At 70.7% G+C, this 57,671-nt stretch carries 51 protein-coding genes and 1 riboswitch (1 of these 52 running past the window's edge); of the genes, 39 read left to right on the plus strand and 12 right to left on the minus strand.

Annotated elements, in window-relative coordinates:
• Positions 1–93 precede the first annotated feature (93 nt).
• Genes ADK36_RS09505 through nusB form a run of 3 tightly spaced genes read left to right on the plus strand, consistent with a single transcriptional unit; the run spans position 94 to position 2,255 of the window.
• Positions 94–1,200 (plus strand): aminopeptidase P family protein, encoded by a 1,107-nt coding sequence (locus ADK36_RS09505; RefSeq protein WP_053196974.1) that lies wholly within the window; start codon positions 94–96, stop codon positions 1,198–1,200.
• A gap of 51 nt (positions 1,201–1,251) precedes the next feature.
• Complete coding sequence (gene efp / locus ADK36_RS09510) at positions 1,252–1,818, plus strand: elongation factor P (RefSeq protein ID WP_030048852.1); 567 nt, start codon at positions 1,252–1,254, stop codon at positions 1,816–1,818.
• A gap of 2 nt (positions 1,819–1,820) precedes the next feature.
• On the plus strand, positions 1,821–2,255 hold the full coding sequence (gene nusB / locus ADK36_RS09515) for a transcription antitermination factor NusB (RefSeq protein WP_048581070.1): 435 nt from the start codon (positions 1,821–1,823) through the stop codon (positions 2,253–2,255).
• Positions 2,256–2,436: 181 nt separating this feature from the next.
• On the opposite strand, the gene bldD is transcribed toward nusB, so the two are convergent.
• Positions 2,437–2,940, minus strand: a complete 504-nt coding sequence (gene bldD, locus ADK36_RS09520; RefSeq protein ID WP_004002691.1) for a transcriptional regulator BldD — start codon at positions 2,938–2,940, stop codon at positions 2,437–2,439.
• Between the two features lie 254 nt (positions 2,941–3,194).
• On the opposite strand from bldD, the gene pyrR reads away from it, so the two are divergent.
• The 14 genes from pyrR to ADK36_RS09590 all read left to right on the plus strand — a co-directional run bounded on the left by pyrR (position 3,195) and on the right by ADK36_RS09590 (position 19,898).
• On the plus strand, positions 3,195–3,764 hold the full coding sequence (pyrR, locus tag ADK36_RS09525) for a bifunctional pyr operon transcriptional regulator/uracil phosphoribosyltransferase PyrR (protein ID WP_048581069.1): 570 nt from the start codon (positions 3,195–3,197) through the stop codon (positions 3,762–3,764).
• A gap of 78 nt (positions 3,765–3,842) precedes the next feature.
• The gene (locus ADK36_RS09530; RefSeq protein WP_048581068.1) at positions 3,843–4,877 is read left to right on the plus strand and encodes an aspartate carbamoyltransferase catalytic subunit; all 1,035 of its coding nucleotides are present in this window, start codon (positions 3,843–3,845) and stop codon (positions 4,875–4,877) included.
• Positions 4,878–4,882: 5 nt separating this feature from the next.
• On the plus strand, positions 4,883–6,169 hold the full coding sequence (locus ADK36_RS09535) for a dihydroorotase (RefSeq protein WP_053196976.1): 1,287 nt from the start codon (positions 4,883–4,885) through the stop codon (positions 6,167–6,169).
• Positions 6,166–6,762, plus strand: coding sequence for a hypothetical protein (locus ADK36_RS09540; protein WP_048581066.1), 597 nt, complete (start codon positions 6,166–6,168; stop codon positions 6,760–6,762). Before ADK36_RS09535 ends, ADK36_RS09540 begins: the two co-directional genes overlap by 4 nt.
• Positions 6,759–7,916 (plus strand): glutamine-hydrolyzing carbamoyl-phosphate synthase small subunit, encoded by a 1,158-nt coding sequence (gene carA, locus ADK36_RS09545; RefSeq protein WP_048581065.1) that lies wholly within the window; start codon positions 6,759–6,761, stop codon positions 7,914–7,916. The genes ADK36_RS09540 and carA overlap by 4 nt, the downstream gene beginning before the upstream one ends.
• The gene (carB, locus tag ADK36_RS09550; RefSeq protein ID WP_048581064.1) at positions 7,909–11,217 is read left to right on the plus strand and encodes a carbamoyl-phosphate synthase large subunit; all 3,309 of its coding nucleotides are present in this window, start codon (positions 7,909–7,911) and stop codon (positions 11,215–11,217) included. The genes carA and carB overlap by 8 nt, the downstream gene beginning before the upstream one ends.
• Positions 11,218–11,271: 54 nt before the next feature.
• Positions 11,272–12,387, plus strand: coding sequence for a quinone-dependent dihydroorotate dehydrogenase (locus ADK36_RS09555; protein WP_048581063.1), 1,116 nt, complete (start codon positions 11,272–11,274; stop codon positions 12,385–12,387).
• The gene (gene pyrF, locus ADK36_RS09560; RefSeq protein ID WP_048581062.1) at positions 12,384–13,229 is read left to right on the plus strand and encodes an orotidine-5'-phosphate decarboxylase; all 846 of its coding nucleotides are present in this window, start codon (positions 12,384–12,386) and stop codon (positions 13,227–13,229) included. The genes ADK36_RS09555 and pyrF overlap by 4 nt, the downstream gene beginning before the upstream one ends.
• 298 nt (positions 13,230–13,527) lie before the next feature.
• On the plus strand, positions 13,528–13,851 hold the full coding sequence (locus tag ADK36_RS09565; protein WP_003977346.1) for an integration host factor: 324 nt from the start codon (positions 13,528–13,530) through the stop codon (positions 13,849–13,851).
• A 58-nt stretch (positions 13,852–13,909) separates the two neighbouring features.
• Complete coding sequence (gmk, locus tag ADK36_RS09570; RefSeq protein WP_030048841.1) at positions 13,910–14,467, plus strand: guanylate kinase; 558 nt, start codon at positions 13,910–13,912, stop codon at positions 14,465–14,467.
• A gap of 51 nt (positions 14,468–14,518) precedes the next feature.
• Positions 14,519–14,791, plus strand: coding sequence for a DNA-directed RNA polymerase subunit omega (gene rpoZ / locus ADK36_RS09575; protein WP_003988945.1), 273 nt, complete (start codon positions 14,519–14,521; stop codon positions 14,789–14,791).
• A 136-nt stretch (positions 14,792–14,927) separates the two neighbouring features.
• Positions 14,928–16,139, plus strand: coding sequence for a bifunctional phosphopantothenoylcysteine decarboxylase/phosphopantothenate--cysteine ligase CoaBC (coaBC, locus tag ADK36_RS09580; RefSeq protein ID WP_053196978.1), 1,212 nt, complete (start codon positions 14,928–14,930; stop codon positions 16,137–16,139).
• 231 nt (positions 16,140–16,370) lie between these two features.
• Positions 16,371–17,579, plus strand: a complete 1,209-nt coding sequence (gene metK / locus ADK36_RS09585) for a methionine adenosyltransferase (RefSeq protein WP_048581061.1) — start codon at positions 16,371–16,373, stop codon at positions 17,577–17,579.
• A gap of 156 nt (positions 17,580–17,735) precedes the next feature.
• Positions 17,736–19,898: a primosomal protein N' gene (locus ADK36_RS09590; RefSeq protein ID WP_053196980.1), complete on the plus strand. Its 2,163-nt coding sequence runs from the start codon at positions 17,736–17,738 to the stop codon at positions 19,896–19,898.
• Positions 19,899–20,055: 157 nt separating this feature from the next.
• Here the strand turns inward: ADK36_RS09590 and ADK36_RS09595 are convergent, their stop codons facing one another.
• On the minus strand, positions 20,056–20,598 hold the full coding sequence (locus tag ADK36_RS09595; protein WP_048581059.1) for a hypothetical protein: 543 nt from the start codon (positions 20,596–20,598) through the stop codon (positions 20,056–20,058).
• Positions 20,599–21,217: 619 nt separating this feature from the next.
• On the opposite strand from ADK36_RS09595, the gene fmt reads away from it, so the two are divergent.
• Both fmt and ADK36_RS09605 read left to right on the plus strand, forming a co-directional pair.
• Positions 21,218–22,150, plus strand: a complete 933-nt coding sequence (gene fmt / locus ADK36_RS09600; protein WP_048581058.1) for a methionyl-tRNA formyltransferase — start codon at positions 21,218–21,220, stop codon at positions 22,148–22,150.
• A 113-nt stretch (positions 22,151–22,263) separates the two neighbouring features.
• Positions 22,264–23,682: an RsmB/NOP family class I SAM-dependent RNA methyltransferase gene (locus ADK36_RS09605; protein ID WP_048581057.1), complete on the plus strand. Its 1,419-nt coding sequence runs from the start codon at positions 22,264–22,266 to the stop codon at positions 23,680–23,682.
• 218 nt (positions 23,683–23,900) lie between these two features.
• Here ADK36_RS09605 and ADK36_RS09610 read toward each other — a convergent pair whose 3' ends face one another.
• Positions 23,901–26,048 (minus strand): MMPL family transporter, encoded by a 2,148-nt coding sequence (locus tag ADK36_RS09610; RefSeq protein ID WP_053196982.1) that lies wholly within the window; start codon positions 26,046–26,048, stop codon positions 23,901–23,903.
• Between the two features lie 191 nt (positions 26,049–26,239).
• On the opposite strand from ADK36_RS09610, the gene rpe reads away from it, so the two are divergent.
• The 6 genes from rpe (at position 26,240) to ADK36_RS09640 (ending at position 32,398) form a co-directional block, all read left to right on the plus strand.
• Entirely contained in the window at positions 26,240–26,926 is a 687-nt protein-coding gene (rpe, locus tag ADK36_RS09615) for a ribulose-phosphate 3-epimerase (RefSeq protein ID WP_048581055.1), read from the plus strand.
• Between the two features lie 78 nt (positions 26,927–27,004).
• Positions 27,005–28,048: a sugar-binding transcriptional regulator gene (locus ADK36_RS09620; RefSeq protein ID WP_048581054.1), complete on the plus strand. Its 1,044-nt coding sequence runs from the start codon at positions 27,005–27,007 to the stop codon at positions 28,046–28,048.
• A gap of 77 nt (positions 28,049–28,125) precedes the next feature.
• A complete protein-coding gene (locus ADK36_RS09625; RefSeq protein WP_048581053.1) occupies positions 28,126–28,437 on the plus strand; it encodes a barstar family protein in 312 nt (103 codons plus the stop codon).
• Positions 28,438–28,568: 131 nt separating this feature from the next.
• Positions 28,569–30,011 (plus strand): GuaB1 family IMP dehydrogenase-related protein, encoded by a 1,443-nt coding sequence (locus ADK36_RS09630; RefSeq protein ID WP_048581184.1) that lies wholly within the window; start codon positions 28,569–28,571, stop codon positions 30,009–30,011.
• Positions 30,012–30,429: 418 nt separating this feature from the next.
• Positions 30,430–31,935, plus strand: a complete 1,506-nt coding sequence (locus tag ADK36_RS09635; RefSeq protein ID WP_048581052.1) for an amino acid permease — start codon at positions 30,430–30,432, stop codon at positions 31,933–31,935.
• A gap of 10 nt (positions 31,936–31,945) precedes the next feature.
• Positions 31,946–32,398, plus strand: coding sequence for an Lrp/AsnC family transcriptional regulator (locus ADK36_RS09640; protein ID WP_048581051.1), 453 nt, complete (start codon positions 31,946–31,948; stop codon positions 32,396–32,398).
• 56 nt (positions 32,399–32,454) lie between these two features.
• Here ADK36_RS09640 and ADK36_RS09645 read toward each other — a convergent pair whose 3' ends face one another.
• The gene (locus ADK36_RS09645) at positions 32,455–32,862 is read right to left on the minus strand and encodes a hypothetical protein (RefSeq protein ID WP_338060775.1); all 408 of its coding nucleotides are present in this window, start codon (positions 32,860–32,862) and stop codon (positions 32,455–32,457) included.
• Between the two features lie 226 nt (positions 32,863–33,088).
• Between ADK36_RS09645 and ADK36_RS09650 the strand changes: the two genes are divergently transcribed.
• Entirely contained in the window at positions 33,089–34,288 is a 1,200-nt protein-coding gene (locus ADK36_RS09650; protein ID WP_053196984.1) for an MFS transporter, read from the plus strand.
• Here ADK36_RS09650 and ADK36_RS09655 read toward each other — a convergent pair.
• Complete coding sequence (locus tag ADK36_RS09655) at positions 34,257–34,796, minus strand: hypothetical protein (RefSeq protein ID WP_053196986.1); 540 nt, start codon at positions 34,794–34,796, stop codon at positions 34,257–34,259. The two genes, ADK36_RS09650 and ADK36_RS09655, sit on opposite strands and share 32 nt — an antisense overlap.
• Positions 34,797–35,106: 310 nt before the next feature.
• Here ADK36_RS09655 and ADK36_RS09660 point away from each other — a divergent pair, with 310 nt between their 5' ends.
• Both ADK36_RS09660 and ADK36_RS09665 read left to right on the plus strand, forming a co-directional pair.
• Positions 35,107–35,895: a carbon-nitrogen hydrolase family protein gene (locus ADK36_RS09660; protein ID WP_048581048.1), complete on the plus strand. Its 789-nt coding sequence runs from the start codon at positions 35,107–35,109 to the stop codon at positions 35,893–35,895.
• 46 nt (positions 35,896–35,941) lie between these two features.
• Entirely contained in the window at positions 35,942–37,639 is a 1,698-nt protein-coding gene (locus tag ADK36_RS09665; RefSeq protein WP_053196988.1) for a flavin monoamine oxidase family protein, read from the plus strand.
• 34 nt (positions 37,640–37,673) lie between these two features.
• Here ADK36_RS09665 and ADK36_RS09670 read toward each other — a convergent pair whose 3' ends face one another.
• Entirely contained in the window at positions 37,674–38,360 is a 687-nt protein-coding gene (locus ADK36_RS09670) for a DUF5995 family protein (RefSeq protein WP_053196990.1), read from the minus strand.
• 174 nt (positions 38,361–38,534) lie between these two features.
• Here ADK36_RS09670 and ADK36_RS09675 point away from each other — a divergent pair, with 174 nt between their 5' ends.
• Entirely contained in the window at positions 38,535–39,674 is a 1,140-nt protein-coding gene (locus tag ADK36_RS09675; RefSeq protein WP_048581045.1) for a glycoside hydrolase family 6 protein, read from the plus strand.
• Here the strand turns inward: ADK36_RS09675 and ADK36_RS09680 are convergent.
• Together ADK36_RS09680 and ADK36_RS09685 are read right to left on the minus strand one after the other, a co-directional pair.
• The gene (locus tag ADK36_RS09680) at positions 39,656–41,083 is read right to left on the minus strand and encodes a uracil-xanthine permease family protein (RefSeq protein WP_053196991.1); all 1,428 of its coding nucleotides are present in this window, start codon (positions 41,081–41,083) and stop codon (positions 39,656–39,658) included. The genes ADK36_RS09675 and ADK36_RS09680 overlap by 19 nt on opposite strands.
• Positions 41,084–41,194: 111 nt before the next feature.
• Complete coding sequence (locus tag ADK36_RS09685; RefSeq protein WP_053196993.1) at positions 41,195–42,406, minus strand: MFS transporter; 1,212 nt, start codon at positions 42,404–42,406, stop codon at positions 41,195–41,197.
• A 141-nt stretch (positions 42,407–42,547) separates the two neighbouring features.
• Here ADK36_RS09685 and ADK36_RS09690 point away from each other — a divergent pair, with 141 nt between their 5' ends.
• Positions 42,548–43,783, plus strand: coding sequence for an ROK family transcriptional regulator (locus tag ADK36_RS09690; RefSeq protein WP_053196995.1), 1,236 nt, complete (start codon positions 42,548–42,550; stop codon positions 43,781–43,783).
• A 106-nt stretch (positions 43,784–43,889) separates the two neighbouring features.
• On the opposite strand, the gene ADK36_RS09695 is transcribed toward ADK36_RS09690, so the two are convergent.
• From ADK36_RS09695 to ADK36_RS09705, 3 genes are all read right to left on the minus strand, one after another.
• Entirely contained in the window at positions 43,890–44,648 is a 759-nt protein-coding gene (locus tag ADK36_RS09695) for an SDR family oxidoreductase (RefSeq protein WP_053196997.1), read from the minus strand.
• 115 nt (positions 44,649–44,763) lie between these two features.
• Positions 44,764–45,651 (minus strand): RNA polymerase sigma-70 factor, encoded by an 888-nt coding sequence (locus tag ADK36_RS09700; RefSeq protein ID WP_048584382.1) that lies wholly within the window; start codon positions 45,649–45,651, stop codon positions 44,764–44,766.
• A gap of 113 nt (positions 45,652–45,764) precedes the next feature.
• The gene (locus ADK36_RS09705) at positions 45,765–48,101 is read right to left on the minus strand and encodes a chitinase C-terminal domain-containing protein (protein ID WP_053196999.1); all 2,337 of its coding nucleotides are present in this window, start codon (positions 48,099–48,101) and stop codon (positions 45,765–45,767) included.
• Positions 48,102–48,276: 175 nt separating this feature from the next.
• Positions 48,277–48,407, plus strand: a riboswitch (FMN riboswitch).
• A 145-nt stretch (positions 48,408–48,552) separates the two neighbouring features.
• Here ADK36_RS09705 and ADK36_RS09710 point away from each other — a divergent pair.
• The 9 genes from ADK36_RS09710 to ADK36_RS09750 all read left to right on the plus strand — a co-directional run bounded on the left by ADK36_RS09710 (position 48,553) and on the right by ADK36_RS09750 (position 56,019).
• Positions 48,553–49,170, plus strand: a complete 618-nt coding sequence (locus tag ADK36_RS09710) for a riboflavin synthase (protein WP_048584327.1) — start codon at positions 48,553–48,555, stop codon at positions 49,168–49,170.
• Positions 49,167–49,808: a nicotinamide mononucleotide transporter family protein gene (locus tag ADK36_RS09715; protein WP_048584328.1), complete on the plus strand. Its 642-nt coding sequence runs from the start codon at positions 49,167–49,169 to the stop codon at positions 49,806–49,808. The genes ADK36_RS09710 and ADK36_RS09715 overlap by 4 nt, the downstream gene beginning before the upstream one ends.
• Complete coding sequence (locus tag ADK36_RS09720; protein ID WP_048584329.1) at positions 49,805–51,187, plus strand: bifunctional 3,4-dihydroxy-2-butanone-4-phosphate synthase/GTP cyclohydrolase II; 1,383 nt, start codon at positions 49,805–49,807, stop codon at positions 51,185–51,187. The genes ADK36_RS09715 and ADK36_RS09720 overlap by 4 nt, the downstream gene beginning before the upstream one ends.
• A gap of 25 nt (positions 51,188–51,212) precedes the next feature.
• Entirely contained in the window at positions 51,213–51,698 is a 486-nt protein-coding gene (gene ribH / locus ADK36_RS09725) for a 6,7-dimethyl-8-ribityllumazine synthase (RefSeq protein ID WP_030038615.1), read from the plus strand.
• A gap of 34 nt (positions 51,699–51,732) precedes the next feature.
• A complete protein-coding gene (locus tag ADK36_RS09730) occupies positions 51,733–52,005 on the plus strand; it encodes a phosphoribosyl-ATP diphosphatase (protein ID WP_031486114.1) in 273 nt (90 codons plus the stop codon).
• A gap of 50 nt (positions 52,006–52,055) precedes the next feature.
• Positions 52,056–52,907 carry an ATP phosphoribosyltransferase gene (hisG, locus tag ADK36_RS09735; RefSeq protein WP_048584330.1) on the plus strand — a complete coding sequence of 284 codons (852 nt, stop codon included), beginning with the start codon at positions 52,056–52,058 and terminating at the stop codon, positions 52,905–52,907.
• A gap of 19 nt (positions 52,908–52,926) precedes the next feature.
• Positions 52,927–53,385 (plus strand): PH domain-containing protein, encoded by a 459-nt coding sequence (locus ADK36_RS09740; RefSeq protein WP_048584331.1) that lies wholly within the window; start codon positions 52,927–52,929, stop codon positions 53,383–53,385.
• A gap of 223 nt (positions 53,386–53,608) precedes the next feature.
• A complete protein-coding gene (locus tag ADK36_RS09745) occupies positions 53,609–54,934 on the plus strand; it encodes a hemolysin family protein (RefSeq protein ID WP_048584332.1) in 1,326 nt (441 codons plus the stop codon).
• Entirely contained in the window at positions 54,931–56,019 is a 1,089-nt protein-coding gene (locus ADK36_RS09750; RefSeq protein WP_048584333.1) for a hemolysin family protein, read from the plus strand. Before ADK36_RS09745 ends, ADK36_RS09750 begins: the two co-directional genes overlap by 4 nt.
• A gap of 125 nt (positions 56,020–56,144) precedes the next feature.
• On the opposite strand, the gene ADK36_RS09755 is transcribed toward ADK36_RS09750, so the two are convergent.
• Positions 56,145–57,671, minus strand: partial view of an AAA family ATPase gene (locus ADK36_RS09755; RefSeq protein ID WP_048584383.1) — the 3' portion only. It continues 336 nt past the right edge of the window; 1,527 of the gene's 1,863 nt are visible here — the last part of the coding sequence; its start codon lies beyond the right edge, outside the window; the stop codon is at positions 56,145–56,147.

The following is a 57,671-nucleotide window of genomic DNA, read 5'->3' on the forward strand; positions in this document are numbered from 1 at the left end:
GAACGGCACCCCCACCAACCGGCACAACCCAGACACCGCCCACTCAGCCGCCCTCAACCGGCGCCAACCGAGCGGAGCTCTTACGCTCGGGTCATGTCAGAGGTGTACGCCACCCGCCGATCCCGGCTGAGGGACCGCTGCCAAGCCAGCGGCAGCGCCACCGCGCTGATCTCCCGCCCCGCCAACGTCCGCTACCTCGCGGGCGCCGCCCCGCAGGGCTCCGTGCTGCTCCTCGGCAAGACCGAAGACCTGCTCGTGTGCGCCGGCCCGCTCGACGACCGCCCCAACGAAGGCCGCCCCGACGAGGCACTGCGGATCCACGCCCTCCCCGGCCCCGGAGGCGACCCCGCCGTCGCCGCGGCCGACCTCGCCGCAGCGCAGGGCGGGGTCTGTCTCGCCGTGGAGGAACACCACCTCACCGTGGCCCGGCACCGAGCCATCCGCTCGGTCGTGCCGCGACTGCGCCTCGCCGACCTCGGAGGCGCGGTCGAGCAGCTCCGGGTGGTCAAGGACGAGGAGGAGATCTCCTGCCTCAGGATCGGCGCGGAGATCGCCGACCAGGCCCTGGGAGAGCTGCTCGAATCCATCCTCGTCGGCCGCACCGAACGCCACCTGGCCCTCGAACTGGAACGACGCCTGGTCGATCACGGTGCCGACGGCCCCGCCTTCCCCACCTCGGTCGCCACCGGCCCGAACGCCGGCCGAAGGGCCCATCGGCCCACCGACCGCCGGGTGGAGGAGGGCGACTTCCTCTCCGTCTGTCTGGGGGCCACGTACCGCGGCTACCGGTGCGAGATCGGCCGTACGTTCGTCATCGGTACGTCCCCCGCCGACTGGCAGATCGAGCTGTACGACCTGGTCTTCGCCGCCCAGCGCGCCGGACGGGAGTCGCTGGCACCGGGCACCGCCTACCGTGATGTGGACCGCGCGGCACGTCAGGTGCTTGACTCCGCGGGGTACGCGCAAGGGCTTCCGGCCCTGACGGGGCACGGTGTGGGACTCGAAATCGACGAGGACCCGCAGTTTGCTCCCGCGGCCATGGGTAAACTGGACGCTTGCGTGCCGGTCACCGTCGAACCGGGGGTTCACCTCCCGGGCCGGGGCGGTGTCCGGATCGATGACACGCTCGTCGTTCGCCCCGAGGCGGACGGCGGACCCGAGCTACTCACCATCACGACCAAGGAGCTGCTCGCCCTTTAGACAGGAGCGTGCGCCGGGGTCGTCCACGTCAGTCCAGGAGATTCCGCAACCGTGGCTTCCACGAACGACCTCAAGAACGGCATGGTGCTCAAGCTCGAAGGCGGCCAGCTCTGGTCCGTCGTCGAGTTCCAGCACGTCAAGCCCGGCAAGGGCCCGGCCTTCGTGCGCACCAAGCTCAAGAACGTGCTGTCCGGGAAGGTCGTCGACAAGACCTTCAACGCCGGCGTGAAGGTCGAGACGGCCACCGTCGACAAGCGCGACATGCAGTTCTCCTACATGGACGGCGACTACTTCGTCTTCATGGACATGGAGACCTACGACCAGCTCATGGTCGACCGCAAGGCCGTCGGCGACGCCGCCAACTTCCTGATCGAGGGCTTCACCGCCACCGTCGCGCAGCACGAGGGCGAGGTGCTCTTCGTCGAGCTGCCGGCCGCCGTCGAGCTCGTCATCCAGGAGACCGAGCCGGGTGTCCAGGGCGACCGCTCCACCGGCGGCACCAAGCCCGCCACGCTGGAGACCGGCCACCAGATCCAGGTCCCGCTCTTCATCACCACCGGTGAGAAGATCAAGGTCGACACCCGTACGAGCGACTACCTCGGCCGGGTGAACAGCTAACCGTGGCTGCCCGCAACACGGCCCGCAAGCGCGCCTTCCAGATCCTCTTCGAGGGCGACCAGCGCGGCGTCGACGTCCTGACGGTCCTCGCGGACTGGGTCCGGCTCTCCCGGACCGACACCCGGCAGCCGCCGGTGAGCGAGTACACGATGCAGCTGGTCGAGGGCTACGCGGTACACGCGAAGCGGATCGACGAGCTGATCGCCCAGTACTCGGTCGGCTGGACGCTCGACCGGATGCCGGTCGTGGACCGCAACATCCTGCGTCTCGGTGCGTACGAGCTGATCTGGGTCGACGAGACTCCGGACGCGGTCGTGCTGGACGAGATGGTGCAGCTGGCGAAGGAGTTCTCCACGGACGAGTCGCCCTCGTTCGTCAACGGCCTGCTCGGCCGGTTCAAGGACCTGAAGCCCTCTCTGCGCCGAGACGAGGCATAGGGGTTTCGAAGTTTCGAAGTACGCCGGAGGGCCCGCAGCATCCCCGCTGCGGGCCCTCCGGCGTTCCGGTACCTCTGGGGTCCTCCAGGCCCACAGAACGCCGCCGGGGTGGCCGGGAACCGTAAAGTTCCGGCCACCCCGGCGGCACGTTTCTGCTGAAGGGGCTCAACCCGCGGAGCGCTCAGCTCTCCTCGGCGTGGGAGACCGCGCGACGCGCGTCCGCGTCCAGCACACCCCAGCTGATCAGCTGCTCGGTGAGGACCGAGGGCGACTGGTCGTAGATGACGGCGAGTGTACGCAGGTCGTCCTGGCGGATCGAGAGCACCTTGCCGTTGTAGTCACCGCGCTGCGACTGGATCGTCGCGGCGTACCGCTGGAGGGGACCCGCCTTCTCGGCCGGTACATGGGCCAGTCGCTCCAGGTCCAGGACCAGCTTCGGCGGCGGCTCGGCGGCGCCGCCCGGGGTGGTGCCCGGAAGCAGTTCCTGCACAGGGACGCCGTAGAAATCCGCCAACTCGGCGAGGCGCTGCACGGTCACGGCGCGGTCCCCGCGCTCGTATGAACCGACCACAACGGCCTTCCAGCGTCCCTGGGACTTCTCCTCGACACCGTGAAGAGAAAGGCCCTGCTGGGTGCGGATGGCCCGGAGCTTGGCCCCGAGCTGTTTGGCGTATTCGCTGGACATATAGCTCCCCGGCACTGGGTCGACGCGGACTGGCTTGGGTTCCATGCCGCGCGGTTGGTAACTCACTGTGAGGTTACGCAGCGTTACTCTGGCGCGTCAAGCCGAATGGTCCACACCGACGCTTCCGTGCTATCGGTGGCCGATTAGGCCAAGGGGGTGAACGGGAGCGGGGCGTCGGCCTGCTACGGTGGATGGCGCAAACCAGACGTCCTTTAAGGTCCGTCCCGTGAGGCGGAGAAGGAGGTCCCTTTCGTATGGACAGCCAGCAGGACACGCAAGCGTCCGACGCCCGGCCCGTTCTCGAAGGCCCTGACATCGCGCGGGTGTTGACCCGCATCGCTCACGAGATCGTCGAACGCGCCAAGGGCGCCGACGACGTGGTGCTCCTCGGCATTCCGACCCGCGGCGTCTTTCTCGCCCAGCGGCTCGCCACCAAGCTGGAGCAGATCACCGAGCGCAAGATCCCGGTCGGCTCGCTCGACATCACCATGTACCGCGACGACCTGCGCATGCACCCGCCGCGTGCGCTGGCCCGCACCGAGATCCCCGGTGACGGCATCGACGGCCGTCTCGTCGTCCTCGTCGACGACGTCCTCTTCTCCGGCCGCACCATCCGCGCCGCCCTCGACGCGCTGAACGACATCGGTCGTCCGCGCGCGGTCCAGCTCGCGGTCCTCGTCGACCGCGGCCACCGCGAACTGCCCATCCGCGCCGACTACGTCGGCAAGAACCTCCCCACGTCGTTGCGGGAGACGGTCAAGGTCCAGCTCGCCGAGGAGGACGGTCGCGACACCGTGCTGCTCGGCGCGAAGCAGACCCACTAGCAAGCCGGCGGGGACGCCTCTCTTCGGCATGCCCGTACTTGCCCGTAATCTCCCGAACTGCCTTACGGAGCCTGACAGATGCAGCGTCATCTCATCTCGGCCGCCGACCTCACCCGCGACGACGCCGTCCTGATCCTCGACACCGCCGAGGAGATGGCCCGGGTCGCCGACCGGCCGATCAAGAAGCTGCCGACCTTGCGCGGCCGCACCATCGTGAACCTCTTCTTCGAGGACTCCACACGCACGCGTATCTCCTTCGAGGCCGCCGAGAAGCGGCTCTCCGCGGACGTGATCAACTTCACGGCCAAGGGGTCGAGCGTGTCCAAGGGCGAGTCCCTGAAGGACACCGCCCAGACCCTGGAGGCCATGGGGGTCGACGCCGTCGTCATCCGGCACGGCGCCTCCGGAGCCCCGTACCGCCTCGCCAACTCCGGCTGGATCGACGCCGCCGTCATCAACGCCGGCGACGGCACCCACCAGCACCCCACCCAGGCCCTGCTGGACGCCTTCACCATGCGCCGCCGACTGGTCGGCCGGGACGCCGGGCTCGGCCAGGACCTCGCCGGCCGGCAGATCACGATCGTCGGCGACGTCCTGCACAGCCGGGTCGCCCGCTCCAACGTCGACCTGCTGCACACCCTGGGCGCCGAGGTCACCCTGGTCGCCCCGCCGACCCTGGTGCCGGTCGGCGTCGAGACATGGCCCTGCGAGGTGTCGTACGACCTCGACAGCACCCTGGCGAAGACCGACGCGGTGATGATGCTGCGCGTGCAGCGTGAGCGCATGAACGCCGCGTTCTTCCCGACCGAGCGCGAGTACTCGCGGCGCTACGGCCTCGACGGCGACCGCATGGCGCGGATGCCCGAGCACGCCATCGTGATGCACCCCGGCCCGATGGTGCGCGGCATGGAGATCACCGCCGAGGTCGCCGACTCGGAGCGCTGCACCGTCGTCGAGCAGGTCGCAAACGGAGTGTCCATCCGGATGGCCGTTCTGTATCTGCTGCTAGGGGGCAACGAACCCGCCCTGACCCACGCCCGCCCGCCCGTCTCCCACCACCACCCTTCCAACGAGCGCTCCGCGCACACCCCTTCTGCGGCCGAGGAGAAGTAAGACAGATGAGCAAGATCCTGATCCGTGGTGCGAAGGTGCTCGGCGGCGAGCCGCAGGACGTGCTGATCGACGGTTCGCTGATCGAGGCCGTCGGTACCGGGCTGTCCGACGAGGGCGCCGAGGTCGTCGAGGCCGACGGCAAGGTGCTCCTGCCGGGCCTCGTCGACCTGCACACCCATCTGCGTGAGCCCGGCCGCGAGGACTCCGAGACCGTGCTGACCGGCACGCGCGCGGCCGCCTCGGGCGGTTACACGGCCGTCTTCGCCATGGCCAACACCTTCCCGGTCGCCGACACCGCCGGTGTCGTCGAGCAGGTCTACCGGCTCGGCCAGGAGCACGGTTACTGCGATGTGCAGCCCATCGGGGCCGTGACCGTCGGCCTGGAGGGCAAGAAGCTCGCCGAGCTGGGGGCCATGCACGAGTCGGCCGCCAGTGTCACCGTCTTCTCCGACGACGGCAAGTGCGTCGACGACGCCGTGATCATGCGCCGGGCGCTGGAGTACGTGAAGGCATTCGGCGGCGTCGTCGCCCAGCACGCGCAGGAGCCGCGGCTGACCGAGGGCGCCCAGATGAACGAGGGCATCGTCTCCGCCGAGCTGGGGCTCGGGGGCTGGCCCGCGGTGGCCGAGGAATCGATCATCGCCCGGGACGTCCTGCTCGCCGAGCACGTCGGCTCCCGCGTGCACATCTGCCACCTCTCGACCGCCGGATCCGTCGAGATCGTGCGCTGGGCCAAGTCCCGGGGCATCGACGTGACCGCCGAGGTCACCCCGCACCACCTCCTCCTCACCGACGAGCTGGTCCGCAGCTACAACCCGGTCTACAAGGTGAACCCGCCGCTGCGCACCGAGCGTGACGTGCTGGCGCTGCGCGAGGCGCTCGCCGACGGCACGATCGACATCGTCGCCACCGACCACGCCCCGCACCCGCACGAGGACAAGGACTGCGAGTGGGCCGCGGCCGCCATGGGGATGGTCGGCCTGGAGACCGCGTTGTCAGTGGTGCAGGAGACCATGGTGGACACCGGGCTCCTCACCTGGGCCGGGGTCGCCGAGCGCATGTCCTTCAAGCCCGCCGAGATCGGGCGGGCCACGGGGCACGGCCGACCCGTCTCGGCTGGTGAGCCCGCCAACCTCACGCTCGTCGACACGGAATACCGTGGGTCCGTGGACCCCGAGGGCTTCGCCTCGCGCAGCCGCAACACTCCGTACGAGGGGCGCGAGCTGCCGGGCCGTGTGACGCACACGTGGCTCCGGGGCAAGGCCACGCTCGTCGACGGGAAGCTCACGTGACACCTGCAACACTGCTCGCAGCCGGAACCGGGCTCGCGGCCGAACAGAAGTCGGCCGAAGTGACCGACTGGGCCGCCCGCGTCGGCTGGGTCGTCGGACTCGCCCTCTTCGTCGCGCTCGTCTACTGGCTGATGCGCGAGGGCTGGAAGTGGCGGGGCACGCTCCAGGGCGACCTGCCCGAGCTGTCCAGCGCGCCGGACGACCCCGGCCCGGCCAGACTGAGCATGAGCGGCCGCTACCACGGCTCGACCACGGCAGGTCAGTGGCTGGACCGCATCGTGGCGCACGGCCTCGGCACCCGCAGCCGGGTCGAGCTCACGCTGACGGACGCGGGACTGGACGTCGTACGCCCCGGCGCGACCGACTTCTTCGTGCCGGCCGACCGGCTGCGCGAGGCCCGGCTCGACAAGGGCATCGCCGGCAAGGTCCTGACCGAGGGCGGTCTGCTCGTCGTGACCTGGGCGCACGGCGAACGGCTGATCGACTCCGGGTTCCGCTCGGACCATGCGGCGGAGCACAACGAGTGGGTCGACGTCATTAACTCCATGATCAAAACGAACAGCATCAACAGCACGGAAGGCGCCGACCGATGACGACCTCCATCCAGGGGACCGCCTCGCCGAGGCACAAGGCGGCTCCCGCCGTACTCGTCCTGGAGGACGGCCGCATCTTCCGCGGCCGCGCCTACGGGGCCGTGGGGGTGACCTTCGGCGAGGCCGTGTTCTCCACCGGCATGACCGGCTACCAGGAGACCCTCACCGACCCGTCGTACCACCGCCAGGTCGTCGTGATGACCGCCCCGCACGTCGGCAACACCGGCGTCAACGACGAGGACCCGGAGAGCAAGCAGATCTGGGTCGCCGGATACGTCGTGCGCGACCCCGCGCGCGTGCCGTCCAACTGGCGCTCGCGGCGCTCACTGGACGACGAGCTGCGCCACCAGGGCGTCGTCGGGATCTCCGGCATCGACACCCGCGCGCTGACCCGCCACCTGCGCGAGCGCGGCGCCATGCGCGTCGGCATCTTCTCCGGCAACGCGCTGCCCGACGAGGGCACCATGCTCGCCGAGGTCCGCCAGGCCCCCGAGATGAAGGGCGCCGACCTCTCCGCCGAGGTCGCCACCAAGGAGACCTACGTCGTCCCGGCGATCGGCACGAAGAAGTTCACCGTCGCGGCCGTCGACCTCGGCATCAAGGGCATGACCCCGCACCGGATGGCCGAGCGCGGCATCGAGGTGCACGTGCTGCCGGCCACCGCGAGCGTCGAGGACGTCTACGCCGTCAACCCGGACGGCGTGTTCTTCTCCAACGGCCCGGGCGACCCGGCCACCGCCCACCACCCGGTCTCCGTCATGCAGGCGGTCCTGGAGCGCGGCACCCCGCTCTTCGGCATCTGCTTCGGCAACCAGATCCTGGGCCGCGCCCTCGGCTTCGGCACCTACAAGCTGAAGTACGGCCACCGCGGCATCAACCAGCCGGTGCAGGACCGCACGACCGGCAAGGTCGAGGTCACCGCGCACAACCACGGCTTCGCCGTGGACGCCCCGACCGACAAGGTCTCCGACACCCCCTACGGCCGCGCCGAGGTCTCCCACGTGTGCCTCAACGACAACGTGGTGGAGGGTCTCCAGCTCCTCGACCGCCCGGCCTTCAGCGTCCAGTACCACCCCGAAGCGGCAGCGGGCCCGCACGACGCCGCCTACCTGTTCGACCGCTTCGTATCCCTGATGGAGGGCCAGCGTGCCTAAGCGCACCGATATCCAGTCCGTCCTGGTCATCGGCTCCGGCCCGATCGTCATCGGCCAGGCCGCCGAGTTCGACTACTCCGGCACCCAGGCGTGCCGCATCCTGCGCGCCGAGGGCCTGCGGGTCATCCTCGTGAACTCCAACCCGGCGACGATCATGACCGACCCGGAGATCGCCGACGCCACCTACGTCGAGCCGATCACCCCGGAGTTCGTCGAGAAGATCATCGCCAAGGAGCGCCCGGACGCGCTCCTGCCGACCCTGGGCGGCCAGACGGCCCTCAACACGGCCATCTCGCTGCACCAGGCCGGCACCCTCGACAAGTACGGCGTCGAGCTGATCGGCGCCAACGTCGAGGCCATCAACAAGGGCGAGGACCGCGATCTCTTCAAGGAGGTCGTCGAGGCCGTCCGCCAGAAGATCGGGCACGGCGAGTCCGCCCGCTCGGTCATCTGCCACTCCATGGAGGACGTCCTCGCGGGCGTCGAGACCCTCGGCGGCTACCCGGTGGTGGTCCGCCCGTCCTTCACCATGGGCGGCGCCGGCTCCGGCTTCGCGCACGACGAGGAGGAGCTGCGCCGCATCGCAGGGCAGGGCCTCACCCTCTCGCCGACCACCGAGGTGCTCCTGGAGGAGTCCATCCTCGGCTGGAAGGAGTACGAGCTGGAGCTGATGCGCGACAAGCACGACAACGTCGTGGTCGTCTGCTCCATCGAGAACTTCGACCCCATGGGCGTGCACACCGGTGACTCGATCACCGTCGCGCCCGCGATGACCCTCACCGACCGCGAGTACCAGATCCTGCGTGACATCGGCATCGCCGTGATCCGCGAGGTCGGCGTCGACACCGGTGGCTGCAACATCCAGTTCGCGGTGAACCCCGAGGACGGTCGCGTGATCGTCATCGAGATGAACCCGCGCGTGTCGCGGTCCTCGGCGCTGGCCTCCAAGGCGACCGGCTTCCCGATCGCCAAGATCGCCGCCAAGCTGGCCGTCGGCTACACGCTCGACGAGATCCCGAACGACATCACGCAGGAGACCCCGGCCTCCTTCGAGCCCACGCTCGACTACGTGGTCGTGAAGGCCCCGCGCTTCGCCTTCGAGAAGTTCCCGCAGGCCGACTCCACACTGACCACCACCATGAAGTCGGTCGGCGAGGCCATGGCCATCGGCCGCAACTTCACCGAGGCCTTCCAGAAGGCGCTGCGCTCGCTGGAGAAGAAGGGCAGCCAGTTCACGTTCGTGGGCGAGCCCGGCGACAAGACCGAGCTGCTGCGCGAGGCCGTGCGGCCCACCGACGGCCGTATCAACGCGGTCATGCAGGCCATCCGCGCGGGCGCCACGCAGGCGGAGGTCTTCGAGTACACGAAGATCGACCCCTGGTTCGTCGACCAGCTCTTCCTGATCAAGGAGATCGCCGACGAGCTGGCGGAGGCACCCGAGCTGACCCCCGAGCTGCTCGCCGAGGCCAAGCGGCACGGATTCTCCGACCAGCAGATCGGCGAGATCCGCGGGCTGCGCGAGGACGTCGTGCGCGAGGTGCGGCACGCGCTGGGCATCCGCCCGGTCTACAAGACGGTCGACACCTGCGCCGCCGAGTTCGCGGCCAGGACGCCGTACTTCTACTCCTCGTACGACGAGGAGACCGAGGTCGCCCCGCGCGAGAAGCCGGCCGTCATCATCCTGGGCTCCGGACCCAACCGCATCGGCCAGGGCATCGAGTTCGACTACTCCTGCGTCCACGCCTCCTTCGCGCTGAGCGACGCCGGGTACGAGACCGTGATGGTCAACTGCAACCCGGAGACCGTCTCCACGGACTACGACACCTCCGACCGCCTGTACTTCGAGCCGCTGACGCTCGAAGACGTGCTGGAGATCGTCCACGCGGAGCAGCAGGCCGGTCCGGTGGCGGGCGTGGTGGTCCAGCTGGGCGGCCAGACCCCGCTCGGCCTGTCGCAGGCGCTCAAGGACAACGGCGTGCCGATCGTCGGCACGTCCCCGGAGGCCATCCACGCCGCCGAGGACCGCGGCGCCTTCGGCCGCGTCCTCGCCGACGCGGGCCTGCCGGCCCCCAAGCACGGCACCGCCACCACCTTCGCCGGCGCCAAGGCCATCGCCGACGAGATCGGCTACCCGGTCCTCGTACGGCCGTCGTACGTCCTCGGCGGACGCGGCATGGAGATCGTCTACGACGAGACCCGGCTGGAGTCCTACATCGCCGAGTCGACCGAGATCAGCCCCTCGCGGCCGGTCCTCGTCGACCGGTTCCTGGACGACGCGATCGAGATCGACGTCGACGCGCTCTACGACGGTGCGGAGCTGTACCTCGGCGGCGTCATGGAGCACATCGAGGAGGCCGGCATCCACTCCGGCGACTCCGCGTGCGCGCTGCCGCCGATCACGCTGGGCGGCTTCGACATCAAGCGCCTGCGCGCCTCGACCGAGGCCATCGCCAAGGGCGTCGGGGTCCGCGGCCTGATCAACATCCAGTTCGCGATGGCCGGCGACATCCTCTACGTCCTGGAGGCCAACCCGCGCGCGTCCCGCACGGTTCCCTTCACCTCGAAGGCGACCGCGGTGCCGCTGGCCAAGGCCGCCGCCCGGATCTCGCTGGGCGCGACCATCGCCGAACTGCGTGCCGAGGGCATGCTGCCGGCGACCGGCGACGGCGGCGAGCTCCCGTTCGACGCGCCGATCTCCGTCAAGGAGGCCGTCATGCCGTGGTCGCGCTTCCGCGACATCCACGGGCGCGGCGTCGACACCGTCCTCGGCCCGGAGATGCGCTCCACCGGCGAGGTCATGGGCATCGACTCCGTCTTCGGCACGGCGTACGCCAAGTCGCAGGCGGGTGCGTACGGCCCGCTGCCGACGAAGGGCCGCGCGTTCATCTCCGTCGCCAACCGCGACAAGCGCTCGATGATCTTCCCGGCGCGCGAGCTGGTCGCCCACGGCTTCGAGCTGCTCGCGACGTCCGGCACGGCCGAGGTGCTCAAGCGCAACGGCATCAACGCCACCGTCGTGCGCAAGCAGTCCGAGGGCACCGGCCCGAACGGCGAGAAGACCATCGTCCAGCTCATCCACGACGGCGAGGTCGACCTCATCGTCAACACCCCGTACGGCACCGGCGGCCGCCTCGACGGCTACGACATCCGTACGGCGGCCGTGGCGCGGTCCGTCCCGTGCCTGACGACGGTCCAGGCGCTCGCCGCCGCCGTCCAGGGCATCGACGCCCTCAACCACGGTGATGTGGGCGTGCGTTCGCTCCAGGAACACGCCGAGCATCTGACCGCGGCCCGCGACTAGCAGCCCTGAGGGGGACACCGGAGACGGTGTCCCCCTCTTCGTGAGGACACCAACATGTACAAGCTTTTCTTCCGTCTGGTTTTCAAACGGATGGACCCGGAGCAGGCGCATCACCTGGCGTTCCGCTGGATCCGACTCGCCGTCAGGACCCCCGTGCTGCGTACCTTCGTCGCCGCCGCTCTCGCGCCCCGCTACGAGGAACTGCGCACCGAGGCCTTCGGGCTGCGCATGCACGGCCCCTTCGGGCTCGCGGCAGGCTTCGACAAGAACGCCGTCGCGATCGACGGGATGTCGATGCTGGGCTTCGACCACATCGAGATCGGCACGGTCACGGGGGAGGCTCAGCCGGGCAACCCCAAGAAGCGGCTGTTCCGCCTCGTGCAGGACCGGGCGCTGATCAACCGCATGGGCTTCAACAACGAGGGCTCGCTGGCCGTAGCGGCCCGTCTGGCCTCCCGTACGCCCGTCTTCAGGACCGTCGTGGGCGTCAACATCGGCAAGACCAAGGTCGTCCCGGAGGCGGAGGCCGCCGGCGACTACGTGAAGTCGACGGAGCGGCTGGCGCCGTACGCCGACTACCTGGTCGTCAATGTCTCCTCGCCCAACACGCCCGGCCTGCGCAACCTCCAGGCCACCGAGTCGCTGCGCCCGCTCCTGACCGCCGTCCGCGAGGCCGCCGACCGCACGGTGACCAGCCGCCGAGTGCCGCTGCTCGTCAAGATCGCGCCGGACCTCGCCGACGAGGACGTCGACGCGGTCGCCGACCTGGCCGTCGAGCTCGGCCTGGACGGGATCATCGCCACGAACACCACCATCGCGCGCGAGAGCCTCGGTTTGAAATCCGAACCTTCCCTGGTCGAAGAGGCCGGAGGTCTCTCCGGCGCGCCCCTGAAGGCGCGCTCCCTGGAGGTGCTGCGGCGCCTGTACGCGCGCGTGGGCGACCGGATCACCCTCGTGGGCGTCGGCGGCATCGAGAACGCCGAGGACGCCTGGCAGCGGATCCTGGCCGGCGCCACGCTGGTCCAGGGGTACAGCGCCTTCATCTACGAGGGCCCCTTCTGGGGCCGTGCCATCCACAAGGGGCTCGCCGCACGCCTGCTTACCAGCCCGTACGACACCCTCGCCGACGCGGTCGGCGCCGACGTCAGGAAGGCCGAGGAAGCCGCATGACCGCTCTGGAACCCTTCGGTGCACGCCTCCGCCGCGCGATGGACGAGCGTGGCCCCCTGTGCGTCGGCATCGACCCGCACGCGTCCCTGCTCGCCGAGTGGGGTCTGGACGACGACGTGACCGGCCTGGAGCGGTTCAGCCGTACGGTCGTAGAGGCGATGGCCGACCGGGTCGCCGTGCTCAAGCCGCAGAGCGCGTTCTTCGAGCGCTTCGGGTCGCGCGGTGTGGCCGTGCTGGAGAAGTCGGTCGAGGAGGCGCGGGCGGCCGGGGCGCTGGTGGTGATGGACGCCAAGCGCGGCGACATCGGCTCGACCATGGCCGCGTACGCCGAGTCCTTCCTCCGGAAGGACTCCCCGCTGTTCTCGGACGCGCTGACCGTCTCGCCGTACCTCGGCTACGGCTCGCTCTCGCCGGCGGTCGCGCTGGCGCGGGAGAGCGGCACCGGCCTGTTCGTCCTCGCGCTGACCTCGAACCCGGAGGGCGGCGAGGTCCAGCACGCGGTCCGCGCGGACGGCCGTACCGTCGGTGCGACGATGCTGGCGCACCTGGCGGCCGAGAACGTGGGGGAGGAGCCGCTGGGCTCCTTCGGGGCGGTCGTCGGCGCCACGCTCGGCGACCTGTCGTCGTACGACCTCGACATCAACGGTCCGCTTCTCGCACCCGGAATCGGGGCCCAGGGCGCCACGCCGGCGGACCTCCCCCGGGTCTTCGGCGCCGCGGTGCGCAACGTCGTGCCCAACGTCAGCCGGGGCGTGCTGCGGCACGGACCCGATGTCGTCGCGCTGCGTGACGCCGCGTCACGCTTCGCAGAAGACGTCAGGTCCGCTGTGTCGGGCGCCTGACCGCCGTCAGGGGTGTTCGAGCCGGTCGGTGAGACCTCCGATGAGTCCATCGGTGAGTGGCTCGGGGCCGACTTGAGTCTGAATACATCCTCAAATCCGGGGCATTATGTCCTAAATGTCCGACCTGACGGAGGCTGACCAGGACTTTTCCGCTGTTCTCGCTGACTCTGGCGGACTTGGCCGCTAGTCTCCGACGAGAGTGAACGGGCAAGCGTGTTGCTCGTGGCTCCCCAGGTGTGGGGCGACTAGGTTCCTCACCGGTCCGTATCCGACAGTCAACATCCGAGGTGACGTAGGCGTGGCTCTTCCGCCCCTTACCCCTGAACAGCGCGCAGCCGCGCTCGAAAAGGCCGCCGCGGCTCGCCGGGAGCGGGCCGAGGTCAAGAATCGACTCAAGCACTCCGGCGCCTCCCTTCATGAGGTCATCAAGCAGGGCCAGGAGAACGACGTCATCGGCAAGATGAAGGTCTCCGCCCTGCTCGAGTCCCTGCCGGGCGTGGGCAAGGTCCGCGCCAAGCAGATCATGGAGCGACTCGGCATCTCCGAGAGCCGCCGCGTGCGTGGCCTCGGCTCGAACCAGATCGCTTCCCTGGAGCGCGAGTTCGGCAGCACCGGCTCCTGATCCGGTCGCTCCGGACCGGGAGTCCCGGGCACTCCGGGATTGCTGGAATAATCGCTGCATGAGTGAACGTCCGCGGCTGACCGTGCTCTCCGGCCCCTCCGGGGTCGGCAAGAGCACGGTCGTCGCCCATATGCGCAAGGAACACCCCGAGGTCTGGCTCTCGGTGTCGGCGACGACCCGCAAGCCCCGCCCCGGCGAGCGGCACGGAGTCCACTACTTCTTCGTCACCGACGAAGAGATGGACAAGCTGATCGCCAACGGTGAGCTGCTGGAGTGGGCGGAGTTCGCCGGCAACCGTTACGGCACGCCGCGTGCGGCCGTGCTGGAGCGGCTGGAGGCGGGTGAGCCCGTGCTCCTGGAGATCGACCTCCAGGGCGCCCGGCAGGTCCGCGAGTCGATGGCGGAGGCCCAGCTGGTGTTCCTGGCTCCTCCCTCCTGGGAGGAGCTCGTGCGCAGACTCACCGGACGTGGCACCGAGCCGCCCGAGGTGATCGAACGCCGCCTGGACGCGGCGAAGGTCGAGCTGGCGGCCGAGCCGGAGTTCGATGTGACCTTGGTCAACACCTCCGTCGAGGACGTGGCGCGCGAGCTGCTAGCCTTGATGGACGTTGTGTGATCGTCACTGATCGTCCACACTGATTCTTTCCCATCCATCGGAAGGTAGAGCGTGTCCTCTTCCATCTCCGCGCCCGAGGGCATCATCAACCCGCCGATCGACGAGCTCCTCGAGGCCACCGACTCGAAGTACAGCCTCGTGATCTATGCGGCCAAGCGGGCCCGCCAGATCAACGCGTACTACTCGCAGCTCGGCGAGGGCCTCCTCGAGTACGTCGGTCCGCTCGTCGACACCCACGTCCACGAGAAGCCGCTCTCGATCGCTCTGCGTGAGATCAACGCGGGTCTGCTGACGTCCGAGGCCGTCGAGGGCCCGGCGCAGTAAGTAGTATTTTCAGCTTTGAGCTGGCTTTTCCACAGGCCCGGCAGCGCGACTGTCGGGCCTGTGGTCTGCTCGGGGTGCGGGGCCGCCCCCGCTGTGATGCAGCATGGAGTCATCGGTCAACGAGTGGGGAGGCCCGGTGGACAAGCCGAAGGTCGTTCTGGGGGTCAGCGGCGGCATCGCCGCGTACAAGGCCTGTGAGCTGCTGCGCAGGCTCACGGAGTCCGGGCATGACGTCCGGGTCGTGCCCACCGCCTCCGCGCTCCACTTCGTCGGCGCCGCCACCTGGTCCGCCCTCTCCGGCAAGCCCGTCTCGACGGAGGTCTGGGACGACGTCCACGAGGTCCCGCACGTGCGCATCGGACAGCAGGCCGACCTGGTCGTCGTCGCCCCGGCCACGGCCGACACCCTCGCCAAGGCCGCGCACGGCCTCGCCGACGACCTGCTGACCAACACCCTGCTGACCGCGCGCTGCCCCGTGGTCTTCGCCCCGGCCATGCACACCGAGATGTGGGAGCACCCGGCCACGCAGGAGAACGTGGCGACGCTGCGTCGCCGCGGCGCGATCGTCATCGAGCCGGCCGTCGGCCGGCTGACCGGCGTCGACACCGGCAAGGGTCGGCTGCCCGAGCCCGCGGAGATCTTCGAGGCATGCCGCCGTGTGCTGGCCCGCGGGGTCACCGAGACGGACCTCAAGGGGCGGCACATCGTGGTGAGCGCCGGTGGCACGCGCGAGCCCCTCGACCCCGTCCGCTTCCTCGGCAACCGCTCCTCCGGCAAGCAGGGCTACGCCCTCGCCCGCACCGCCGCCGCCCGGGGTGCCCGGGTGACGCTGATCGCCGCCAACACCGGTATGCCCGACCCGGCCGGGGTGGACGTCGTCCAGGTCGGCACGGCCGTACAGCTGCGTGAGGCGGTCCTCAAGGCGGCCGCGGACGCCGACGCCGTGGTGATGGCGGCGGCGGTCGCGGACTTCCGCCCTGCGACGTACGCCGCAGGCAAGATCAAGAAGAAGGACGGCCAGGACCCGGAACCCATCGTCCTGGTGCGGAATCCGGACATCCTCGCGGAGATCTCGACCGACCGCGCCCGCCCCGGCCAGGTGATCGTCGGTTTCGCCGCCGAGACGGACGACGTCCTCGCCAACGGTCGCCGGAAGCTGGAGCGCAAGGGGTGCGATCTCCTCGTGGTGAACGAGGTGGGCGAGCGCAAGACCTTCGGCTCCGAGGAGAACGAGGCGGTCGTGCTGGGGGCCGACGGCAGCGAGACACCCGTACCGTACGGGCCCAAGGAGGCCCTGGCCGAAACCGTATGGGACCTGGTGGCGCGCCGCCTGGGCGCACATGTTTGATGCGGTGCGGGTATCCCACCCGCCACGCCCGATTCGGGTGTGGCGCCCCTGGCCAAGGGTGCGTGGGATTGGGCAGAATGCCCGTGCCGCAGGTCACAGCACTCCCGAGAGGCGAGACAGGGGGCCGGTGGCCGAGCGCGACAGATAAACTGTCCTCGGACGACGCCGGGCGCAGCTCCCGTCCCGTCCGCCAATGATCAGCCAGCAGCCGCTGCAACCACAGGGAGCGTTGTGTCCCGTCGCCTGTTCACCTCGGAGTCCGTGACCGAGGGTCACCCCGACAAGATCGCTGACCAGATCAGCGACACCATTCTCGACGCGCTTCTGCGCGAGGACCCGACGTCCCGCGTCGCCGTCGAGACCCTGATCACGACCGGCCTGGTGCACGTGGCCGGAGAGGTCACGACCAAGACGTACGCGGACATCGCGACGCTGGTCCGCAACAAGATCCTCGAGATCGGCTACGACTCCTCGAAGAAGGGCTTCGACGGCGCTTCCTGCGGCGTCTCGGTCTCGATCGGCTCGCAGTCGCCGGACATCGCGCAGGGCGTGGACACGGCGTACGAGTCCCGGGTCGAGGGCGACGAGGACGAACTGGACCGCCAGGGCGCCGGTGACCAGGGCCTGATGTTCGGTTACGCGACGGACGAGACGCCGACGCTGATGCCGCTGCCGGTCTTCCTCGCGCACCGCCTGTCCAAGCGCCTCTCCGAGGTCCGCAAGAACGGCACCATCCCCTACCTGCGCCCGGACGGCAAGACGCAGGTCACCATCGAGTACGACGGTGACAAGGCGGTCCGCCTGGACACCGTGGTCGTCTCCTCGCAGCACGCGTCCGACATCGACCTGGACTCGCTCCTCGCGCCCGACATCCGGGAGTTCGTGGTCGAGCCGGAGCTGAAGGCCCTGCTCGACGACGGCATCAAGCTCGACACCGAGAACTACCGCCTTCTGGTCAACCCCACCGGTCGCTTCGAGATCGGCGGCCCGATGGGCGACGCGGGTCTGACCGGCCGGAAGATCATCATCGACACCTACGGCGGCATGGCCCGTCACGGCGGCGGCGCGTTCTCCGGCAAGGACCCGTCCAAGGTGGACCGTTCGGCGGCGTACGCGATGCGCTGGGTCGCCAAGAACGTCGTCGCGGCCGGTCTGGCCTCGCGCTGCGAGGTGCAGGTGGCGTACGCGATCGGCAAGGCCGAGCCGGTCGGCCTGTTCGTGGAGACCTTCGGCACCGCCAAGGTCGACGCCGAGAAGATCGAGAAGGCCATCGAAGAGGTCTTCGACCTGCGCCCGGCCGCGATCATCCGCGACCTGGACCTGCTCCGCCCGATCTACGCCCAGACCGCCGCGTACGGCCACTTCGGCCGTGAGCTGCCGGAATTCACCTGGGAGCGGACGGACCGGGTGGAGGCGCTGCGGAAGGCAGTAGGCCTGTAAGGCGTCCTCAGCTGTAAGAGGCCCGGTTTCCCTGGCGGGAGCCGGGCCTCGTTCATGTCCCACGGGCGCGGCTTGCCGCTCGGTGGCTGGTGGTCCCGTGCGGTGCTGATCCCAGGACGGCGCCGGCTGTCAGTGGCGTTTGGTAAGAATGCAAGCGTGAGCAGCGAGAACGAGAGTGGCGGTGGCGGGGCCGAGGGGGCGTCGCCCGAGCAGCTCGCGCTCATCCGGGAGAGTGTGCGGCAGGCGAAGGTGCCGCGGGCCAAGCCCAGGACCTGGCGCGGGGCCGAGCTGGCGAAGGAGCTTCCTGTCGCGCGGGTGCTGGTCGACAAGGGCGTGCTGCATCTCGACCGGTACTTCGATTACGCCGTGCCCGCGGAACTCGATGCCGATGCGCAGCCCGGGGTGCGGGTGCGGGTGCGGTTCGGCGCCGGCCGGCATCGGGTGCGGGAGGGGCGGCGCGAGGGCGGGGGGCTCATTGACGGGTTCCTTGTCGAGCGGCTTGCCGAGTCCGACTACTCCGGGCCCCTCGCCGCGCTCGCTCAGGTCGTTTCGCCGGAGCGGGTGCTGAGTGAGGAGTTGCTCGGGCTCGCGCGGGCCGTGGCCGATCGGTACGCGGGTGGGCTCGCCGATGTGCTGCAGCTGGCCGTGCCGCCACGCAGTGCGCGGGCCGAGCAGCGGCCGTCACCTGAGCCGCTCGCGGCGCCTGGCAGGCCCGAGGCGGGGTCCTGGGGGCGGTATGAGCGAGGGGCCGCGTTCCTGGAGTCGCTGGCCTCCGGCGGTGCGCCGCGTGCCGTGTGGAATGCGTTGCCCGGACCCGAGTGGAGCGAGGAACTGGCCCGGGCCGTCGTCGCGACGCTCGCCTCCGGACGGGGGGCGCTCGTCGTGCTGCCGGACGGCCGGGCGGTCGCGCGGGTCGATGCCGCCCTGACCTCACTCATGGGCAAGGGCCGGCATGCCGTGCTGACCGCCGACGCCGGGCCCGAGAAGCGGTACCGGGAGTGGCTCGCGGTACGGCGGGGGAGCGTAAGGGCGGTCGTGGGGACTCGGGCGGCCATGTTCGCGCCTGTGCAGGACCTTGGGCTGGTCGCCCTCTGGGACGACGGTGACGACAGCCACAGCGAGCAGCACGCCCCGCAGCCGCACGCGCGTGAAGTGCTGTTGCTTCGGGCCGCGCAGGACAAGTGCGGCTTTCTGCTGGGGAGTTGGAGCTGCACGGTCGAGGCGGCCCAACTCGTGGAGAGCGGGTGGGCCCGGCCGTTGGTCGCCGGGCGGGAGCAGGCGCGGGGCGCGGCTCCGCTCGTACGGACCGTTGGGGACGCGGATCTCGCCCGGGACGAGGCCGCGCGGGCCGCTCGGCTGCCGACCCTCGCCTGGCAGGCGGTGCGGGAGGGGCTGCGGCACGGGCCGGTTCTGGTACAGGTGCCCCGGCGTGGGTACGTGCCGCGGATGGCCTGTGCCAACTGCCGGGCGCCCGCTCGGTGTCGGCACTGCTCCGGACCGCTGGAGGCGCACGGCTCCGGAGCCGACCTGCGGTGCGGGTGGTGCGGGCGTGAGGAGGGGGCCTGGCACTGCCCGGAGTGCGGTGCGTTCCGGCTGCGGGCTCAGGTGGTGGGGGCGCGGCGGACCGCCGAGGAGTTGGGGCGGGCCTTTCCCGCCGTCCCGGTCCGGACCTCGGGGCGTGAGCATGTGCTGGACACCGTGCCGGGCACGCCTTCACTGGTCGTGAGTACACCGGGGGCCGAGCCCGTCGCCGAAGGCGGCTACGCGGCGGCCCTGCTGCTGGACGGCTGGGCCATGCTCGGGCGGCCCGATCTGCGGGCCGGGGAGGACGCGTTGCGCCGCTGGATCGGGGCCGCCTCGCTGGTACGGCCGCAGACAGCCGGGGGGACGGTGGTCGTCGTCGCCGAGCCCACGCTGCGGCCCGTGCAGGCGCTGGTGCGCTGGGATCCCGTCGGGCACGCGGTGCGGGAACTCGGTGAGCGGGCCGAGCTCGGGTTTCCGCCGGTGTCCCGGATGGCTTCCGTGGCCGGGCCGGGGGAGGCGGTCACCGAGTTTCTCCGTACGGCCGAACTGCCGGTGGACGCGGAGGTGTTGGGGCCCGTGCCGCTGCCCGTCACCGCGGTGGGGCGACCGCGGCGCGTGGGGGCGCCGCCGCCCGGCGAACACTGGGACCGGGCGTTGGTGCGGGTGCCGCCCGGGAGCGGGGCCGCGTTGGCGTCCGCGTTGAAGGCCGCGCAGGCGGCGCGGATGGCGCGTGGGGGCGGTGGGGGTGGGGAGGTCGCGGTGCGGGTTCGGATTGATCCGCCGGATATCGGGTGAGGCCGGTGGGGCCTGGTGCCGGTGGCGGCCGGTGCCGGTGCTGATGCCTGGTCCTCGGTCCTCGGTCGCCGTGGTCCTCGTCGCCCGGCTGGGCCCTGGAGATCGTGACATGGCTCTGCCCTCCCGGGTGCGCTTCGGGAGGGCAGAGTGAAGGGGGTCAGCCGTTGCGAGGGCCGGGGAACGCCGTGGGCCTGGCCTCGTCGCGGAGGCCGGGGCTGCCGGCCGTCGGCTGCGTCGGCATCGAGCGGGCCGCGGGGACCGTCGGCACCGTGGGGAGGGCCGTGGAGACGGTGACCGTCCGGCTGCCCGTCGGCTCGGTCGTCCGCTCGGCCTCGGCCGCCGCTTGGGTGGCGGCGCGGCGCGCGCCGTAGCGGCGGTGGACCGCCTGCTTGGTGACGCCGAGGGCGGAACCCACCGCGTCCCAGGAGAAGCCGAGTGAGCGGTCGAAGTCCACGGCTGCCGTGACCAGGGTCTCGACACTGTCCCGCAGCTCCTGGGCGAGACGGACCGTCGGGGCGGGGGCGCGTCCGTAGACGACGAAGCCCGTGGAGGGGCCGGAGCGGCGCGGGCGGTAGACGTTGCCCAATTGGGCGGTGAGCGTACGCAGTGCGTCCACCTGCCGGCGGACCCGCTCGATGTCCCGCACCAGCAAGTGCAGGCTGGCCCGAGCCTGGGCGTCGTGGGTTGCGTGGTCGGCCATGAACAAGCCTCTCGAACCGGCGTTGAAAAGGAAGGGGCCGCGGAGATGGTGTGTGCGGCCCGTTGTGGTCAACTCTTTCTTGACCAACGCGGGAGCGCTCCGCGGGTCACGCAGTGGGGGCGTATGGGCATATGCCTGCGCCCCTGCGCGGGGGGCGTGCGCCTCGGCCTTCGGCCTTGGATGCTTGCCCACCCTCGCACCACGGGTTTCCAGTTGGCCGAGAGGCTGACGTCTCCTGTGGGGGTTGCTCGTCGTCGGCGGCTGTCCGTTCGTGGCGGGAAGAAGCGGGGGTGGGTGGCGGAAACGCGATCGGGTGTGGGCTGGGGAAGACGTTGGTGGTGTGGGGCTGCGTGGGGTGAGTGGGGTCGCGGTCGTTGGCGGTCAGGGTGAGCTGTTGGTGGGTGGAAGCGCGATCGGTCGTGGGTTGGGTGAGTCCTTGGCGGCGGGGGCGGGATCGCAGTTCTTCGCGGGCAGGGTGAGTCGTTGTTCGTGGGGTCGGCGCAGTCGTTTGCGGGCTGGAGTGAGTTGTCCGTGGTGTTCCCCATGTGAGGGCCGTCGTCGGCACCCATAGACTTGTGTGCTGCCCAACCAACCCCGCCCGAGAGGCCCGTGCCCACCCATGAAGCTTGTCTTCGCCGGTACCCCTGAGGTCGCCGTTCCCGCTCTGGACGCTCTGATCGCTTCCGGGCGGCACGAGGTGGCCGCCGTTGTCACGCGGCCGGACGCGCAGGCCGGGCGGGGGCGCAGGATGGTGGCGAGTCCGGTGGCCGAGCGGGCCGAGGAGGCCGGGATCGAGGTGCTCAAGCCGGCCAGGCCGCGTGAACCCGAGTTCCTGGAGCGGCTCAGGGAGATCGCGCCCGACTGCTGCCCCGTCGTCGCGTACGGCGCCCTGCTGCCCCGCGTCGCCCTCGACATCCCGGCCCACGGCTGGGTCAACCTGCACTTCTCGTTGCTGCCCGCCTGGCGGGGGGCCGCGCCCGTGCAGCACGCCATCATGGCGGGCGACGAGATCACCGGGGCCTCGACCTTCCTCATCGAGGAAGGGCTCGACTCCGGGCCCGTCTACGGCACCGTCACCGAGGCGATCCGGCACACCGACACCAGCGGCGACCTGCTGACCAGGCTCGCCTTCGCGGGCGCGGGGCTGCTTGCCGCGACCATGGACGGGATCGCGGACGGCACGTTGAAGGCCGTGCCGCAGCCGTCCGAGGGGATCACCCTCGCGCCCAAGGTCAACGTCGAGGACGCTCATATCGACTGGGCTGCCCCTTCCCTGCGCGTCGACCGTCTCGTGCGCGGGTGCACCCCTGCCCCGGGTGCCTGGACCACCTTCCGCGGTGAGCGGCTCAAGCTCATCCAGGTGCAGCCCGTGCCCGGGCGGGACGATCTCGCCCCGGGGGCGCTCTCCGTCGGGAAGAACAACGTGTACGTCGGGACGGGGTCGTACGCCGTCGAGTTGCTGTGGGTGCAGGCGCAGGGCAAGAAGCCGATGCGGGCCGCGGACTGGGCGCGTGGCGTACGGATCGAGGACGGGGAGAGCCTCGGGGGCTGACCGTCGGTCTGACCGACGGTTCCCTGGCCTCGGCGTGACCAGCCGTACGTCCGGGCGGCCGTGCGACGTAGGCTGGTCGTACATCTCATCCAGCAATCCGGAGCACCTTTTTCGTGAGCGACACCTCCCGTCGGCCCCGCAAACCCGGCAAGCCCTACCGACGGCCCAAGAAGGACCCCGTCCGCGTCCTCGCCTTCGAGGCGCTGCGTGCCGTGGACGAGCGGGACGCGTACGCCAACCTCGTGCTGCCGCCGCTGTTGCGGAAGGCGCGGGAGAAGGGCGACTTCGACGGGCGTGACGCCGCGCTCGCCACCGAGCTGGTCTACGGGACGCTGCGGTGGCAGGGGACGTACGACTCCGTCATCGCCGCCTGTGTGGACCGGCCGCTGCGCGAGGTCGACCCGCCCGTGCTCGATGTGCTCAGCCTGGGTGCGCACCAGTTGCTCGGGACGCGGATTCCTTCGCATGCCGCCGTTTCCGCGTCTGTGGAACTCGCGCGGGTCGTGCTGGGGGACGGGCGGGCCAAGTTCGTCAATGCCGTGTTGCGGAAAGTCGCGCAGGACGATCTCGACGGGTGGATCCAGCGGGTCGCTCCGCCCTACGACGACGATCCCGAGGACCATCTCGCCGTCGTGCACTCGCATCCGCGGTGGGTCGTCTCGGCGCTGTGGGACTCCCTCGGCGGTGGACGGGCCGGGATCGAGCGGTTGCTGGCCGCCGACAACGAGCGGCCCGAGGTGACGCTGGTCGCCCGGCCGGGGCGGGCCACGACCGAGGAGTTGCTCGGTGAGGAGGCCGCGGTGCCGGGGCGGTGGTCGCCGTATGCCGTGCGGTTGGCCGAGGGCGGAGAGCCTGGGGCCGTCGAGGCCGTTCGGGAAGGGCGTGCGGGGGTGCAGGACGAGGGGAGCCAGCTGGTCGCCCTCGCTCTGGCCAACGCGCCGCTGGAAGGGCGCGACGAGAAGTGGCTCGACGGGTGTGCCGGGCCCGGTGGCAAGGCTGCGCTGCTCGGGGCGCTGGCCGCCGAGCGGGGGGCCATGTTGCTCGCCTCCGAGAAGCAGCCGCATCGGGCGGGGCTCGTGGCGAAGGCACTGGAGGGTAATCCGGGGCCGTATCAGGTGATCACCGCGGACGGTACGCGGCCGGCCTGGCGGGCCGGGAGCTTTGACCGGGTGTTGATGGATGTGCCGTGTACGGGGCTGGGGGCGTTGCGGCGGCGGCCGGAGGCTCGGTGGCGGCGGCGGCCGGAGGATCTGGACGGGTTCGCTCCGCTTCAGCGGGAGTTGCTGCGGTCGGCTCTTGACGCTGTGCGGGTGGGCGGGGTCGTCGGGTACGCCACGTGCTCGCCTCATCTCGCGGAGACGCGGGCGGTGGTCGAGGACGTGTTGAAGCAGCGGGGTGGGGCTGAGTTGATCGATGCCCGGGGGCTGCTGCCGGGGGTGCCGGACTTGGGGGAGGGGCCTGATGTGCAGTTGTGGCCTCATCTGCATGGGACGGATGCGATGTATTTGGCGCTGATTCGGAAGGTGGGCTGAGGGGCGGTCGGTTGTGCGGCGGTGTGGGGGCGGGCCATGGCTGTCTTCGCCCCCGCCGCTCCTTCCCGTCCCTTCCCGTCCCGTCCCTTGAAGGGGCTCCGCCCCTTCGACCCCGCCAGGGGGCTGCCGCCCCCTGGACCCCCGCTATCGGCCCGAAGGGCCTCGTCCTCGAACTCCCCCGGAGGGGGTACCCCCAGACGGGCTGAAGAGATGGTGCTTCAGCCTCCCCGCTGAGCGCCGCTTCCCTCCGGCTCCCGTACCGCCGTGGCTCCCCCGTCCTCCCGGGCCAGTCGATGCGGCCACCACACCTTCGGGCCCACGTCCAGGAAGAGGGACGTCACCAGGACCGAGCGGACGATGAAGGTGTCCAGGAGGACGCCCAGGGCTACCGCGAAGCCGATCTCGGCGAAGGCGACCATGGGGAGGGTGCCGAGGGCGGCGAAGGTGCCTGCCAGGACCAGGCCGGCTGAGGTGATGACCGTGCCTGTGGCGGCCAGGCCCGTGACCACGCCGGGGCGGGTGCCCTGGTGGGTGGCCTCCTCGCGGATGCGGGTGGTGAGGAAGATGTTGTAGTCGATGCCCAGCGCCACCAGGAAGACGAAGACGAAGAGGGGGAAGTCGGTCGACTCGCCCGCGTAGTCGAAGAGGTGGCGGAAGGCGAGTGCGCTGATGCCGAGTGCGGCCGCGAAGGACAGGATCACCGTGCCGATCAGGAGCAGCGGGGCGATCAGGGCGCGGAGCAGGGCGCAGAGGATCAGCAGGACCACCAGCAGGACCAGCGGGATGATCAGTATGTTGTCGTGCGTGGTCGCCTCGTCCATGTCCAGCAGGGCCGCCGTACCGCCGCCCACCTGGGCATCCGCGTCCGGCACCGCGTGGACGGCGTCCCGTACGCGTTCGACGGTCTGCTTCGCGGCCTCGCTGTCGGCGGGCGCGGTCATCGTCGCCTCGAAGAGCACCTTGCCTTCGTAGGAGGGCTTCGTGCCTGGTGGCAGGCCCAGTGAGGTGGGGACGACGCCCTCTGTTCCGGCGACGGCGCGGCCCACCTGTACCGCTTGGGCTTGGTTGCTGATGATGACCAGGGGGTCGCCGCTGCCGGCCGGGAAGTAGCGTTCGGAGATCTGCTGGCCGGTGATGGAGTCCGGTTTGTCGGTGAACGCGTCGGCGTTGCTCAGGCCCTCGGCGCGGAGTTGGATCAGGCCCAGGGAGCAGACGGCGAGTGCGATGGCCGTGACCGTCCAGACCATGCGGGGGCGGTGGGAGATACGGCGGCCCATGCGGGCCCAGACGCCTCGCGTCTCCGGGTTCTCCGTGCCCAGGTGCGGGACCACCGGCCAGAAGATCCAGCGGCCGAAGATGACCAGGAGGGCGGGGAACAGGGTCAGCATCGCGATCAGGGCGACCGCGACTCCGATCGCCGCCACCGGGCCGAGGCCGCGCGTCGAGTTCATCTCCGCCGCCAGCAGCACCAGCATGCTCAGGACGACGGTCGCGCCGGAGGCGATCACCGCCGGGCCCGCGCGGTGCAGGGCCAGGGCCATCGCCTCGTGGCGGTCCCCGTGACGGCGCAGCTCTTCTCGGTAGCGGGCCACCAGCAGTAGTGCGTAGTCCGTGCCCGCGCCGAAGACCAGGACCGTGAGGATGCCGGCGCTCTGGCCGTTCACCGTCAGGCCCCCGTGTTCCGCCAGGAGATAGATGAAGGCCTGCGCGGTGAACAGGGCGACGATCACGGAGACGAGGGGGACCAGGAGCAGGGTGGGGCTGCGGTAGGTGATCAGGAGCATGACGATGACGACCGCCATCGCCGAGAGGAGGAGCGTGGAGTCGATGCCCTCGAAGGCTTCGGAGAAGTCGGCTGAGGTGCCGCCGGGGCCCGTGATGTGCACGGCGAGCCCGGCACCGCCCGTGCCCACGATGTCCCTGATGGAGTCGACGGCCGGCGCGATGCGCTCCCAGCCCTTCTCGTCCATCGTGATCGGCACCTGGACCTGGGCCGCCCGCGGGTCCACCTCGCGGTCGAAGACCGGGCCCCGGGTCTCGGCGCCCCGGATGCCGTGGTCGGTCAGCTGCTTGAGCTGCGCCACGTCCTCGGTGATCGCCGTTCGCTCCCGGACCGTCAGGCCGCCGTCACGGGCGTAGATGACGATCGCGGGGATCTGCTCCGGCCTGAAGTTCTCGGAGACTTCCAGGACTTGAGTGGATTCCGCGGACCCCGGCAGCCAGGAGGCCGCGTCGTTGTCCTGCGCGTCGGTCAGCTTCTGCGCGAAGGGCGCCGTCAGGAACAGCGCCACCAGCCACAGCACCAGCACGACCCACTTGGCGCGCCGTCCGCAGACCAGATGCGCGATGCCTCGTGTCCCGGTCATGGCCACCCCCGTAGCCGGTCGGCCGCCGAGCATGGCACGGGCGACCGTGCCCCGTAAGGGGCGCGGCACCGGGACACCTGCGGCTTCGCCGCGCGGGCGCGAACAGCCACGGACGGCCCCCGGCGAACATACGGCCGTTTCCATCCGGGACCGATGCTGCTCACCCCCCGAGGGCATGGCAGTCTTGGGGCATGGCCGCGCAGATCAACCCCAGCATCCTGTCCGCCGACTTCGCCCGCCTCGCGGACGAGGCCAAGGCGGTCGAGGGAGCCGACTTCCTCCACGTCGACGTCATGGACAACCATTTCGTCCCGAACCTCACGCTCGGCGTGCCGGTCGTAGAGTCCCTGGCCCGTGCGACGGACACCCCGCTGGACTGCCATCTGATGATCGAGGCCCCCGATCGGTGGGCGCCCCAGTACGTGGAAGCGGGGGCCTCCTCCGTCACCTTCCATGTCGAGGCCGCCGCGGCCCCCGTGCGGCTCGCTCGGGAGATCCGGGCCAAGGGCGCCCGTGCCTCCATGGCGCTCAAGCCCGCGACGCCCATCGAGCCGTACGAGGATCTGCTCCCCGAACTCGACATGCTGCTGATCATGACGGTCGAGCCGGGCTTCGGTGGTCAGGCGTTTCTCGACATCATGCTTCCGAAGATTCGCCGCACCCGCGAGTTGATCAGCAAGCACGGCCTTCAGCTGTGGCTCCAGGTGGACGGCGGAGTCTCCGCCTCGACCATCGAGCGGTGCGCCGAGGCGGGCGCCGATGTGTTTGTCGCCGGTTCGGCGGTCTACGGGGCCGAGGACCCCGCCGAAGCGGTCCGTGCGTTGCGTGCCCGGGCGGACGCGGTCACGAAGACCGCAGCCTGGGCATGCGACCACTGAGCCAAGGGAACGTGAACGGCGCCCATCAGGGCGGATCAAGAGCGCCGGATCTGCAAGGATGAACGGCGAATCCAGAGTGTGAACAGCAGTGAGGAGATCGCCGTGTCGGGTATGTCGGCGGGCCGGTCAGCCATGCGGATGGGACCCGCTGAGCTGGTGCAGGCGGCGGCTATGGCCCGCCGCTTCTACCTCGAGGGCAAATCCAAGATCCAGATCGCGGAGGAGTTCGGCGTCAGCCGCTTCAAGGTGGCCCGGGTCCTGGAGACCGCTCTCGAACGGGATCTGGTGCGCATCGAGATCCGTGTGCCGGCCGAGCTGGACGCGGAGCGCTCGGACGCGCTGCGCGCCCGCTACGGCCTCAGGCACGCCGTCGTGGTCGAGTCCCCGGCCGAGGCCGAGGAGACGCCCGACCCCGAGAACCTGGGAGAAGTGGCCGCCGACCTGCTCGGCGAGCTCGTGAACGAAGGCGATGTGCTGGGCCTTGCCTGGGGCCGGTCCACCATCCACATGGCGGCCGCTCTCGACCGGCTGCCGCCCTGCACCGTCGTGCAGCTGACGGGCGTGTACGACGCCGGGACCGCGGAACGCGGTTCCGTCGAGGCGGTGCGCCGGGCCGCCCAGGTCTCCGGCGGCGACGCCCACCCCATCTACGCGCCGATGCTGCTGCCGGACGCGGCCACCGCGGCGGCGCTGCGCCACCAGACCGGGATCGCCCGGGCCTTCGAGTACTTCGACAAGGTCACGGTCGCCTGCGTCTCCATCGGCTCCTGGGAGCCCGGTATCTCGACGGTGCACGACATGCTCAGCGACGAGGAGCGGGCCCACTACGCCTCGCTCGGCGTCGCCGCCGAGATGTCCGCGCACCTCTTCGACACCGAGGGACGCCGGGTCGGACGGGACCTCGGGGAGCGGTGCATCACCGTGAAGGCGGACCAGCTCCGCCGTATCCCGGAGGTCGTCGCGATCGCGGGTGGCGCGCGCAAGGCCGCCGCGATCGACGCGGTGCTGCGGTCCGGGCTCGTGACCAGCCTGGTGACGGACACGTCGGCCGCGGATGTGCTGATGACGGCGGGGCCGACCCCGAGGTCGACGCTCAACAGGGCTGACCCGGACGGACAGTGACGGTGTGTCAGGAGGGGGACGGTCCGGTGGCCGTCCCCCTCGTTCGTCGACGATCACTATGACTTGGCGGTACTGAGATGACCGACCTCGCGGTCACGCTGGACCTCGACGGGGTCATGGACAAGGCGGGCCTGATGGACCGTTGTGCCGTGACCCTGGAGTTGCCCGACTGGTTCGGCCGCAACTGGGACGCCCTCGCCGACAGCCTCGCCGATCCCTCCGTGTGGCCGAGGGAGGCCGCGGACGGGCTGCTGGTCGTCGTACGGAACTGGCAGCCGTACGCGAAGGCGCGGCCCGAGGAGTGGGAGATCGCCCAGGAGGTGTTCTCCGCGGCCGTGGACCGGGCGCCGTCGCTCACCGTGATGCTCGCTCTCGGAGGATCCTCCTAGTGCCCCTTTGACCTGCTCGTATGAAGCGACCGTGCATCGCATTCCGGTCAGCATGGGACAATGAAGTACGTGCTCTTCCCCCTGGCTGACCTGTCCGGGGGCCACCTCTGATCGACTGGGATGTGCAGCACGTGCGTTTCCTCAATGACATCCAGCCCGCGTACGACCTGACGTACGACGACGTCTTCATGGTCCCGAGCCGCAGCGCGGTCGGCTCGCGGCAGGGTGTGGACCTCAGCTCCCCGGACGGCACGGGCACCACGATCCCGCTGGTCGTCGCCAACATGACCGCCATCGCAGGCCGCCGTATGGCCGAGACGATGGCCCGGCGCGGCGGCCTGGTGGTCATCCCGCAGGACATCCCGATCGAGGTCGTCACCGAGGTCGTCGCCTGGGTGAAGAGCCGCCACCACGTCCTCGACACCCCGATCGTGCTGGCCCCGCACCAGACCGTCGCCGACGCACTGGCCCTGCTGCCCAAGCGCGCGCACAACGCCGGTGTGGTCGTCGACGACGACTTCAAGCCGATCGGCGTGGTCACCGACTCCGACCTGTCCGGCGTCGACCGCTTCACCCAGCTCGAAGTGGTCATGTCCCGGGACCTGCTGCTCCTCGACGCGGACCAGGACCCGCGCGAGGCCTTCAACACCCTCGACCACCACAACCGGCGCTACGCCCCCGCCGTCGACGCCGACGGCCGCCTCGCCGGCATCCTCACCCGCAAGGGCGCCCTGCGCGCCACCCTGTACTCGCCGGCCGTCGACGCGAACGGCAAGCTGCGCATAGCCGCCGCCGTCGGCATCAACGGCGACGTGGCGGGCAAGGCCAAGCAGCTCCTCGACGCGGGCGTCGACACGCTGGTCATCGACACGGCGCACGGCCACCAGGAGTCGATGATCGCCGCGATCAGGACCGTGCGGGCGCTCGACCCGCAGGTGCCGATCGTCGCGGGCAACATCGTCGCCGCGGAAGGCGTCCGCGACCTCATCGAGGCCGGTGCCGACATCATCAAGGTCGGTGTCGGTCCGGGTGCGATGTGCACCACCCGCATGATGACCGGCGTCGGCCGGCCGCAGTTCTCCGCCGTGCTGGAGTGCGCCGCCGAGGCGAAGAAGTACGGCAAGCACGTGTGGGCCGACGGCGGTGTCCGGCACCCGCGCGACGTCGCCATGGCGCTCGCCGCCGGCGCTTCCAACGTGATGGTCGGCTCGTGGTTCGCGGGCACCTACGAGTCGCCGGGCGACCTCCAGCAGGACTCCAGCGGGCGGCTGTACAAGGAGTCGTTCGGCATGGCGTCCGCGCGGGCCGTGGCCAACCGGACGTCCGACGAGTCGGCGTACGACCGCGCCCGTAAGGCGCTCTTCGAGGAGGGCATCTCCACCTCCCGCATGTTCCTCGACCCGGCCCGCCCGGGTGTGGAGGACCTGATCGACTCGATCATCGCGGGTGTGCGGTCGTCCTGCACGTACGCGGGCGCCGGGTCCCTGGAGGAGTTCGCCGAGAAGGCGGTCGTCGGCATCCAGAGCGCCGCCGGGTACGCGGAGGGCAAGCCGCTGCACGCCAGCTGGAGCTGACGCCTCGTCAACGCCGTTCCACCCAAGAGCTCGGGTGTAGCTGTATGACGGCGACGGCGGGTAGTTCGTGGCTGGTCGCGCCCTCGCGGCGGAGCCCGCAAATCGATACAGCCCCGCGCCCCTGAGGTACGTGCAGCAGACGCCCCTTCAGGGGCGCGGGGAACTGCCCGACCAGCACCCACGCACCCGCACCGTGCAACGGTCGAAAGCCGCCGCGCAACGAACACCCACCGAGCCCCCAGGAACGCAATGATCTTGCGGGCATGCGCAAGGTTGCTGCATTTCACCAGCAACGCCGATCGCCCTAGGCTGTCGCCTCGTACGTGGCGTGGCAGGGACCCCGCTCGGTGGGTTCCTGTTGTCGCAGGGTGCCGCCGGTCCCCGCCGCCCTCACAGGCAGCGACGAAGGAGTCAGCGCGTGCTCGATCAAGGCGCACCCCCGCAGAACCGCCCCAAGACAGGCCCACCGTCCCCGGGTGTCGGTGCGCGCCTCATGCGTCGCAAGCCCGTGGAACACCTGGTCGCAGAGGGTGGTCAGGGCGAGGGAGGGTCCCTGAGACGCTCCCTCGGCATGTGGCAGCTCACCATGATCAGCATCGGTGCCACCCTCGGCACCGGCATCTTCGTCGTCCTCGGCGACGCCGTCCCGGAGGCCGGTCCCGCCGTCACCCTGGCCTTCGTGATCGCCGGCCTCACGGCACTGTTCTCCGCCCTGTCGTACGCCGAGCTGGCCGGCAGCATCCCGGTCGCCGGCTCCTCGTACTCGTATGCGTACGCAACGATGGGTGAACTCGTCGCCTGGGTCTGCGGCTGGTGCCTGGTGCTGGAGTACGGCGTCTCGGTGGCCGCCGTGGCCGTCGGCTGGGGCGAGTACCTCAACGAGCTGCTCAACGGGACCATAGGCGTCACCATCCCGGCCGTGCTGTCCTCGGCCCCCGGCGAGGGCGGGATCATCAACCTGCCCGCGTTGATCGTCGTCCTGCTGGCGATGGTGTTCCTGCTCGGCGGCGTCCGGGAGTCCGCCCGCGCGAACACGATCATGGTGGCGGTCAAGATCGCCGCCCTGGTGCTGTTCTGCGCGGTCGGCTTCATGGGCTTCAAGTCCGGCAACTACAAGGACTTCATGCCGCTCGGCATGGCAGGCGTGAGTGCCGCGGGCGCGACGCTCTTCTTCTCGTACATCGGCTTCGACGCCGCCTCCACCGCCGGTGAGGAGGCGAAGGACCCCAAGCGGGACCTGCCGCGGGCGATCATGCTCTCGCTGATCATCGTGACCGCGCTGTACGTGCTCGTCGCGGGTGTCGCCGTCGGCGCCTGGAACTGGACCAAGTTCGAGGGCTCCGAGGCATCCCTCGCCGCGATCATGAACGACGTCAGCGGCCAGAGCTTCTGGGGCACGCTGCTGGCCCTCGGCGCCGTGATCTCCATCGCGAGCGTCGTGCTCACCGTGCTCTACGGCCAGACCCGCATCCTGTTCGCGATGTCCCGTGACGGCCTGGTGCCGAAGGCGCTCGGCAAGGTCCACCGGAAGACCGGTGCGCCGCGCCTCAACACGATCATCGTGTCGCTGTTCTGCGGTGCGCTCGCCGCCCTCATCCCGCTGGGCAAGCTCGTCGACGCCACCAGCATCGGCACGCTGTTCGCCTTCGCGCTGGTCAACATCGCGGTGATCGTCCTGCGTTACCGGCGACCCGAGCTCGAGCGCACGTTCAGGGTGCCGTTCGGGCCGGTGCTGCCGGTGCTGGGCTTCCTGTTCTGCGCGTACAACATGTTCAGCCTCGACACTGTCACCTGGGTCGTCTTCGGGTGCTGGATGGCCGCCGGTCTCGTGGTCTACTTCGGGTACGGCTATCGCCGTTCGCGCCTTGCCACGGCGGGCGCCCCAGTCGCCCCCGACGCCTCAGTCGCACCAGAAGTGAAGTGAACCACCCGCAGTGCTGAACGATCTCGACGAACGCATCGTGCACGCCCTCGCCGAGGACGCCCGCCGCTCCTACGCGGACATCGGGCAACTCGTCGGCCTGTCCGCGCCCGCCGTGAAACGGCGCGTGGACCGGCTGCGCGCGACCGGGGCCATCACCGGGTTCACCGTACGGGTGGACCCCTCGGCACTCGGCTGGGAGACCGAGGGGTTCGTCGAGATCTACTGCCGGCACAACACCTCGCCGGACACGATTCGGCGGGGCCTGGAGCGGTATCAGGAGGTCGTGGCCGCGTCCACCGTCACCGGGGACGCCGACGCCGTCGTCCAGGTCTTCGCCTCCGACATGCGGCACTTCGAGCGGGTCCTGGAACGGATCGCGGGGGAGCCGTTCGTCGAGCGGACCAAGTCGGTGCTGGTGCTTTCGCCGCTGCTGCGAAGGTTCTCTTCCGGGTCGCCTACGTAGATCGTCGGCTGCCGGTGGGCGGGGGCCGGTCGCGCCCAGGCGGCGGAGCCGCACATCTATACGGCCCCGCGCCTCTCAAGGGCGTCTTCGCCGACCTTTCTCACCATGCGCCGGATGACCCATGCGTGGCCGCCCGTTCCGATCACCAGGAGCCGGTAGAGGCGGCCCGTCCACCCCGGGAAGTCGGCCCTGGTCTCGGCGCGCACCCGGGTGCGGTCGACTCCCGCCTCCTCCAGTCGGAAGATCAAGGCGTACGTCGAGAAGCGGTGGCTTCCGCCGAAGGCCAGCTCCTTGCCCGGTACCGCGGTGACCATGCGGAACGCGGGGTGGTCGACGGTTTCGCGGATGGCCTGCCAGACGGCGTCCGACGCCGCGACGACGATCGACGTGTGGGTGCTGACGTACGGCAGGTCGGGGATCTCGGTGGCGTCCATGCCGGAAGTCTCGCGCGCGGCCTCGCGCACCGGCGTCCTCCCCCCGGGCCGATGTCCCCCGCCGCTCGGCGGAGGCGCGTGGCGTCGAACTCCTCCTGGCGGAGGGCGCCCGGCGGAATTGCCGCTGCGCCCCTGCCCCCGGCCCGCCTACCATCGATGCCATGACCTGGCGACATTGATCCACCAGCCGTGCCTCCCGAGGGCCGCCTCGGACGCCGTACCCCCGGTGTCCGAACAGTCCCTGCGGGAAGGCCCCATGACACTCTCACCTGCGCGTGTGCCCGCCACCGGCGTCCGGCGGCTCACGGTCACGCTGTACGGCTATTCGTTCCTCGACGACTTCGTCCTGCTCTACCCGGTGTACGCGCTGCTGTTCGCCGACACCGGCATGTCGCTCTGGCAGATCTCCTCCCTGTTCGCCCTGTGGTCGATCACCGGCGTCCTGCTGGAGGTCCCCTCCGGCGCCTGGGCCGACGCCGTCTCGCGGCGGCTGCTGTTGTGGCTCGGCCCGCTGCTCACGGCCGCCGGCTTCGGGCTGTGGGTGCTGCTCCCCTCGTACTGGGCCTTCGCCCTCGGCTTCGTCCTGTGGGGGGCCGGCGGAGCGCTCGGTTCCGGTGCGCTGGAGGCGCTGGTCTACGACGAGCTGGACCGGCTCGGTGCCGCCGACCGGTATGCGCGGGTCATGGGCCGGGCCCGGGCCGCGCGACTGGTGGCCACGATGGCCTCCGTCGGCCTCGCCGGGCCTGTCATCGCGCTGGGTGGCTATCCGGCCGTCGGCGCGGCGAGCGTGCTGGCCTGTCTCTTGACGGCCGCCACGGCGACCCGGTTCCCGGAGCACCGGGTACGGCCGGAGACGGGGGAGGAGGGCTGGGCGACGACGCTGCGGACCGGGCTCGCCGAGGTCCGCGAGGACCGTTCCGTGCGCGGTGCGCTGCTGCTGCTGGTCCCCGCCGTCGCCGCCGTATGGGGCGCGCTCGACGAGTACACCCCGCTGCTGGTCCGGGACCTCGGCGTCGCCGAGGCGACCGTGCCCTGGCTGATCCTGCTGATCTGGGCGGGCGTCACCGCCGGAAGCCTCCTGGCCGGACCGGCCGAACGCCTCGGCGCGAGAGGGCTCGCGGCGCTGCTCGCGGGCGCCGCGCTCGCCCTGGCCGTGGGAGCCGCGGCCGGCACAGTGGCCGGCATCGCCCTCGTCGGCCTCGCCTTCGGCGGGTTCCAGCTGGCCGAGGTGCTGGCCGACGTCCGTCTCCAGCACCGGATCCACGAGTCCCGCCGGGCCACCCTCACCTCCGTGGCGAGCCTGGGCACGGAGCTGGCCACGGTCGCCACCTTCGGCCTGTACGCGCTGCTCGGTACGGGTGCGGCGCACAGCACGGTCTTCGCGGTGCTGGCGATCCCGTACGCGGTGACCGCGCTGGGGCTGGCTAGAAGTCGGGCCGCCACGGCACGACCGTGAAGTCCCCGGTGCCCTTCCTGACCTTCTCGAAGGGCGCCGAACTCACGCACCTGGGCAGCTCCTTCGTCTCGACGGGGTTGCCCGTCGACGCCCAGCTGTAGCCGAGTCGGTCGCGGTGGCCGAGGTCGTGGACGGTGACGCCGACCCGTTTGCCCTCGGCGCCCGGCAGGTCGGAGGAGGTGATGACGCCGGAGACGACGGCCACCTTGCCGCCGGTCAGCAGGCAGTCGACCTTCGCCTTCGCCCGGGCGCCCTCGCCGTCCAGGTAGTGGCTGAACTCGAAGGTGCCGGTGGCCTTCGTCGGGTCGGCGGTGTCCTTCGCCGCCAGATGCGCGTCGAAGGAGAACGTGATGTCGTCACCGGCCGAGCGGTACAGCTTGGCGGAGCCGGTGAGGGCCGCGGCCTCCCGCTGACGCGGTTCCTCCGACGCGGTGGCGGCGGCCGCGGCCGACCCGGCGGTCAGCAGCAGTGCGGAGCCCAGCACGGCGATCTTCGTACGGCGGTTCATGGCGGTCCTTTCCGCAGGTCGATCGGACGGTCCCCACTTTCCCGGCGCCGCGCCCGCACCACATCGCGCCGGGGGCGGGACCCCGCCTCCGCCGTCCGGCGGGGACGTCGGCCTGCCCTGCGCCCCCAGGAGGAGTGGGCCTGCGACCGCGGTCGCGCAACGAATCGCCGGCCACCCCTCGTCGCACGCAACAAACAGCTCAGCGGCGCGCAACGGCTCCTGCTTGTCCGCCCTGCTCAGCCGCCCGTACCGTCTACGTGGCCCCTACACGGCCCTCCCTGCCCCCCCTGCCGCCCGGTGAGGAACACGCATGCGCACCGCCCTGCTCCAGAGCTCCGGCCGCCCCGGCTCCACCGTCGAGAACCTCAAGGTCCTCGACGAGGCCGCGGGCCGTGCCGCCGCCGCGGGCGCCGGGCTGCTGGTCGCGCCGGAGATGTTCCTGACCGGGTACGCGATCGGCGACGACATCGCCCGCCTCGCCGAGCCCGCCGACGGCGACTGCGCGGACGCGATCGCCGAGAGCGCGACGCGGCACGGCCTGGCGATCGCCTACGGCTACCCCGAGCGGGCCGGCGACACCGTCTTCAACTCCGCCCAGCTGATCTCCGCCGACGGCACCCGACTGGCCAACCACCGCAAGACCCACCTCTTCGGCTGCTTCGAGCGCGACCACTTCACGCCGGGGGACCAGCCGGTCGTCCAGGCGGAACTCGACGGCCTCCGCGTCGGCATCCTGATCTGCTACGACGTCGAGTTCCCGGAGAACGTCCGGGCCCATGCCCTGGCCGGCACCGACCTGCTGATCGTGCCGACGGCGCAGATGCACCCGTTCCAGTTCGTCGCCGAGTCGATGATCCCGGTGCGCGCCTTCGAGAACCAGATGTACGTCGCGTACGTCAACCGGGTCGGCCGGGAAGGGGAGTTCGAGTTCGTCGGCCTCTCCACCCTCGCCGGACCCGACGGGGTCGCGCGCACCCGCGCCGGCCGCGGTGAGGAACTCGTCCTCGCCGACGTCGACCCCGCCTTCCTCGCCGCCTCCCGCGAGGAGAACCCGTATCTGAAGGACCGCCGCCCCGGTCTCTACGGGTCCTTGATCTGAGCCTGAGCCCCCCGCAGTCCCTGTTTGCGCAAGGAGTCCGTACCCCATGACGTCCACGGTGCCCAACGCCGTCCAGCACGCCGACGAGCAGCAGCCGCCGATCACCATGTTCGGCCCGGACTTCCCGTACGCGTACGACGACTTCCTCGCCCACCCGGCGGGGCTCGGCCAGATACCGGCGACCGAGCACGGCACCGAGGTCGCGGTCATCGGCGGCGGGCTGTCCGGCATCGTGGCCGCGTACGAGCTGATGAAGATGGGCCTCAAGCCCGTCGTCTACGAGGCGGACGAGATCGGCGGCCGACTGCGGACCGTCGGCTTCGAGGGCTGCGACCCGGATCTGACCGCCGAGATGGGCGCGATGCGCTTCCCGCCGTCCTCCACGGCCCTCCAGCACTACATCGACCTGGTGGGCCTGAAGACCCAGCCCTTCCCCAACCCCCTCGCCGAGGCGACGCCTTCGACCGTCGTCGACCTCAAGGGCGAGTCGCACTACGCCGAGACCATCGACGACCTGCCCCAAGTCTACCGGGACGTCGCCGAGGCATGGAACAAGTGCCTGGAAGAGGGCGCCGACTTCTCCGACATGAACCGGGCGATGCGCGAGCGGGACGTGCCGCGTATCCGCGAGATCTGGGCGCAGCTCGTCGAGCGGCTCGACAACCAGACCTTCTACGGCTTCCTCTGCGACTCCGAGGCATTCAAGTCCTTCCGGCACCGCGAGATCTTCGGCCAGGTCGGCTTCGGCACCGGCGGCTGGGACACCGACTTCCCCAACTCCATCCTGGAGATCCTGCGCGTCGTCTACACCGAGGCCGACGACCACCACCGCGGCATCGTCGGAGGCTCCCAGCAGCTGCCGCTGCGCCTGTGGGAGCGCGAGCCGGAGAAGATCGTCCACTGGTCCTACGGCACCTCGCTCGCCAAGCTCCACGAGAACGGCGAGCCCCGCCCGGCCGTGACCCGGCTGCACCGCACCGCGGGCAACCGGATCACGGTGACGGACGCGAACGGCGACATCCGCACCTACCCGGCGGCCGTCTTCACCGCCCAGTCCTGGATGCTGTTGTCGAAGATCGCCTGCGACGACTCGCTCTTCCCGATCGACCACTGGACGGCGATCGAGCGCACCCACTACATGGAGAGCTCGAAGCTGTTCGTCCCGGTCGACCGGCCGTTCTGGCTGGACAAGGACGAGGAGACCGGCCGGGACGTCATGTCGATGACGCTCACCGACCGTATGACGCGCGGCACCTACCTGCTGGACGACGGGCCGGACAAACCCGCCGTCATCTGCCTCTCCTACACCTGGTGCGACGACAGCCTGAAGTGGCTGCCGCTGTCCGCGGCCGAGCGGATGGAGGTCATGCTGAAGTCGCTCGGCGAGATCTACCCGAAGGTCGACATCCGGAAGCACATCATCGGCAACCCCGTGACGGTGTCGTGGGAGAACGAGCCCTACTTCATGGGCGCGTTCAAGGCCAATCTCCCCGGCCACTACCGCTACCAGCGGCGCCTGTTCACGCACTTCATGCAGGACCGGCTGCCCGAGGACAAGCGGGGCATCTTCCTCGCCGGTGACGACATCTCCTGGACGGCCGGCTGGGCCGAGGGCGCCGTCCAGACCGCGCTGAACGCGGTCTGGGGCGTCATGCACCACTTCGGCGGCGAGACCGACGCGACCAACCCGGGGCCGGGCGACGTGTACGACGAGATCGCGCCGGTCGAACTGCCGGAGGACTGACCGGCGTTCACGCGGGAACGCTGCCGGACCCGGATCAGTCCGGCAGCGGCGTGAGCAGCATGCGTCCCGCGAACCCCACCGCCGCGTCCAGCCGCTGGGTGAACTCCTCGGCGACATCCGGCAGTCGGCGCAGCGCCCACAGCGCCCGCGCCGCCGACCAGGTGGCGTCCCGGGCCCGCTCCAGGCTCCAGGAACCGAGCAGATGGGTCAGCGGATCGGCGATCTGGAGCAGGTCGGGACCCGGCATCAGCTCTTCGCGGATGCGCTCCTCCAGCGAGACGAGGAGATCACCCACGCGGTCGAACTCGTCCTCCAGATCGACGGGTTCGCAGTCGAGGCTACGACAGGCGTCCACCAGGGCGAGCGCCAGATCGTGGCCGATGTGCGCGTTGATGCCCGCGAGCGCGAACTGCAACGGACGTACGCCGGGATGCCGGCGCATCTGGAACAGGGGCCGCCAGCACGCGGGCGGGCGCCGCTCGTCCTCGGCCCGCTCCGCCGCCGCGAGATACCGCTCCGCGAACCGCACGTCCAGCGTGATCGCCGCCCGGGCGTCCGGGAACCGACCGCCGTCGACGTGCCGGTCGACGGCCTCCGTCACGGTGAGGTAGACGCGGTTGAAGACCGCCACTCCGTCGCGTTCGGGCAGGGTCGCGTGGAGGGCGCGCATACGGGAGATGACGGCATCCACGGGTGTGGTGAATTGTTCGCATTGCGCCATGGGGGCAGAGTCCCAGCTTTAGGCTGGCGGAAGTGTCGGCGGGCCCGGCGCTTCCCCAGAACGGGGGAACGCGCTCGCTGTCGGGGGAGGGGGAGCGGGACGGTGCCAGGCTTACGTGCCCAGCGACTGGCCGCACGCAGGTCCGAGCGCAGGAGGGCGGCCCGGCGCCAGGCCATGGTCGTGGCGGCCTCCGTCGTGGTCGCCGTCGGCGCCGCGACCGGCACGATCTCCGCGCTCGACGACAGAGGGCGCTCCGACGAGGCCAGGCCGCCCGAGGTGACGCGCTCACCGGGCCTGGAGTCCCTGCCGCTCGTGCCCTCGCCCTCCCCGTCGACCACGAGGTCACCTTCGCCGACGCCCGCTTCACCGACTCCGAGGAAGAAGGCCGGGCCGGCGAGCCCTACACCCTCGCCGACCAGGACCGAGCGGACGCGGCAGCCGGCCGTGGCGTCCGCGCGCCTCTACCGCCACCCCGACTCCCAGGTGCTGGAGTGGATCCGCGGCAACTCCGGCGACCCGCGGCACGCCGTCATCGAGGCCCGTATCGCCGCCCAGCCCGCCGCGGTCTGGTTCGCCGACTTCACGCCGGACACCATCACCGCCCGGGTCCGCGCGGTCACTTCCGGCGGGTCGGCGCTCGGGCGGGTGCCGGTGGTCGTGCCGTACGCGATCCCGGACCGTGACTGCGGCGGGCACTCCCAGGGCGGGGCGCCCGACCTGGACGCGTACGACGCCTGGATCGACAGGTTCGCCGCCGGGCTCGGCTCCTCCGACGTCATCGTGATCCTGGAGCCCGACTCCGTCGCCCAGTCAGAGTGCCTCTCCGCCGCCGAACGCGCCGACCGCTTCGCCTCGTTGGCCCGCGCGGGCCGCGCCTTCAAGGAGGCGAACCCCAAGGCGCGCGTCTACTACGACGCCGGGCACTCCGGCTGGAACGCGCCCGGCAAACAGGCGGAGTGGCTGCGGCGGGCCGGCGCCGCCTCGACCGCGTCGTCCGACGGCGTCTTCAGCAACGTCTCCAACTTCCACGCCACGACCGACGAGATCGCCTACGACCGACAGGTCCTCGACGCCCTCGGCGGCCCCGCGAGCCTCGGAGCCGTCATCGACACCAGCCGCAACGGCGCCGGGGCCCCGGCCGACGGGGAGTGGTGCGACCCCGCCGGCCGCAAGCTGGGCCGGGCGCCGACCCTCAGCACCGGCGAGGCACGGATCGACGGCTATCTGTGGGTGAAGCTGCCGGGAGAGTCGGACGGCTGCAAGGGGCGGCCGGGGACCTTCACGGCGTCCTACGCCTACGACTTGGCGCGCTGAGTCCCGTCGCCGGTGGCACTCCCGTCGCCGGGCCGGCCCTCCTCGTCGTACGACGACGTGCCCTCGTCGAGCAGCGGGTGCTGCGTCTTGAGGTGGGCCGGGGCGAAGGCCCGCAGGGCGTGGTAGCCGGTGATGACGACGAGCGTGCCCAGCGCGATGCCGCTGAGCTGGAAGGTGTCGGTGAACTCCATGGTGACGTTGCCGACGCCGATGATGATGCCCGCGGCGGCCGGGACGAGGTTGAGCGGATTGCGCAGGTCCACCTTGGAGTTGATCCAGATCTGGGCGCCGAGCAGGCCGATCATGCCGTACAGGATGACGGTGATGCCGCCGAGGACACCGCCCGGGATGGCGGCCACGACCGCGCCGAACTTGGGGCAGACGCCGAAGAGCAGGGCGAAGCCGGCGGCGGCCCAGTAGGCGGCGGTCGAGTAGACGCGGGTCGCGGCCATCACGCCGATGTTCTCGGAGTAGGTGGTGTTGGGCGGGCCGCCCACCGACGTGGAGAGCATCGAGGCGACGCCGTCCGCGGAGATCGCGGTGCCCAGCCTGCCGTCCAGGTTGTCGCCTGTCATCTCGCCGACCGCCTTGACGTGCCCGGCGTTCTCGGCCACCAGGGCGATGACGACGGGCAGCGCCACCAGGATCGCCGACCACTGGAAGGACGGGCCGTGCAGATCCGGCAGGCCGACCCAGTCGGCCTTGCCGACGCCGGAGAGGTCGAGGCGCCAGTGGTCGGTGAGCTTGCCGCTCGCGTCGACCGAGTGGATCCTGCCGAAGATCCGGTCGAAGGCCCAGGAGATGCCGTAGCCGAAGACCAGGCCCAGGAAGATCGCGATACGGGACCAGAATCCGCGCAGACAGACGACCGCGAGCCCGGTGAACAGCATCACCAGCAAGGCCGTCCACTGGTCCTGCGGCCAGTACGTGGCGGCCGTCACCGGGGCGAGGTTGAAGCCGATCAGCATCACGACGGCACCGGTGACGATCGGGGGCATCGTGGCGTGGATGATCCGCGCGCCGAAGCGCCGCACCGCGAGACCGACCAGGAACAGCACGACACCGACGACGAAGACCGCGCCGGTGACGGTCGCGCTCGTACCGCCGTCGGCCCGGATGACCGCGGCGACACCGACGAAGGAGAGGGAGCAGCCGAGGTAGCTGGGCACCCGGCCACGGGTGGCGAGCAGGAAGACGAGCGTCGCCACGCCGGACATCATGATCGCCAGGTTGGGGTCGAGCCCCATCAGGACCGGCGCCACGAAGGACGCGCCGAACATGGCCACCACATGCTGGGCGCCGAGCCCGACGGTGCGGGGCCACGAGAGCCGTTCGTCGGGGCGGACCACCGCTCCGGGCGCCGGCGTGCGTCCATCGCCGTGCAGTTTCCAGCGGACGCCGAGATCCATGGTGCGGTTTCGCTTTCGTCGTGCCTGTGGGGGACCGGACCATTGTCAGGTACGTGGAGAGCCGGTCCGGTCGGGGCTGACGAGGACCGACCACGCCGTGGAGCGAGGCATTCAGGGCCGCGGGTCGGGAACCGCCGTGTCCGGGCGGCCGGCCTTCGGGCGGTCACGGTCGCCCGTGCGCAGGACCCGCGCGAACACGACGATGCCCGACGACAGCACGGTCACCAGGCAGAAGGACACCACCAGACTGGTGGCCTGGGCGATTCCGCCGATCGCGCTCGGTGCGATCAGCCCCGAGGTGTAGGTGATCGTCGCGACGCCCGCGATGGCCAGCGAGGGGTTGCTGCCACTGCGGCCCGCGGCCGCGAAGCACAGCGGAACGACCACCGCGATGCCCAGCCCCAGCAGCGCGAACCCGGCCATCGCCGGCGCCGGTTGGTCCGACACCACGATCAGCAGTCCGCCGAGCGTCGCGAGGAGGCCGCTGAACCGGACCGTGCGCACCGCGCCGTAGCGGTCCACCACCCTGTCGCCGACGAACCGGGCGAGCGCCATGGTGAGCGTGAAGCCGGTCGTGCACGCCGCCGCGAGACCGGCCGAGGTGTCCAACTGGTCCCGCAGATAGACCGCCGACCAGTCCAGGCTCGCGCCCTCCGCGAAGACCGCGCAGAACCCGACCGCGCCGATCAGCAGCGCCGACCGGGGCGGCAGCGCGAACCGGGGCGGCGGCTCCTCGTCCTCGGCGGGCTGGAGGTCGAGCACCCACTGACAGGCCACAGTGCCGAAGACGGTGAGGGCCACCGCGGCCAGCGCGTGGTGCAGCCGGGCGTCCGAACCGAGGTGCGCCGCGAGCGTGCCGGCGGCCGAGCCGATCAGGGCGCCCGCGCTCCACATGCCGTGCAGCCCGGACATGATCGACCGGCCGAGGCGGTTCTCGACCTCGACGCCGAGCGCGTTCATCGCCACGTCCGCCATGCCCGCCGTGGCGCCGTAGGTGAACAGGGCCAGGCACAGGGTCAGCAGGTTGGGGGCGAGGGAGGGCAGGGTGAGGGCCATTGTCCACAGCGCGATCAGTCCGCGCAGGGCGTTGCGGGCGCCGAAGCGATGGCTGATGCTGCCCGCCAACGGCATCGCGACGGAGGCGCCGAGCGCGGGGAAGGCGAGCGCCAGCCCCAGTTGGCCCGCACTCACCCCGGCGTGGTCCTGGATCCACGGCACACGCGTCGCGAACGAGCCGGTGACGGCGCCGTGCACGGCGAAGACGGCCGCCACGGCGTACCGGGCGCGCCGCACGTCGCGCGGTTCGTAGACCACCTCACTCATTGTCCGGCCCCTCCCGGTCTTCGCCCGGCACGCTCTGACGCCGCGCGTAAACTATCAGGGTCCCTGCCTGATAGATAGGGGGCATGAGAGGGCGTCCCGGTCGCCCGCCGCCCGGCCCCACTGATCTGGAAGGATCCCGGCATGCCCGCATCCCCGAGTACCGCCCGGGTCATCAACGACCGGCTCGCCCTGCGACTGCTCCAGCAGGAGGGCCCGTTGACGGCAGGGCAGTTGAAGCAGCTGACCGGCCTGTCCCGGCCGACCGTCGCCGACCTCGTCGAGCGCCTCACCGACGCCCGACTCATCACGGTGGTCGGCGAGGCCGGGGCACAGCGGCGCGGGCCGAACGCCAAGCTGTACGGCATCGTCGCCGACCGCGCCCATCTCGCGGCGCTGGACGTGCGTACCGAGAGCGTCTCCGTGGTCGTGTCCGACCTGGTCGGGGCCGTGCTCGCCGAGGCGTCGGTGCCGATCGGCGGCGACACGGGGACCGGGCCCGCGGTGGAGCAGGCGGTGACGCTGGTGGAGCGGGTCGCGAAGGAGGCCGGGGCGGACCGGCTCCATACGGTGGGTATCGGCGCCCCCGGGCTGATCGACCCGGTCACCGGCGAGCTGCGTGACTCCTCCAGCCTGCCCGCATGGCACCGCCGCCTGGTGGCAGCCCTCCAGGAACGTTTCCCCGAAGCCCGCGTGAACGTCGAGAACGAAACCAACCTCGCCGCTCTCGCGGAACAGCGCGACGGAGTGGCCCGGGACCGCGACACCTTCGTGCTGCTGTGGCTGGGCCACGGCACGGGCGCGGCCGTGGTCCTCGACGGCTCGCTGCGCCGAGGCGCCTCCGGCGGAACCGGAGAGATCGGGTTCCTGCCGGTGCCCGGGACGTCGGGGCCACCGTCGGCGCTGGACTGCGCGGGCGGGTTCCACTCACTGGCGGGGTCGGCGGCGATCGTGGAGCTGGCGGAGACGTACGGGCTGACCGTCGACGCCGCGTCCGTGCCCGAACCGCTCGCCGCCGGTGTCGTGAGAGCGGCTGTGGCGCTGGTGGCGGGGGCGAGCGGGGAGCACGCCGGAGACGAGGACGCCAAGGGCTCCGGGGCGTCCGAGCGTTTCCTCGACGCCTTCGCCGACCGCCTGGCCCTCGGCGTCGCCGCCGTCGTCGCCGTCCTCGACCCCGGCTGCGTGGTCCTCGGCGGGGAGGTCGGGCAGGCCGGCGGCGAGGTGCTCGCCGGGCGGGTGGAGGAGCGGGTCCGGCGGATGTCGCCGTTGGCGACGGTGGTGCGGACCACCGGCCTGGGCGGGAGCGCCGTCCTGCGCGGAGCACTGCTCACCGCGCGGGACGCCGCGCAGGACGAGTTGTTCACGCCGCCGGACCGGTGACCCGACCGGCCGTACGGTCCCTCAGAGGGCGTCGCCGGTCGGGCCCCTGCCGGGCCTGTGCCGGCCGGAGCCCGCCCACGGCGTCCGGCGGCCCGGAAAGCCTGGATCAGACTCGCCGCCCACCACCCCCGACCCGCCGCCCGAGATACTCCTCGAACGTCCCCTTGCCCACCACATGCTCCGGCGCCAGATGACCGCCGGAGCGGAAGGCCTCGTACGCCTTCCCCCGCAGTGGCACGCGCAGGACGAGCCTCCTGCGGCCCGTTGCCTTGAGGTAGGCGCGGGCCAGGGAGTCGAAGGTGCGTACCTCGGGGCCGCCCATGTCCTCGACCCGGCCGGCCGGGGAGCCGAGGGCCAGTTCGGCCAGCCGGTCCGCGACCTCCGCGACTTCGATGGGCTGGTCCTTCACGTGGGCCGGCAGCAGCAGCACCGGCGACTTGGACAGGATCCCCAGCACCCGCACCAGCAGATCGTGGAACTGGGTCGCACGCAGCACGGTCCAGCCGAGCCCCGACTCCTCCACCAGCCGCTCCACGGCGAGCTTGCTCTTGTAGTAGCCGAACGGCACCCGGTCGACGCCGACGATCGAGATGTACACGAGGTGCCGTACGCCGCCCCTCCGCGCCGCGGCGATCAGGTGCGCCGCCGCCTCCTCGTCACCGCCGTTCGGTGAGCTCGCGCAGTGCACGACCGTGTCCACGCCGTCCATCGCCGCGTCCAGGCCGGGCCCGCCCTTGCGCAGGTCGACGGCGTACGGCTGGGCGTGCCGGCTGAGCACCCGTACCTCGTGCCCGTCCGCCCGCAGCCGCTCGGTGACGAGCCTGCCGAGTGTTCCGGTGCCGCCGGTCACCAGGATCTTGGTCATGCTGTTCAGTCCCTTCGGACGCGGGGCGCTCCCGGGTGGATCGCCCCTCGCCAGCTGGGACCAAGTACCCCGCGTGAAATGTGACAGCCGCGGACGGTCCTTTTCGGCGCCTCCGCTACGCCCGTGCCAGCTGCCGACGCACGAAGTCCAGCTTGTCCGGGTTCGCCACGGCCCGCGCATGCGCGATCAGCCCGTCCCGCAGCTCGAACGCCACCACCGAGAGCAGGGTGTCGCCCTCCCACACGGCCAGCGCGGTCGTGCCGTTGATCTCGACCGCCGTGAAGTCCACGCCGACCAGGAACGTCCGCGTCGCACCCGCGAGGAAGCGGAACACCTTGTCCCGGCCCTCGATCGGCCGCAGGGCCGCCGAGGCCTTGCCGCCGCCGTCGCTCGACCAGACGACGTCGGCGGCCAGCAGCTTCTCCAGGCCGCCCAGGTCGCCGTCGCGGGCCGCCGTGAGGAACGACCGGACCAGTTCCTCCTGCCGCTCGGGAGTCGACTCGAAGCGCGTCCGCTCCTCACCGACCCGCTGGACCGCCCGCCGGTACAGCTGGCGGCAGTTGGCCTCGGTCAGATCCAGCGTCTCGGCGATCTCCCGGTGGCCGTACGCGAACGCCTCCCGCAGCACGTACACGGCCCGCTCGGTCGGGGTGAGCCGCTCCAGCAGCACCAGCATCGCCATGGACACGGCGTCCCGCTGCTCGGCGGATTCCAGGGGCCCGAGTGCGCCGTCCGAGGTGACCACGGGTTCCGGCAGCCAGGGCCCGACGTACTGCTCGCGCCGGGCCCTGGCCGAGGTCAGCCGGGTGAGGCAGAGGTTGGTGACGACCTTGGCGAGCCAGGCCGCCGGATACTCGATCGCGGTACGGTCCGCGCCGCTGAAGCGCAGATACGCGTCCTGGACGGTGTCCTCGGCCTCGTCGGCGGAGCCGAGCATGCGATACGCCAGGCCGAACAGCCGCGGGCGATGGGTCTCGAACTCGTCGGCGAGCGCGGTGGTCATGCCCTCAGCCTGCCAGAACCGCAGGTGGCGGGAGTCGCGGGAGTCGCGGGAGTTGGGAGACCCGGCGGCGGGCAAGGGCCGTCGTCACCGCCGCCGGGCCGACTGCGCGGGGCTCAGCAGGCGCCGAGGTCCTGCCACACACCCCACTCGCCGGTGGTGCCGGGCTCCTCGCCCTTCGTCCACCACCTGGCCTTCCACGAGTGCCCCTCATGGGACACCGTGCTACCTCCGCCGTACTCCGTCGTGGCGTTCCAGGCGGAGTTCGCGCACTCTCCACTGGAAGAGGTGGGGGAGGGGGAAGGGGTTCCCGGCCCGGGCTCCACCACGGTCGTTCCGCGTGCGAGGTTCCCGGCCAGCGCGTATGTCCTCCCGCCGAACGCCACCGTCCAGTTGGACGGCGTCGACACCGGCAGGTAGTACACGAAGTCCAGCTCCACCGACGCTCCCGGCGCCAGCGTCTGCCAGGCCGGCAGTTTCAGGGACACGCGGTGGTGGTCGCCCTTCAGGCCGCCGACGTAGTTCCCCGTGTGGTCGCTGCGGATCACCGAAGTCCCCCAGCCAGACTGGTCCTTGGCGTTCCCGGGCGCCGAGGTGCCGTAGTCGAACTGGAACTCCGTGCCGCCGGGCAGCGTCGCCGTGGAGTTGTTGGTGATCCTCAGCTTGGGGCTGATGGGGTAGTTGGAGTCGCCGAGCGGGAACTGCCCGAAGTCGACGTCGATGTTCAGTGCCTCGGCCGGCAGGCCGGCCGTCGACCGCTTCGCGCCGTACGGGGACGCCGACTTGAACTTCTCGTACATCGCGGAGGTCAGCGTCGATCCCGGCTCGTACTGCCCCTTGGCCGCGTTCCAGCCGTAGTCGCCGGCCAGTTCCCACACCATCGTGCCGCCGATGCCGTGGTCGACGACGTAGTCGGCCTTGGCGTTCACCGACTGCTCGTCCTCGGTGGACAGGAACACCTTCTTCTCGGCGTTCCACAGCCAGGGGGCGACCAGCGTCGAGTCGTACTTCCGGGCGTACGTGCCGGTCAGCCGGGTGTCGGCCGGGAAGCCGTACTTGGTGACGTAGTCCCCGACCACCCCCTTCTCCAGGTTCTTGGCGTGCCACATCGGGTTCGAACCCGCCGGTGACTCCTCGCCGTCGGTGTCGAGGTCGTGCCAGAGGTTGTCGATCCCGACGGCTCCGTCACCGCACTTGGTCAGTCCGGAGCCCGCCGGGCAGGCCGTCGAGGGCGCCTTGCCCCACAGGCCGTCCGTACCGCCCGTGACGTTCTTGAATCCGCGGGTGTAGTAAGGGAGTCCGATGTTGATACGCCCCGCCGGCATCGAACCGCGGAAGTAGTGGTACGCCCAGTCGGTGTTCAGATAGCCGATTCCGCCGTACTGGGACGTGGAATACACGCCCGCCGCCGCGAGTTCGGCGTCCTTTCCGTCGTCGAAGAGAGAAGCGTTCGGACCGACGTACTCGTTCCAGGCGCCGTGCAGGTCGTACGACATGATGTTGACGTAGTCCAGGTACTTCTGGACCTGGAACGTCTCCATGCCGCGCAGCAGATATCCGGAGGAGGGTGCGGCGACGGAGAGGAGATAGTGCCTGCCGTCCGCCGCGCCCGCGCGGTCGAGCCTCTCGCGCAGGGTCTTCATCAGCGCCGCATAGCCCTTGACCAGGCCGGACCGGCGGGCGTTGGAGAGGGGCCAGTCGAACGGATGGCCGGCGTCCTTCATGGACGTCGGGTACTCGTAGTCGATGTCGACGCCGTTGAAGCCGTACTTCCTGATGAAGTCGACCGTCGAATCGGCGAAGGTGTCGATGCCGGACTGGTTGACCGAGCCGTCGGCGTTCGTGGCCATCGAGTAGAAGCCGCCCGAGTTCACGCGCGTACCGCTGTCGTCGAAATAGCCGCCGGTCTCGGCCCAACCGCCCACCGAGATCAGCGTCTTGACGTCCGGGTGCTGCTTCTTGAATTTGTTCAGCAGATTGAAGTGGCCCTTGTAGGAGAACCCCGGGTCCATCGTCGCGCCGCTCACGCCGGGCCAGGTCATGCCCGTCGCCGGGTTCGTCGCGCCGTCCGTGCCGACGGAGATCCTGTTGCCGCTGTCGATGTGCGCGAAGGCGTAGTTGAGGTGGGTGACCTTGTCCCACGGGATGTCCGGGGCGAGGTAGGCGGGCGTGCCGTCCTTGCCGGTGCGCCAGCCGGTGAAGTAGCCGATCACCCGGCGCGGGTGGTCGGCGCCCATCTTCTCCCGTCCGGCCGCGTCGTAGACCGAGCAGTAGGGGACGTCCGCGCCGGGCGTCCGGTAGAGGCCGTCGGGGCGGCAGGACTCCTGGTCGGCGGCGTGGGAGACGGTCGCGGGGAGGCCGGCCAGGACCAGGCCGGCGATCGTGCCGAGGGCGGCGAGCAGGGCAGGTCTCGCTCGCTTGCGTGAGGCTCGGTTGCGTGAGGGGGACAGCAAGTCGGTTCCTCTCCACGGAAGTTGCGCAGACCCTAGGGAGGACTAGACCAGTGCGTCAATAGGTATGGACCAATCCCGGAGCGGAGAAGTCCAGCCAAGTGACCTGTGAGCCACCCCACAGAATTCGCTCGCATGGACGCCGATCAGGCGTGGCACACTGGCTCTGTACCAGAAGCAGCGCACTCCGGGGTCGGTGAAAGTCCGAACCGGCGGTTACAGTCCGCGACCCGGTCGCCTCCAGCGGCCGGTTGACCAGGTGAAATTCCTGGACCGACGGTTAAAGTCCGGATGGGAGGCAGTGCGCGGCGGGCGGGCATTCGTGCGCGCCGCCGTATTGGTTCGCCCCGTGGCGAGCCCTGTTCGGCGTCGCCCTCGGTGTTCCCGCTCGTACATTCTGTCGTCATCGACAGCCCCGGAGTCCGTGCCCGAATGAGGCAGGAGGACCCGGGAAGTGTTCACCGGAATCGTCGAAGAGCTGGGCCACGTCACGGCTGTCGAGACCCTCGACGACGCCTGTCGCTTCCGACTGCGCGGCCCCGTCGTCACCGACGGCGCGAAGCACGGCGACTCCATCGCCGTCAACGGCGTCTGCCTCACGGTCGTCGACCACGAGGGCGACGAGTTCACCGCCGACGTCATGGCCGAGACCCTGAACCGCTCCAGCCTGGGCGTCCTCGCCGTCGGCTCCCGCGTCAACCTGGAGCGCCCCACCGCCGTGGGCGCCCGCCTCGGCGGGCACATCGTGCAGGGGCACGTCGACGGCACCGGTCAGGTGCTGGAGCGCAAGCCCTCCGAGAACTGGGAGATCGTCAAGATCTCGCTCCCCGCGGACCTCTCCCGGTACGTCGTCGAGAAGGGCTCCATCACGGTCGACGGCATCAGCCTCACCGTCGTCGACGCCGGGCCCGACTACTTCACCGTCAGCCTCATCCCGACCACCCTCGACCTGACCACGCTCGGCCTGAAGCAGCCCGGCGACCCGGTCAACCTCGAGGTCGACGTCATCGCCAAGTACGTCGAGCGGATGCTGGGCGACCGGCTCTCCTCCGAAGGGGCGACGGCCAAGTGAACTCGCTGAACTCCGAGGCGTTCGCCCTGTTCGGCCAGCACATCCTCTGGTCGGACATGATCGGCAACCTCTTCGGCCTCGCCGCCCTCGCCCTCGGCTGGCGGCGGTCCATATGGACCTGGCCCGTGCAGTTCCTGGCCGGCCTCATCCTCTTCGGGGCCTTCTTCGGCCACCTCACCGGCAGCGCGGGCAAGCAGGCCGTCGTCATAGTCGTCGCCCTGTTCGGCTGGTGGCAGTGGCAGCGCGGCAAGGGGCAGACGGAGGACGGCCACATCGCCGTACGGTTCGCCACCTGGCGCGAGCGCGGCGCGATGATCGCCGCGGCCGCCGCCGGCACCGTCGCGGTGGCGCTGCTCTTCAAGGCCTACCCGACCCTGTCCTGGGACCCCTGGCCCGACGCCTACATCTTCGTCGGCACGATCGTCGCCATGTACGCCCAGGCGCGCGGCATGGTCGAGTTCTGGTTCGCCTGGCTGCTCGTCGACCTGGTCGGCGTGCCCCTCAACTTCGCCAACGGCTACGCCTTCTCCGGCTTCGTCTACGTCATCTACGGCGCACTCGTCCTGTGGGGCATGCGCGACTGGTGGCTGCGCTCCCGCAAGAACGCGCGGCCCGTCCTGGAAGGAGCGCCGGCATGACCACGGCAGCGACCCTGTACAGCACCGAAGGATTCGAGGACCTCCGACTCGACCCGATCGAGCAGGCCATCGCCGACATCGCGGCCGGCCGCCCGGTCGTGGTCGTCGACGACGAGGACCGGGAGAACGAGGGCGACCTCGTCATCGCCGCCGAGCACGCGACCCCCGAGATCGTCGCCTTCATGATGAGCGAGTGCCGCGGCCTGGTCTGCGCCCCCATGGAGCCCGAGGAGCTGGAGCGGCTGGGACTGCCGCAGATGGTCCAGGACAACACCGAGTCGATGAAGACCGCGTTCACCGTCTCCGTGGACGCCTCGGGCGCACACGGCGTGACCACGGGCATCTCGGCCTCCGACCGGGCCACCACGCTCCAGCTCCTCGCGAGCGGCAACGCGGAGGCGTCCGACTTCGTCCGCCCCGGCCACATCTTCCCGCTGCGCGCCCGGCCCGGCGGCGTCCTCGTCCGCAACGGCCACACCGAGGCCGCCGTCGACCTCGCCCGCCTCGCGGGACTGCGCCCGGCCGGCGCCATCGTCGAGATCGCCGGCGAGGACGGCGAGATGCTGCGGCTGCCCGAGCTGATCCCGTTCGCCCGCAAGCACGGCCTGACGATCGTCTCCATCGAGGACCTGATCGCCTACCGCCGCGACGCCGAGCGCCCGAAGCCGGCCCAGCAGGAGCCGGTACCCGCCGGGCAGCGGCCGGTCCTCGCCGAGCAGCGGCTGCCGGCCCAGCCGACCGTCCGCCGCGAGGCCGAGGTCCACCTGCCCACGGCCCACGGCGCCTTCACGGCGTACGGCTACCGCACCACCACCGACGGCGTCGAACACGTCGCCCTCGTCCACGGTGAGATCGGCGACGGCGAGGACGTCGTCGTCCGCGTCCACTCCGAATGCCTCACCGGGGACGTCTTCCACTCCCTGCGCTGCGACTGCGGCCCCCAGCTGGAGGCGGCCCTGGAACGCATCCAGGCCGAGGGCCGCGGAGTCGTCGTCTACCTGCGCGGGCACGAGGGCCGGGGCATCGGCCTGATGTCCAAGCTGCGCGCCTACGAGCTCCAGGAGCGCGGCCGAGACACCCTCGACGCCAACCTCGAACTCGGCCTGCCCGCCGACGCCCGCGACTACGGCGCCGGCGCGCAGATCCTGGTCGATCTGGGCGTGCACAGCGTGCGCCTGCTGACCAACAACCCCGACAAGACGGACGCACTCACCGGACACGGCCTCAAGGTCACCGAGCGGGAGCCGATGCCCGTACAGGCGGGTGAGCACAACCTGACGTACCTGCGCACCAAGCGCGACCGGATGGGGCACGACCTGCCCTGGCTGGACCCGGCTCCCGGGGCCCCGGCCGCCCTGTCCACCTGCACCAACCAGTAAGAGCACACCGAGGAGACGCAAGAACGTGAGCGGCAAGGGCGCACCGGAGCTGTCCGTACGCAATGTGGGCGACCTGCGGGTCGCGGTCATCGCGGCGCAGTGGCACGAGAAGGTGATGGACGGTCTGGTGGACGGCGCGCTGCGCGCCCTGCACGACCTGGGAATCGACGAGCCGACCCTGCTGCGGGTCCCCGGCAGCTGGGAACTCCCGGTGGTCGCCAAGGTCCTCGCGGGCCGCGGCTACGACGCGATCGTGGCCCTCGGTGTCGTCATCCGCGGCGGCACCCCGCACTTCGAGTACGTGTGCCAGGGCGTGACCCAGGGCCTGACCCAGGTGTCGGTCGACACCGGGGTCCCCGTCGGCTTCGGCGTGCTGACCTGCGACACCGAGGAGCAGGCCCTGGACCGGGCGGGCATCGAAGGCTCCAACGAGGACAAGGGGCACGAGGCCGTGACGGCGGCCGTGGCCACCGCCGCCACCCTCCGCTCAGTATCTGAGCCGTGGCGTTAGGTGGACCGGCACTACGCGTAAAGTGGGCGCCACCATGTCCAAGAAGACGTTCGAGGAGCTCTTCACCGAGCTCCAGCACAAGGCCGCAAACGGCGACCCCGCCACTTCCCGCACCGCGGAACTGGTCGGCAAGGGCGTCCATGCCATCGGCAAGAAGGTCGTCGAAGAGGCCGCCGAGGTCTGGATGGCCGCCGAGTACGAGGGCAAGGAAGCGGCCGCCGAGGAGATCTCGCAGCTGCTGTACCACGTCCAGGTGATGATGGTCGCTCGCGGCATCTCCCTGGACGACGTGTACGCCCACCTCTGAGCACCAGCACATCCGCACACCCGTAAGAGCGAACGAAGGAAGCCGACCTCATGCTGCGCATCGCCGTCCCCAACAAGGGTTCCCTGTCCGGCCCTGCGGCGGAGATGCTGCATGAGGCCGGATACCAGCAGCGCCGCGAGTCCAAGGAACTGCGGATCGTCGACCCCGAGAACGACGTCGAGTTCTTCTACCTCCGCCCCCGCGACATCGCCATCTACGTCGCCTCCGGGCAGCTCGACATCGGCCTCACCGGCCGTGACCTGCTGATCGACTCCGGCGCCAACGCCGAGGAGATCCTCGCGCTCGGCTTCGCCCGCTCCACCTTCCGCTTCGCCACCAAGCCGGGCACCGTCGGCGACGACCTGGCGGACCTGAACGGCAAGACGGTCGCCACCTCCTACGAGGGCATCGTCGCCAAGCACCTCGCCGACCACGGCATCGACGCCTCCGTCGTCCACCTCGACGGCGCCGTCGAGACCGCCATCCAGCTCGGTGTCGCCCAGGTCATCGCGGACGTCGTCGAGACCGGCACCTCACTGCGCAACGCCGGCCTGGAAGTCGTCGGCGACCCGATCATGAAGTCCGAGGCCGTCGTCATCCGCCGCACCGGCGCGGACGGCGAGGAACCCAAGGTCCAGCAGTTCCTGCGCCGCCTCCAGGGCGTCCTGGTCGCGCGGACGTACGTGATGATGGACTACGACTGCCGGGTCGAGCAGCTGGAGAAGGCCGTGGCCCTCACCCCGGGCCTGGAGTCGCCGACCGTCTCGCCGCTGCACAACGAGGGCTGGGTCGCGGTCCGGGCCATGGTTCCGGCCAAGGAGGCCCAGCGCATCATGGACGACCTGTACGACATCGGCGCGCGGGCCATCCTGACCACGGCCATCCACGCCTGCCGCCTCTGACCCGAGGGGCCGTACACCGATGTCCTCCGAACTGCCCACCCTGCCCGTCACGTTCCGGCCGGGCCGCACCCGGGCCGTCCTGCTCACCGCCGGCGCCGCGATCTTCGTCGTGATCACGGCGGTCGCGCTGCTGCTGGAGAAGCTCGGCCCCGGCGAGCGCCTCAGCTTCATCTTCACCGGCGCCCTGATGTTCGGCGTGCTGGCCATGCTGGCGCGGGTGAAGGTCGTCGCCGACGACTCCGGCGTCACCGTGGTGAACATCGCCTCCAGGCGCCGCCTGGAGTGGGCGGAGATCGTCCAGGTGAACCTCCGTCCGGGGGACCCCTGGGTGTTCCTCAACCTCAGCGACGGCACCAGCCTGCCCGCGCTCGGCATCCAGCCGGGTATCGCCAAGCAGCGCGCCATCGCCGACGCACGCACGCTGCGGGCGCTTACCGAAGCCCGTGTCGTCAAGGATCCCGAGGAGCGCCAGGACTGACTCGGACGGTCACCGGGGCTGACTCGGAGACGTTCACCCTGCCGTAAATCCCGATGTCTTGATTAATCTGTTGGCGGAGGCGTTTTCTGGCGCCTCCGCCCCTGATGTTCCATCCGGTCTTCAGAGGCCCCCTGCTACCCGAGGAGTGATTCCCTCCAGCGATGGACGGATCGTCCTGTAGTACCTGCGCCGCCCCCTCCCGACATACCGGGGCGGCGGCATCATGAGCGTCCCCTTGCTGCTTCTGGCAGCCGCGTTCCTCCTGATTCTCGCCAACGGCTTCTTCGTGGCCGCCGAGTTCGGCCTGGTCACCGTCGAGACGACGGACGCCGAGAAGGCCGCGGCCGAGGGCGACCGACGGGCCCACCGGGTCGTCGAGTCGCTGAAGGAGCTGTCCTTCCAGCTCTCCGGCACCCAGCTCGGCATCACCATCACCTCCCTCGTCGTCGGCATGCTCGCCGAACCGGCGCTCGCCGAGCTGCTCGGCGGCCCGTTCACGGCGATCGGCATCCCCGAGGGCGCGGTGCCCGGTGTGGCCGTGGTCGTCGGCATGCTGCTGGCCTCGGCCGTGCAGATGGTGATCGGCGAGCTCGTGCCCAAGAACTGGGCGGTGTCCCGGCCGATGCAGGTCGCGCGCTTCGTCGCCGGCCCGCAGCACGCGTTCGCACGTCTGTTCCGCCCGGTGATCGCCGGGCTGAACTCCGTCGCCAACCGTCTCGTGCGCGCGATGGGCATCGAGCCCGCCGAGGAGCTGGCCTCCGCCCGTACCCCCGGCGAACTCGTCTCCCTGGCCCGCCACTCCGCCCAGGCCGGAGCCCTGGAACAGGACACCGCGGATCTCTTCGTACGGACGCTGTCGCTCGCCGAGCTGACCGCGCAGCACGTGATGACCCCGCGCGTGAAGGTCAGCGCGCTGCAGTCCTCGGCGACCGCCGAGGACGTGGTGAACCTGACCCGCGCCACCGGTCTGTCCCGCTTCCCGGTCTACCGCGAGAAGATCGACGAGATCGTCGGCATGGTCCATCTGAAGGACGCGCTGGCGATCCGTTCGAGTGATCGTCTGCGCACCCCGGTCGGCCGTATCGCCCGCCCGGCGCTGCTGGTCCCCGAGACCCTGCCGGTCCAGCCCCTCCTCGCCCAGCTGCGCAGTGAGCAGCCCATCGCGGTCGTCGTCGACGAGTACGGCGGCACGGCCGGCGTGGTCACGCTGGAGGACATCGTCGAGGAGATCGTCGGCGAGGTCCGGGACGAGCACGACGGCCAGGACGTGCCCGAACTCGCCGCCGCCCCGCCGGAGGACGGCCGGCCCGCCTGGGACGCCGACGGCAGCTGCCGTGTCGACATCCTCCAGCGCATAGGACTCGACGTGCCCGAGGGGCCGTACGAGACCGTCGCCGGACTCGTCGCCGACCTGCTCGGGCGTATCCCGGCCGTCGGTGACAAGGCGGATCTGCCGGGCTGGCGGCTGTCGGTGCGCCGGGTCGGCCACTACCGCGCCGAGCGGGTCCGGCTGGTCAGGACCGGCGCCGTGGTGGAGGTCGCCCGATGAGCCTGCTCCAACTCCTCTTCGCCGCGCTGCTCGTGCTCGCCAACGGCTTCTTCGTCGGCGCCGAGTTCGCGCTGGTCTCGGTCCGGCGCAGCCAGATCGAACCGCTGGGCACGGCACGGGCCCGTCAGGTCCTGTACGGCCTGGAGCGGCTGCCCCAGATGATGGCGGCGGCCCAGTTCGGCATCACCGTCTGCTCGCTGACGCTCGGCGCGGTCGCCGAACCGACGGTGGCACACCTGCTGGAGCCGCTGTTCGAGTGGGTCCATCTGCCGCAGGGCATGATCCACCCGCTCACCTATGTCATCGCGCTCGCCGCGGTGGTCTTCGCCCACCTGGTCATCGGCGAGATGCTGCCGAAGAACCTGGCGATGGCGGCGCCGGAGAAGGTCGCGCTGTGGCTCAGCCCCGGCCTGGTCTACTTCGCCCGATTCTGCCGGCCGATCACGGTGGCCCTCGGCGCCGTCGCGCAGGCCATCCTGCGGCTCTTCCGCGTCGAGCCGAAGGACGAGGTCGAGGCGGTGTTCACGAGCGAGCAGCTCAACCGCCTCGTCGAGGACTCCGGCCAGGCGGGCCTGCTCGACCCCGAGGAGCAGGAACGTTTGGGGGACGCCCTGGAGCTGGGCTCCCGCCCGGTGACGGATGTGCTCCTCAAGCGCGAGTCCCTGGTCACGGTCAGCCCCTCGGTCACCCCCGGCCAGATCGTCGCGCTCACCGCCCGCACCGGCTACTCCCGCTTCCCGGTGGCGGCGGAGACCGGCGCCTTCATGGGCTACCTGCATGTGAAGGACGTCCTGGACCTGGAGGAGTCGGAACGCGCGGTGCCGCAGCACGTCTGGCGCCCGATGACGACCCTGCGCTCGGAACTCCCCCTGGACGACGCCCTCACGGTCATGCGCCGCGCCGCGACCCACCTGGCCCAGGTGGCCGACGCCTCCGGCAAGGTACTCGGCCTCGTCGCCCTGGAGGACGTACTGGAACTCCTGGTCGGCGAGGTCCGCGACCCCGCCCACCGGGAGCTGCCGGAGGTACGGGTGACGGGACCGCGCCTGAGCACAGGGGAGCCGGAGGGAGCACTGGCGGGCTGACCCGGCCAACCCAGCCCCTCCGGCGTTGAGGAGCGGGGGTCCAGGGGGCGGCAGCCCCCTGGCGGGGTCGAAGGGGCGGAGCCCCTTCAAGGAAGGGACGGGTAGGGGCGGCGGGGGCGAGAACCTCACATGGCCGACGGGTCCTGCGGCCCCCTCCCCGACAGCACCTCCCCGTACGCCTGCATCAGATCCGGCAACCGAAGTGTCGACAAGTCGTCCCTCGTCAACGCCCCCGGATAGGTCGACAACCGCAGATCCCGGTACGCACAGCTCTTCTCGTACAGCGTCCGCAGGAACCGCCCGTTGCCCAGCTCGTCGATCCACCCCTGGTCGACCACATGCCCGGCGATGGACCGCAGCTCGTCCAGGGCCTCCTCGTCCCAGACGTCACCGTTCTCCGTGGCGAGCACCTCGCCGATCGACGTCAGTTCGAGGGGGCGGTACGAGGGGAAGTCGACGCGGGTCGTGAAGCGTGAGGACAGGCCGGGATTCGCGGCCAGCAGCCGGTCCATGCCCTCGGGATAGCCGGCGAGGATCACCACCAGGTGGTCCCGGTTGTCCTCGGCGCGCTTCAGCAGCACCTGCAGGGCCTCGTCGCCGTAAGCGTCGCCCTTGCCGTAGCCGGAGTTGGAGAGGGAGTAGGCCTCGTCGACGAAGAGGACCCCGCCGAGCGCGGAGTCGATGAGCTCGTTGGCCTTCACGGCCGTCTGGCCCAGATACTCGCCGACCAGATCGGCCCGCTGGGCCTCCACGAGATGGTCGCCGCCGAGGAGCCCGAGGGCGTAGAAGACGCGGCCCAGGATGCGCGCGACCGTGGTCTTGCCGGTGCCCGAGGGTCCGGAGAAGACGAAGTGCCGTTTGGGCGGCTGCACCGGCAGGCCCTGCCCGGCGCGCAGCCGGGCCATGTTCAATTGGGCGGACAGCGCCTTGACCTGGCGCTTTACGGGCTCCAGGCCCACCATGCGCTCGAGTTCGGCGAGCGCCTCCTCCAGTAACTGGGGATCGGTCGGCCCGGCCGGCAGCGGCTGCGACGAGACGGCTGTCTTCTCGCGCACCGCCGGATCGACCACCGAGGGCAGCGGACCGGCCGGCGGGAGGTCCGGGTCCGGATCCGACAGTTTCAGGTCCCGCCCCTCGATCCCGAAGAGCGGGTCGAGCCCGTCGGCCACGTCCCCGCCGAAGCCGGTGAGCGTGATCGCCGCGAGATCGGCGGTGTCGTCGTATCCGTCGCCCTCGGCGATGGCCGCGAGCCGGGCCGAGGTGTCCATGAAGGCGGGGTCCACGCGGTGCACCGCGCGGTACAGGGGGAGCGCGGCGGCGGAACGGCCCGTGCCCTCATGGGCCCGCGCCAGCCAGTACCGCAGCTCCTTGCGCTGCGGCTGCTCACTGCGGCACCGCATCAGCGCGGCCGACAACAGCGGCTCGGCCTGCCCGTACATCTCGAGGCGGACCCGCGCCATGCCGCCGAACAGGCCCGCCTCGATGCCGAGCAGCGGGTCGTCGAGCAGCGGGTCGGTGTGCCGGACGAGCTGCTCCCAGTCCTTGACCAGATAGGCGCGGCAGGCGTGCAGAAAGCGGACCTGGTGGTCGGTGTCCACGGGCGGCAGCCCGGCCAGCGCCCGGTCCAGCTCCGGCACGTGCCGGCCGTCCAG

The organism is Streptomyces viridochromogenes, from assembly GCF_001270495.1.
In the GTDB taxonomy this organism is placed as follows: Bacteria; Actinomycetota; Actinomycetes; order Streptomycetales; family Streptomycetaceae; genus Streptomyces; species Streptomyces viridochromogenes_A.

Coding starts and splice junctions, on each gene's coding strand:
- carA (WP_048581065.1), top strand. CDS start 6,759: ATGACGACCTCCATCCAGGGGACCGCCTCGCCGAGGCACAAGGCGGCT.
- ADK36_RS09530 (WP_048581068.1), top strand. CDS start 3,843: ATGCAGCGTCATCTCATCTCGGCCGCCGACCTCACCCGCGACGACGCC.
- ADK36_RS09730 (WP_031486114.1), top strand. CDS start 51,733: ATGTCCAAGAAGACGTTCGAGGAGCTCTTCACCGAGCTCCAGCACAAG.
- ADK36_RS09610 (WP_053196982.1), bottom strand. CDS start 26,048: ATGACCGGGACACGAGGCATCGCGCATCTGGTCTGCGGACGGCGCGCC.
- pyrF (WP_048581062.1), top strand. CDS start 12,384: ATGACCGCTCTGGAACCCTTCGGTGCACGCCTCCGCCGCGCGATGGAC.
- ADK36_RS09650 (WP_053196984.1), top strand. CDS start 33,089: ATGACACTCTCACCTGCGCGTGTGCCCGCCACCGGCGTCCGGCGGCTC.
- rpe (WP_048581055.1), top strand. CDS start 26,240: ATGGCCGCGCAGATCAACCCCAGCATCCTGTCCGCCGACTTCGCCCGC.
- bldD (WP_004002691.1), bottom strand. CDS start 2,940: ATGTCCAGCGAATACGCCAAACAGCTCGGGGCCAAGCTCCGGGCCATC.
- ADK36_RS09670 (WP_053196990.1), bottom strand. CDS start 38,360: ATGGCGCAATGCGAACAATTCACCACACCCGTGGATGCCGTCATCTCC.
- hisG (WP_048584330.1), top strand. CDS start 52,056: ATGCTGCGCATCGCCGTCCCCAACAAGGGTTCCCTGTCCGGCCCTGCG.
- ADK36_RS09675 (WP_048581045.1), top strand. CDS start 38,535: ATGGTCGTGGCGGCCTCCGTCGTGGTCGCCGTCGGCGCCGCGACCGGC.
- ADK36_RS09655 (WP_053196986.1), bottom strand. CDS start 34,796: ATGAACCGCCGTACGAAGATCGCCGTGCTGGGCTCCGCACTGCTGCTG.
- ADK36_RS09625 (WP_048581053.1), top strand. CDS start 28,126: ATGACCGACCTCGCGGTCACGCTGGACCTCGACGGGGTCATGGACAAG.
- ADK36_RS09680 (WP_053196991.1), bottom strand. CDS start 41,083: ATGGATCTCGGCGTCCGCTGGAAACTGCACGGCGATGGACGCACGCCG.
- gmk (WP_030048841.1), top strand. CDS start 13,910: ATGAGTGAACGTCCGCGGCTGACCGTGCTCTCCGGCCCCTCCGGGGTC.
- ADK36_RS09695 (WP_053196997.1), bottom strand. CDS start 44,648: ATGACCAAGATCCTGGTGACCGGCGGCACCGGAACACTCGGCAGGCTC.
- ADK36_RS09595 (WP_048581059.1), bottom strand. CDS start 20,598: ATGGCCGACCACGCAACCCACGACGCCCAGGCTCGGGCCAGCCTGCAC.
- ADK36_RS09740 (WP_048584331.1), top strand. CDS start 52,927: ATGTCCTCCGAACTGCCCACCCTGCCCGTCACGTTCCGGCCGGGCCGC.
- ADK36_RS09505 (WP_053196974.1), top strand. CDS start 94: ATGTCAGAGGTGTACGCCACCCGCCGATCCCGGCTGAGGGACCGCTGC.
- ADK36_RS09690 (WP_053196995.1), top strand. CDS start 42,548: ATGCCCGCATCCCCGAGTACCGCCCGGGTCATCAACGACCGGCTCGCC.
- ADK36_RS09660 (WP_048581048.1), top strand. CDS start 35,107: ATGCGCACCGCCCTGCTCCAGAGCTCCGGCCGCCCCGGCTCCACCGTC.
- ADK36_RS09535 (WP_053196976.1), top strand. CDS start 4,883: ATGAGCAAGATCCTGATCCGTGGTGCGAAGGTGCTCGGCGGCGAGCCG.
- fmt (WP_048581058.1), top strand. CDS start 21,218: ATGAAGCTTGTCTTCGCCGGTACCCCTGAGGTCGCCGTTCCCGCTCTG.
- ADK36_RS09720 (WP_048584329.1), top strand. CDS start 49,805: ATGACCACGGCAGCGACCCTGTACAGCACCGAAGGATTCGAGGACCTC.
- ADK36_RS09685 (WP_053196993.1), bottom strand. CDS start 42,406: ATGAGTGAGGTGGTCTACGAACCGCGCGACGTGCGGCGCGCCCGGTAC.
- ADK36_RS09665 (WP_053196988.1), top strand. CDS start 35,942: ATGACGTCCACGGTGCCCAACGCCGTCCAGCACGCCGACGAGCAGCAG.
- ADK36_RS09745 (WP_048584332.1), top strand. CDS start 53,609: ATGAGCGTCCCCTTGCTGCTTCTGGCAGCCGCGTTCCTCCTGATTCTC.
- ADK36_RS09555 (WP_048581063.1), top strand. CDS start 11,272: ATGTACAAGCTTTTCTTCCGTCTGGTTTTCAAACGGATGGACCCGGAG.
- pyrR (WP_048581069.1), top strand. CDS start 3,195: ATGGACAGCCAGCAGGACACGCAAGCGTCCGACGCCCGGCCCGTTCTC.
- ADK36_RS09700 (WP_048584382.1), bottom strand. CDS start 45,651: ATGACCACCGCGCTCGCCGACGAGTTCGAGACCCATCGCCCGCGGCTG.
- ADK36_RS09750 (WP_048584333.1), top strand. CDS start 54,931: ATGAGCCTGCTCCAACTCCTCTTCGCCGCGCTGCTCGTGCTCGCCAAC.